Genomic DNA, 54,806 nt, shown 5'->3' with positions numbered 1-54,806 from the left:
ACCCGAAAGACCCAAGGACCGAATCCTATATCACCGGGCGCATCGGGTAAGGAGCCAGGCCATGCCCTCGAACGAAATCCACATCCTGTCAGCCTTCGACCGCGACCTTGAAGCTCTACAGGCCCATCTGATCCGGCTTGGCAGCATGGCGGAATCCGCGTTGGTCGAAGCCGCCCGCGCGCTTGAGACGCAAGACCTGCCCGCCGCCGACCGGGTGATCGCCGGGGATGCGGCACTCGACGCGCTGGAGGACTTCATCCAGACCGAAGCCGCCACCCTGATCGCCCGACGCGCGCCCACCGCCAGTGACCTGCGGCTGGTGCTTGCAGTCATGCGCGCGGCGCACAGCCTTGAAAGGGTTGGCGATTACGCAAAGAACGTGGCAAAACGGACCCGCGTCCTTGGCACCTCTGCTCCGGTCGAGGGCCATGCCGGTACAATCCGCCGTATGTCCACACTGGTGGCGAAAATGCTGGAAGATGCTCAACTGGCACTGGTGCGCAGGGATGCCGTGCTGGCGCAACAGGTCCGCAACCGGGATCTCGACATCGACCAGATGTATAACACGCTGTTTCGGTCGCTGTTCACCTACATGATGGAAAGTGCGGGCAATATCGGCCCATCGATGCATCTGCATTTCATAGCCAAGAACATCGAACGCGCAGGCGATCACGCCACCGCCATTGCCGAACAGGCGCTCTATCTGGCGACCGGCGTCTTGCCCACCGATCCACGCCCGAAGGCTGGGGGGCCAGTGACCCCGGCAGAAGATTAGGCCCCGTCTTTGAGCAAGGGCAGCATCAGCGCAAACAACTCGGCCTGCGAAGATATTGCGCATCTTGCGTAAAGCTGTTTGCGAAATACTTTGACCGTTTGCGGCGAGAGCCCCAGCCGAAGCCCGATCGACATCGTGGAATGACCGCGCAGGATCAACAGGGCAACCTCGGCCTGCCGGGGCGACAGGCTGATTGCATGCTGCCGCCGCGCCGCCTCGGCAAGAACCCGCGACGTATCCTCGGCCGGACCGGCGCTGTTTGCCAACCCTTGCCAATGCGCCCGGACCAGCGCCGCAACAACCGGCGCAAGTCTTTGACAGGTTTCCATTTCCGCTGCCGAAAAGGCGCGCCCGGAATTGCTGTCGCGCCCGATGCAGATGTTCAAAGTCACCCCCGGTCCGGGCGAGGCGACAAAGGTGATTTCGTCGATCAACGTTGTCTGGTGGTAGTATTCGATGAAATATCGGCTGCGATGAAAGGCATCCGGCGCGATATCGCGGATCCGGTAAGCCCCATCAGGGGCGCGATGCAGGTGCAATTCGAAATAGGGATCCAGCCGGTAGGCACCGGCAAGATAGGTGCGGTCCAGTTCGGCGAAGACCTGCGGCGTAGTCGCCCGTTGATAAAGGACCATGGGCGACCCGGAGTCACGATAGGCAAGAACGATCAGATTGTCGGGTCGCACCAACGCCAGAAACAGCTCCCACAACGCCGGTTCGAAGCGATCACGCCCGATCCGGGTGATCGCTTCGGCCAGCCGGCTTTCGGCAAGATTGGGCAAGGACTGCATGGCGGGATCATACCTCATTGGGGGTATATACCCCCAATTCAGGCAAGCATAGCCTGAACCGGAAGAACCCGGGGGTATGATATCGCACCATGACCACCGCCATCGACATCCGCTCCGTCGTGAAGACCTTTGGCGAGTTCACCGCCCTGCATGGCGTATCACTAGACATCGCCGACAACGCTTTCTTCACGCTGCTTGGCCCGTCAGGCTGCGGCAAGACCACGCTTTTGCGCCTGATCGCCGGGTTCGAGGCTGTGACGGCGGGCGAAATTCGGCTGTTTGGCGAAGATATCGCCCGGCTGGAGCCAAACCGCCGCCCGGTGAACACGGTCTTTCAGCACTACGCCCTGTTTCCGCACATGTCGGTGATCGACAACGTGGCTTTCGGGCTGAAGATGCAAGGCCTGGACTTGTCCGGTCGCCGCGCCCGCGCAGGCAAGATGCTGGAGATGGTGCATCTTTCCGCTTTCGCCGACCGCCTGCCCTCGCAGCTGTCCGGCGGCCAGCAGCAGCGCGTCGCCCTTGCCCGCGCCCTTGCCCCCGCGCCCAAGGTTCTGTTGCTCGATGAACCGCTCTCGGCGCTTGACCTGAAGCTGCGGCAAGCGATGCGGGTGGAGTTGAAGCAGTTGCAGGAAGACACCGGCATCACCTTCATCTTCGTCACCCATGATCAGGAAGAAGCCCTGACCATGTCAGACCGGATTGCCGTCATGTCGGCAGGTCAGGTGCAGCAGATCGGCACCGCGCAGGAAATCTACGAGGCCCCGTCAAACCGGTTCGTGGCAGACTTTATCGGTGAAACCAATTTGTTGGAGGTCGATGTTCACCAAGTGCATGAAGGCCGCGCCACGCTGACCTTGCCCGGTGGCCACCGTCTGAGTTGCCCTTCCGCCTTGGTCGCGCCGGGCCGCCATTCCTTGTCGATCCGCCCCGAACGGGTGACCATCAGCGACAGCGCCGAGTTGTCCGCCGCAGACCTGTCCGCCACCGTGGAGCGGGTGGTCTATCTTGGGTCCGACCTTCAGGTGCTGACCCGCCTTGCCGATGACACCGCCTTCACCATCCGGCTGCAAAACGCTGCCCGCACCGAAGTGCCAAGCCCCGGCGCGCAGATCGGCCTGCACCTGGAGGAAGGCGCCGCGCGCCTTCTGGCCGACTGATGGCGGGCGGTGATGACAGCTGGCGCCCCCTCGCGCCCCGCCTCTTGATCCCGACCTGGGTGGTGATCGGGCTGTTCTCGCTGCTGCCCGTGATCCTGATGGCGGTCTATTCCTTCCTGACCAAGGAATTCCGCGGCGGGGTGATCTGGGATTTCACCCTTGCCGCCTATGACCAGTTCTTCATCGACCGAGGCCTGTTCGGCGATGAACCGGCAAGGCTGGAATGGACCTATATCAACATCTTCGGTCGGTCCCTTCTGCAAGCCGCAATCTGCACTGCGTTGTGCCTGGTCGTGGGCTTTCCGACAGCCTGGTTCATCGCCACAAGGCCCGCCCGGACCCGCGCTGTCTGGCTGTTCCTGATCACCATCCCCTATTGGGTCAACCTTCTGATCCGCACGGTCAGCCTGAAATTCCTGATCCGCGACAATGGCCCGTTGAACGAGGCGCTGATGTCGATCGGGCTGACCTCTGGCCCGCTGCCCTTGGTCAACACCAATCTCGCTGTGCAGCTTGGCCTCTTTTACAGCTACCTGCCCTTCATGGTGCTGCCGATCTATGCCGCAGTCGAACGCTACAACTTCGCCCTGTCCGAGGCCGCCGCCGACCTTTACGCCAGCCGCTGGACCACCCTGCGCGAGATCGTGCTGCCGGTGGTCAAACCCGGGATCATCGCGGGCTGCATCCTGGTCTTTGTCCCCGCCCTTGGCGCCTTCCTTGCGCCAGATCTTCTGGGCGGCGCGAAGACCTTCATGATCGGCAGCCTGATCGAGGAACAGTTCAAGGGCAGTCAGGGCAACTGGCCCTTTGGCGCGGCCGTCAGCATGATCCTGCTGACCCTGGTACTGATCGCCCTTATCTTCTACGCCCGCACCGCAGCACGGGAGGGGGCGCGATGAAAGGCGTGCGTCACTATCCCGGCTTTCTTGGGCTGACCATCCTTTGCCTCGTCATTCTTTACGCGCCATTGATCGTGGTGATGGCCTACAGCTTCAACGGCTCGACCTCGATCACGCAATGGGGTGGGTTTTCCATGCGCTGGTATGTCGATGTCTTCACCGGGCCGGATGCAAAGCGGTTCGGTCAGGCGGCATGGAACTCGATCACCATCGCGCTGATGGCCGCCACCGCCGCCACGATCATCGCCACTGCCGCCGCGCTGGCCATGGTCAAGGGCGGGCGCTTTCGCGGCAGAGGGGCAAGCTTTGCGCTGATCAACCTGCCGCTGATGGTGCCGGAAATCGTCACCGCCGTTGCCAGCCTGATCTTTTTCACCGCGATCGGGCTGACAACAGGCTACGGCACCATCCTTGTCGCCCATATGGCCTTTTGCATCCCCTTCGCCTTTCTACCCATCGCGGCCCGGCTGGAGGGGATCGAGGCCTCATACGAACAGGCTGCCCGCGACCTTTACGCCACCCGCGCGCAGGCCTTCAGGCTGATCCTTCTGCCGCTTCTGGCCCCTGGCCTTGCCTCGGGCTGGCTTTTGGCCTTCATCATCTCTCTTGACGACTTCATCATCACCAACTTCGTCAAGGGTGCCGGCATGGAAACCCTGCCGACTGCAATCTTCGGATCGGTCAAGCAGGGCATCAAGCCCAACATCATGGCGATTTCCACGCTGATGCTGGCGGTCAGCGTGCTGTTTGTCACCGCCGCCTACCTGATCAACCGCAAGGGGCGACAGACCCCCTGACCCAACTGGAGAGTCACATGAAAAAGCTGCTTCTGGGAACCTGCCTTCTGGCCTCACCCGCTTTTGCGCAAGGCGAGCTGAAGGTCTATCATTGGTTCGAATACATCCCGCAAGAACTGGTCGACAAGTTTCAGGCCGAAACCGGCATCACCGTCACCATCGATACCTTTGATTCCAACGAATCCATGCTGGCCTCTCTCAAAGCCGGACGGCTGGGCCAGTATGACGTGGCCGTGCCAGCCGATTTCATGGTTGGCATCATGGCCAATGACGGGATGCTCGACAGCTTCACCCCCGAGGAAATGCCAAATCTCGGCAATATAGAACCACAGTGGATGGATGTCCCATTTGACGCGGGCCGCAAACATTCCATTCCCTACCAGTGGGGCTCCACCTCTTTCTCGGTCAATCGCGATGTCTATCAGGGCGATATCTCGTCGCTCGCCACGCTCTTCGACCCGCCAGCCGAACTGCGCGGCAAGATCAACGTCCTCGACAGCCAGAACGAGGTGCTGATCCTCGGCAGCCTCTACCTTGGCATCCCCCAATGCACCCAGGATCGTGACCAGCTCCGCGCCCTCAATGACATGCTTCTGGCCGCAAAACCGCATTGGGCCAGCTTCGGGTCAGACATTGCCAAGGACGTGCTGGTCTCGGGCGACGCGGCGGCAGGCATGATCTACAACGGCTTTTCCGCCAAGGCCCGGGCCGAGGGCGCCAATGTGGAATACGTCTATCCGAAAGAGGGCCACGTCGTCTGGATGGACAACGTCGTTCTGCTGAAAGACGCACCGAACCGGGATAACGCCTTGAAGTTCATGAACTTCCTGCTCGATCCGGTGAACGCAGCCGCCGTCACCAACTACGCCGCCTATACCGCCGGCGTGACGGGTGTGGCGCCCTATCTGGATGAGGCGATCAAGACCAGCCCGGAAAACAACCCGCCTGAAGGCATCACTCCCGGCGTCTTCGCCCAAGCCTGTGATGAGGAAACCCAGAAGCTTTACGACGCAATCTGGACAAACCTGAAAAAGTGAAATTTGGCGGGGCCGCAAATCTGCGGCCCCCATTTTCTGTCCCAAAATATCCCGGGGGGTCCGGGGGGCTGGCCCCCCGGGTAGCAACACATGAAACTCGCACTCTGGCAGTCCACTTCACCCGCCGCTGACCTTGAAGCCGCCCTTGCACAGGCCGAAACTGCCCTCACCGCCGCTGCGGCGATGGGTGCCGCAGCGCTGGTCCTGCCCGAGGTCTGGCTGCAAGGCTATAACCAGCCTGACATCCCCGCCCGCGCCATCCCGCTGGACAGCCCGCACTTGCACCGCCTCGCCGCTGCGGCAAAGCGGTCCGGCTGCGCGTTGGTGACAGGCTACGCAGAACGCGACGGCGCGGTCGTCTACAATGCCGCTGCCTGCTTCGGGCCGGACGGGTCGCTTCTGGCCAACTACCGCAAGGTTCAGCTTTACGGCCCCCGCGAACGCGCGCTCTATAACCCCGGTTCTGCCTATGCCACCTTCACCCTGTCCGGAGAAATGGCTTCGATCCTGATATGTTACGACATAGAATTCGCGCCCCACATCAAGTCTCTTTCTGACCGTGGCGTGACGGTGATCCTTGCCCCCACCGCAAACATGCAGCCCTTCACCCATGTCGCGCAGCACACCGTTCCCGCGATGGCGGCAAACCATGGGGTGACCATCGCCTATGCCAATTACTGCGGGCAAGAGGGTGATCTGACCTATGTCGGCAGCAGCCTGATCGCCGGTCCGCATGGCGAGATACTGGCTCAGGCCGGGGAAACCCCCACCCTCCTGATCGCCGAGATTCCCGCCCGCGACCCTGCACGCCTTTCGACCCAATCCGAAGATCTGAGACTGATCCCATGACCCGCGACCCGCGCCACGACATCCTGTTCACACCGCTGCAAATCGGCCCGAAGACGGCGAAGAACCGCTTCTATCAGGTTCCCCATTGCAACGGCGGCGGCTACCGCGACCCCTCTGCCGTGGCCGAAATGCGCCGCACCAAGGCTGAAGGCGGCTGGGGCGTGATCTTCACCGAACAGACGGAAATCCACCCGACCTCCGAGATTACGCCCTTCATCGAACAGCACCTGTGGGAAGACAAGGACATCCCGGCCTTGGCCGCCATGGCTGATGCGATGAAATCCAACGGCGCGCTTGCAGGCATCCAGCTGGCCTATTCCGGCATCAACGGCCCGAACCTTTACAGCCGAGAGGTGCCGCTGGCCGTCACTGGCGGGCCGATCCTGACCTTCACCTCTGACCCGGTGCAGGCCCGGACGATGGACAAGCAGGATATCCGCGACCTCCGCCACTGGTTCCGCGCCGCCTTCCGGCGCAGCCAAGAGGCGGGCTTTGACCTGATCTGCCTTTACGGCGCGCATGGCTTTGGCATCCTGCAACACTTCCTGTCGCGCGCCACCAACCACCGCACCGACGAATACGGCGGCAGCCTGAAAAACCGCTCAAGGTTCATCCGTGAAATCATTGAAGACGCTCGCGAAACCACAAAAGGCGAACTGGCCGTAACCTTGCGTCTTTCGCTGCATGAAGCTGGCACCCTCGGCTTTTCCAACGCCGAACTGCGCGATTTCATCGCCATGCACGCCGACCTGCCCGACCTCTGGGATCTTGCCCACGGCACATGGGAGGCTTGCTCCGGCACCAGCCGCTTCAAACCCGAAGGCGCGCAGGAAGACCTTGTGGCCGGGATCAAGGCGCTGACCTCCAAGCCGGTCGTCGGCGTCGGTCGCTTTACCAGCGCCGATGCGATGGTGCGGCAGATCCGCTCCGGCATCCTCGATTTCATCGGTGCCGCGCGCCCCAGTATCGCCGACCCCTTCCTGCCGAAAAAGATCGAGGAAGGCCGCTACGAAGACATCCGCGAATGTATCGGCTGCAACATCTGCGTGTCCGGCGACATGACCGGGGCGATCAGCCGCTGCACCCAGAACACCGCCTTCATGGAGGAATGGCGCAAGGGCTGGCACCCCGAACGGGCTCGGCCAAAGGGCGCATCGGAAAGCGTCCTGATCGTCGGTGCCGGACCAACCGGGCTTGAGGCCGCGCTGCAAGCCGCCAAGCGCGGCTACAAGGTCACTCTGGCCGAAGCCACCACCACCCTCGGCGGGCGCGTCGCCCGCGAACGCCAACTTCCCGGTCTTTCGACATGGGGCCGCGTGGCCGACTACCGCACCGGCCAACTCGCCCCGCTGCCAAACGTCGATATCTACCGCGATAGCCGCCTGACGGCTGACGACCTCCTCGCCATGGGCGCCGATCACGTCGCCATCGCCACCGGGGCCACCTGGCGGCGCGACGCGGTGGCGCGGGTTCACCTCCACCCGATCCCGACCGATCCGGCGATGCCGATCTATACGCCCGATGATCTGATGGCAGGGAATGCACCTGAAGGTCGCCACGTAACCCTATACGATGATGACCATTTCTATATGGGTTCGGTCCTTGCCGAGCTTCTGTTGGCCAAGGGCAACTCGGTCGATTTCATCACCCCCGCCGTCAAGGTGGCCGAATGGACAGACAACACCCTTGAACAGGGCGTCATCATGCGGCGGCTTCTGGAACTTGGCGTCACCGTTCACCTTAGCAAAGCCCCCGAAGTGATTGGTGCGCATGAGATAATCCTTGGCTGCATCTGGACCGGTCGGCAAACATCCCTGGCCGCCGATGCGGTGGTGCTTGTCACCTCGCGCCAGCCGAATGACAGCCTGTTTCACGCCACCCGCGCGCTTGACTGGGCAGGCGCGGGGATCAAGACGCTTCAGCTGATCGGCGATGCCGCCGCCCCCGGCCCGATCGCCTGGGCCACCTATGCCGGGCGCAACTGGGCCGAGGGGCTGGACCAGCAGCAAGACCCCGACACCCCCGCTTTCCGGCGCGAGATCACGGCCCTCGACCCCGGCCCGACCCGCCTGCCGCAGCCCCTGCCGCAGCACGTAGGAAACGCCCAAGCCTTGCGAAAGAAAGCCCTGCTTCCGCCGAACGCGCCGATAAGGCAGGGTCCGCCCCAACCGATTTGCCGAAGGACGCCGCAATGACCCACTACCGCCACCGCAAGTTCAACACCAAGGACACATACCCCGAACAGAAGCTGGACAACGATCTGGCACAGGCCGTCGTGGCCCGTGGCCGGATGGTTTTTCTGCGCGGCCAATGCCCGCAAGACCTTGATACCGCGCAGAACATCAACAGCCATGATCCGGTCGAACAGACCCACAAGGTCATGCAGAACATCCGGCAGCTGCTGGAAGAATGCGGCGGCAGCATGGATCATCTGTGCAAGGTCGTGGTCTATCTGACCGACGTCCGCCACCGCGAGGCCGTCTACCGGACCATGGGCGAATATATCAAGGGCGTGCATCCGGTGTCGACCGGGGTTGTCGTCACGGCCCTTGCCCGGCCTGACTGGCTGGTCGAAATCGACGGCACCGCCGTGATCCCGGATTGATCCGATGACCTTCTCGATCGTCGCGCGCTGTGTGCGAACCGGGCAGTTCGGGGTGGCGATATCCTCATCCTCGCCCGCCGTGGCGGCACGCTGCGCGCATGTGCGGGCGGGGGCCGGTGCGGTGGCCAGCCAGAACATCACCGATCCTGCCCTTGGCCCGCTGATCCTTGATCAGCTTGCAGCGGGTCTGGCCGCACCGCAGGCGCTTGGCGCGATCACCACGGGCCGCGCCCATATCGACTATCGCCAACTTCTGGTGATCGACCGCGCCGGGCAAACGGCCATCCACTCCGGCGGGCAGGTGCTTGGCCTTTGGGGTGAAGCGCGCGGCACGGATTGCGCGGCGGGCGGCAATCTTCTGGCCCGAGACACCATCCCCGCCACCATGGTCGCGGCGTTTGAGGCGGCGACCGGCCCTCTTGCCGAACGGCTCATGCAAGCGTTGGAGGCTGGCCTTGCCGCCGGGGGCGAAGCCGGGCCAGTGCGGTCAGCCGGTCTGAAGGTTGCCGACCGATTGTCATGGCCCTTGGTCGATCTGCGCATCGACTGGGCCGATGATCCGATCGGGATGCTGCGCACGGCGTGGGATATCTATGCCCCGCAGATGGCGGCCTATGTCCAGCGCGCCGAAGACCCGACGCAGGCCCCGTCTTATGGGGTGCCAGGCGATGAATAGCCCCCACCTAATCAAAGCCTAGCCATTCACTTGTTTTTCCGAAGCCGCCGCTCCGATAAACCGGACCAAAGCCACAGCGAGACAGCGATGACCGAAGAAATCGAAACCCTTGTGATCGGCGGCGGGCAGGCGGGCATCGCCACCAGCGCGCATCTGGCGAAACAGGGCTGCCCGCATCTGGTCCTGGAACGCGCCCGGATCGCGGAACGCTGGCGGACGGAACGCTGGGATTCGCTGGTGGCAAACGGCCCGGCTTGGCATGACCGCTTTCCCGAAGCCACCTTTGCAGGCATTGATCCGGAAGCCTTTCCCGGCAAGGATCAGGTGGCCGACTATTTTGAATCCTTTGCCCGGCAGATCAACGCGCCAGTGCGTTGCGGTGTGAATGTGACAAGGCTGGAACGGCAGGGAGACGGGTTCCGCGCGGACACGCCAGCGGGCAGCATTACCGCCCGCAATGTTGTTGTGGCCACAGGCCCGTTTCAGCGCCCGGTGATCCCTGCGGTGGTCACTGAACCTGATCTGACCCAGATCCATTCCAACGCCTACAAGAACCCTGCTGCCTTGCCCGAAGGGGCGGTTCTGGTGGTGGGTGCAGGCTCTTCCGGAGCGCAGATCGCGGAAGAGCTGGTCCGCGCCGGGCGCCGCGTCTATCTGTCGATTGGCCCGCACGACCGCCCGCCCCGGCGCTATCGCGGGCAGGATTTTGTCTGGTGGCTGGGAAAGCTGGGCAAATGGGATGCCAAGGCCCCCACCCCGGGAACCGAACATGTCACCATCGCCGTGTCGGGCGCTTATGGCGGGCATACGATGGATTTTCGCCGTCTTGCCGCCCTTGGGGTCACGCTTCTGGGGCGCGCGGGCGACTACCGCGACGGCAGGATGCACTTTGCCCCCGACCTTGCGGCCAATATCGAAAACGGTGACCGCAATTATCTGTCGGTGCTGGATGAAGCAGACGCCTACGCGCGCGCGCAGGGCCTTGATCTGCCCGAAGAGCCTCAGGCGCGGCACTTCCTGCCCCTGCCCGCGTGTGTCACCGATCCGGTCCTAGCACTTGACCTGCAATCCGAAAGCATCAGCAGCATCATCTGGGCTACCGGCTTTCAGCTGGATTTCAGCTGGATCGACATCGACATCTTCCGAGAGGACGGCCGCCCCCACCACAAGGACGGGGTGTCCACGGTGCCGGGCCTGTATTTCATTGGCCTGCCCTGGCTGTCCTGTCGGGGCTCGGCTTTCATCTGGGGGGCGTGGCGCGATGCGGAACGGCTGGCCGCCCACATTGCGCAACGGGCCTTGGCTCAGGCCACCTGATCCAGGCTGGCACGGAAGCCATCGATCTCTGCGCTGTCAGAGCCGTCAAGGGCTTGGGGAGCAGGTTGGCACCATCTGGCCGTGCAGCTTCAGCAAAGCCTCAAACCCGCAATTTCCGCGGACCAGATCGGCCAGCGTCACCATGTCCAGTTCGTGATAGAAGGCTTCCTCAGCCCGGACAAGGAATGTCCGAAGTCGGCAGGCAGGTCGCAGCGGGCAGGTATTGGTCGACTCATCAAAGCATTCTGCCAGAGGAACCGCCCTCTCGAACGCCCGAAAGACTTGCCCGACCGAGATCTGTTCCATTGGTCGGGACAGCCGCATCCCACCCGCTCGCCCGCGCACTGTGTCGATGAAGCCATGTACCTGCAACAGGTTCACGACCTGCAAAAGATGGTTGCCGGAAGAATTGCAGCATGACGCGATTTCGGAACTGCGAACCACCCGATCCGGGTTCATCGCGCAATACATCAGGACACGCGCGGCAAGATCAGTGCGGATCGTCAGTCGCATTGCAGGTCTGTTCCTGATCGCAGTTTATCAAAAGTCCACTTTGGCTTGTGGGTTTTCATGACGCCAACTCCAGCGTTACCGGGTTCGCACGAAGGGACAAATGAGCCACCCATTTAGGCACTTCAGTGCGTTCACCCTTCAGTTTAAGTCATATCCTGGCTGCAAGTATATTGATCCAGATCAAGGCGTGAGAGTCGGTTCGCCACTATCAGCCGTGAAATGATCCGGAAAAACTCAGGCCGACCGATGGCCTTGGGCGTCAGGATGCAGAGTTGTGAGGGACAATCACATGCTTACATATGAAGACATACGGCCGTCTCGGCGCGGGCTGCTCGGACTGGCTGCGGCGGGTCTGGCTGCCGCCACTCTCACCGCGCCGGCCCGCGCAGCCAAGGTCGCAACCAAGGCACGCATCGTGATCATCGGGGCCGGAGCGGCTGGAACGGCCATGGCAAACCGCCTCATCGACCGGCTGGACGGCGCTGAGATCACGCTTGTCGATGCCCGCGCCGAACATCTTTATCAACCCGGTCTCAGTCTGGTTGCGGCGGGATTGAAGCCCGCCTCCTACACCCTGTCCAAGACAACCGACTGGCTGCCGTCCGGTGTCAGACTGGTGTCCGAAAAGGCAGCAGCGATTGATCCGGTCGCCAAGTCAGTCACCACGGAAGGCGGCACCCGGCTGGACTATGACTTCCTGATCGTGGCCCCCGGACTGGTGCTGGATCATGGCGCGATCCCTGGCTTTTCGCTGGATATGGTCGGCTCAAACGGGATCGGCGCACTTTATGCCGGGCCTGAGTATGCCGCGAAGACTTGGGATGCCGCGCGGAAGTTCACCGAAGAGGGTGGTGTCGCCGTCATGACCCGCCCGACGACCGAGATGAAGTGCGCAGGCGCCCCCCTTAAGCATGCCTTCCTCGTTGAGGATATCGCCAGCCGAGGCGTCGGTGCAGGGAAATACGAAGTCCACTATGCCGCACCGCAAGGCGCGCTGTTTGGTGTGCCGATCGTGGCTGAAAAAGTGCGGATGCTGTTCGGGCAACGTGGGATCAAGACCCACATGAACCACAAGCTGCTCTCCATCGAACCCGGCCAGAAGCGCGCGACCTTCGAGAAGACGGAAATCGACTCCGTCACCAAGACCGAAGTGAAGTCCACCGTCGAGATTCCGTATGACTATCTCCATGTGATCCCGCCGCAGCGCGCGCCAGATGTTGTGCGGCAGTCTGGCCTGTCATGGGCCGACAAGTGGACGGATCAGGGCTGGGTCGAATGCGACCAGAAAACCCTGCGCCACCTGCGCTATCCCGAGATCTTTGCGCTGGGCGACGTGGCCGGTGTGCCGAAAGGCAAAACGGCGGCATCGGTCAAGTGGCAGGTGCCGGTGGTCGAGGATCACCTGATCGCCGCCATCGAGGGCCGCGAGGGGGTTGAGACGTATGATGGCTACACCTCTTGCCCGCTGATCACCCGGGTCGGTCGCGCGATGCTGGTCGAGTTCGACTACAACAACAACCTTGTCCCCAGCTTCCCCGGCGTGATCGCGCCCTTGGAAGAGCTGTGGATCAGCTGGCTGATGAAAGAGGTGGCGCTGAAGGCCACCTACAACGCGATGCTGCGCGGCAAGGCATAAGGGAGAACCGCCATGAAAGAGCTTACTCTTCAAACCTTGATCGCCGTCTTCGAAGAGATGTTCGGGCGCGGTCTGTTCTGGGCGCTGGTCGCGGTGGCCGTGGTCGTGACCGGGCTTTACCTTTATGTCCTGATCCGTGACCGGGCGCTGTCGATGCGCAAATTCCTCTGGGCGCAGCTTTCGATGCCCGTCGGAGCCGTCGCCGCCGTTGTGTTCGTGCAAAAGATCACCAGTTCCGGCTTTCGCGATATCGGCGGTCCGATCGACGTGGTCGTCGTGCTTGGCATCGCCACGCTTGGCGCGATCGGCATGGCCATTCTGGTTTATACCGCACAGTCGCTGTTTCGCAGCAAGCACGGCTGACACTCCTTTCCCAACCTGCAAGACGATGGAGACCAAAATGTCCAGAATTGCAAAACCTTCCGACACCTGGGTGCCGCAATACTTCCTGTCCTCGGTCGGGGCGGGCGGGCTGGCCGTGTCGTTCTTCATGTGGCTTTACATGTGGATCCCGCATCCCGGCCAACAGGTTCCGGTCTTTGAGGATATTGCCGCCGCATGGGCTCGCGGCAGCCTGCTGACCCAAGGGATGATCGCCATCGCCATCGCGGCAGTGGTCGTGTTTTCTTTCCTGAACCTGAAACTCTTGTTCTGGAACCTGGGTCAGAATGCCGCCTTCAGCCGCAGCGACCGGATGGCCAAACTGCGCAAGACCAATGCGGAAAGCCAGCTTCTTGCCCTGCCGCTTGCCATTGCCATGTCGATCAACGTGGGCTTCATTCTGGGGCTGGTCTTCGTGCCAGGGCTGTGGAGCATTGTCGAATACCTGTTCCCCGCGGCCATCATTGCCTTCCTTTTGACCGGCTTTCTGGCGCTGGCGCAGCTTGGCCGCTTTTACGGCCGCGTCTTCGGCAATGGCGGGCTTGACTGGGTTTCCAACAATTCGTTTGCCCAAGTCCTGCCGGCCTTCGCCTTCGCGATGGTTGGCGTTGGCCTGTCTGCCGCAGCTGCGCTGTCGGCCAATCCGGTCACGGCGGGAACGGCCATCGTGCTGGCCACGGTCTTTCTGATGCTGTCGCTGCTGATTGCCGTGGTTGCCATGATCCTTGGGCTGGTCTCGATGGCCCAACACGGCGTGAACGCCGAAGCCGCACCCACCGTCACCATCATCGTGCCGCTGGTCACGGTGCTGGGGATTCTGGTCCTGCGGGTGAACCACGGGCTTGGCGTGCATTTCGGCGCCCATCTGACGGATGGCGATTACCTGTATCTCTTGTCAGCGTTCGTCGGCGTGCAGGTGGCGTTTCTGTTGTTCGGGGCTGCCGTTCTTAAGGCACAAGGCTACTTCAAGCGCTTTGTCACCGGTCCTGATGCCTCGGCTGCAAGCTATGCGCTGGTTTGCCCGGGGGTGGCCTTTGCGGTCATGTTGCAGTTCTTCATCAACAAGGGTCTTGTGGGTGCCGGTCTGATCGCCAAGTTCGGCGCGGCCTACTGGATGCTTTCGGGCCTTGCCGTCGTGGCACAACTTCTGACCGTGGTGCTTGTCCTGTTGCTGAACCGCAAACATTTCTCGGCCCCGCGCCTGCCAGCCGTTCCGGCGGAATAGTCGCGGCCATACCGATCAGCGCGGGGCACCCCCTGCCCCGCTCAACTTGTTTCCTGTCTGACGGAAAGGCTGCCCCGATGTCCTTGCGTTTACTCACTGCATTTGCGCTCCTCTGGCCCATGGTCGTGCAGGCCGAAGGCTTGGTCCCATCGGTCGTGACCGAATGGAAATCGGTCTATGGCCGGATCGAGGCACGCGACCGCGTCCCCGCCCGCGCCCGTCTGGGCGGCACGCTGGTGGATCTTTCAGTCAGTGAGGGCGATACCGTCAGCGCCGGGCAAGTGCTTGGGATGATCGTGGATGAAAAGCTGGCCCTGCAATTGCGCGCGATCGAAGCACAGTCTGCGTCCCTTGCCGCGCAACTTGAAAACGCCCGCACCGAACTGGCCCGGGGAGAAGAGCTTCTGTCGCGCGGGGTGACAACGGTGCAACGGATGGACGCCCTGCGCACGCAGGTCGATGTGCTTGAGGGGCAGATAGCAGCGATTGCCGCAGAACGGCAGGTGGTGGAACAGCAGGTTGCCGAAGGCGCGGTGCTGGCGCCAGTGGCGGGGCGGGTGCTGGATGTTCCGGTGTCGATGGGCGCGGTGGTGATGCCGGGCGAAGCGGTGGCCAGCATTGGCGGCGGCGGGTTCTTTTTGCGCCTCGCGGTGCCTGAACGTCATGCCATGGCTTTGGAAGAAGGCGACGAAATCCGCATCATAACCCCCGAGGGCGAGGCGAAAGGCTCCTTGGTGCGACTTTACCCGCTTATCGAAAACGGCCGCGTCGTAGCCGACGTCGAGGTGCCAGACCTGCCCGACCGCTTTGTCGATGCCCGCGTGCTGGTGCGGCTGCCGGTGGGGGAACGTCAGGCGCTTCTGGTGCCTGAGGCGGCGCTGATCGCCCGGCAAGGTATTGATTTCGTTTCTACCAAGGCCGGACTGCGGTCTGTCGTTCCCGGCCAACGGCACGAAATGGACGGTGCTGTCATGGTGGAAATCCTGTCCGGTCTGGAAGCTGGTGACGTTCTGACAGGAGCTGCGGAATGAGCAGCGACGCCCCGCAAAAGGGCCTTGGCATTGCCGGGGGGCTGACCAAGGCCTTCATCGCCAGCGCTCTGACGCCCCTGTTCATCCTTGCCGCCGTCGCCGTGGGCCTTGTGGCGCTGATCAGCCTTCCGCGTGAGGAAGAGCCGCAGATCTCGGTCCCGCTGGTCGATATCCATGTGCAAGCCCCTGGCCTGCGGGCCGAAGATGGCGTCAAGCTGGTGACCGAACCACTGGAGGTGCTGGTCAAGGGCATCAACGCGGTCGAACATGTCTATTCCCAGACCCGCGACGATTCCGCGATGGTCACCGCGCGCTTTTTGGTCGGCACCAAGGCCGAAGACGCAATCTTGCGGGTGCATGACAAACTGCGTGCCAATATGGACCGCATCCCCCTTGGCATCCCCGAACCTTTGGTGATCGGCCGGGGCATCGACGATGTGGCGATCCTGACACTGACCCTTTCGGCTGAACCGGGCAGCCCGGCCACCGCCAATGACCTGACCCGCATCGCCCGCGAATTGCAGGCCGAGGTCGCAAAGACCGATGAAGTCGGCCTGACCTATCTGGTCGGCGACGCGCAAGAGGTGATCCGCATCGCCCCCGACCCCGAACGGCTAGCGCTTTATGGCGTGACGCTGCAACAGCTTGCGGGCAAAGTCTCGCAAGCCAACAAGGCGCTGAACACCGGCAAGCTGCGCGATGGCGGCGAACAGGTTGATCTCGTCGCAGGCGAAACCCTGACCGCCCCGGCCGAGGTGGCGGGTCTGCTTTTGACCACCCGCGACGGACGGGCGGTCTATGTCTCGGACGTGGCAGATGTGGCCTTTGTTCCCGACAGTTCCGACCGGATCGTGTCCCAGATCACCCGTGAAGGCGACGCCATCCACCGATCGCCGGCCGTGACGCTGGCTGTGGCCAAGCGCGCGGGTGCCAATGCCGTTGTGGTGGCCGAAGCGGTCTTGCACCGGGTCAAGGCCGCCGAAAGCCGGTTGTTCCCCGACGGCGTCACCCTGACAGTGACCCGCGACTATGGCGAGACGGCAAATGAAAAGGCCAATGAGCTGTTGTTCCACCTTGGTCTTGCAACTGTGTCGATCATTGCCCTGGTGTTCTTTGCGATCGGCTGGCGTGAGGCCGTTGTGGTTGCCATCGTGATCCCGGTGACAATCCTGCTGACGCTGTTTGCAGCATGGATCATGGGCTACACGCTGAACCGGGTGTCGCTGTTCGCGCTGATCTTTTCCATCGGGATCCTGGTCGACGACGCCATCGTCGTCATTGAAAATATCGCCCGCCATTGGGGCATGAAGGACGGCCGCCCGCGCGCAAAGGCGGCGGTGGATGCGGTGGCCGAGGTCGGCAACCCGACCATCGTGGCCACGCTGACCGTGGTGGCTGCGCTGTTGCCGATGCTGTTCGTGTCGGGGTTGATGGGGCCATACATGTCCCCGATCCCGTCCAACGCCTCGGCGGCAATGATCTTTTCCTTCTTCGTGGCCGTGATCATAACGCCGTGGCTGATGGTCAAGGTTGCAGGCAAGGCCGACATGAGCGCGCATGCGCATGACGACACCTTCGGCGGTCATCCCGGCGGGCGGCTTGGGACGCTGTTCACCGCCGTCGCCCGCCCGCTGTTGCAGACCAAGGCCCGGTCCTGGGTGTTCCTCTTGGTGACGGTAGTGCTGTCCTTCGGTTCGCTTGCCGCGCTTTACACGCGGGATGTGACGGTCAAGCTTCTGCCCTTCGACAACAAGTCCGAACTCAGCGTCATGATCGACCTGCCCGAAGGTGCCAGCGTCGAGGCGACGGACCGTGTCGCCCAGGACGTGGCCCGCGTGGTGATGGACCTGCCCGAGGTTCTGGGCGCGCAGACCCATGCCGGCACGGCGGCGCCCTTCAACTTCAATGGCCTCGTGCGCCACAGCTTTCTGCGGCAGGAACCGCACCTTGGCGAAGTGGCGATCAACCTGACCACCAAGGACCACCGCGACCGGGCCAGCCACGCCATCGCACTGGACCTGCGCGAACGGCTGAAGGCGCTGGACCTGCCCGCAGGCTCCAGCCTGAAAGTGGTGGAACCGCCCCCAGGCCCGCCCGTCATCGCCACCCTTCTGGCCGAGGTTTACGGCCCCACCCCCGAAGCCCGGCGCGCGGCGGCAACGAAGATCCGTCAGGCGTTTGAAGCTGTGCCGTTCATCGTCGATGTCGATGACAGCTTTGGCACGCAGGCCCGGCGGCTGCGCGCAACGGTGAACAGCGACGATGTCGACTTTTTTGCGGTGCAGGAAAGCGACGTCTTCGACACGATCGCGCTTCTCAACAGCGGCCAGATCGTCGGCTATTCCCACCGTGAGGATGGCCGCTACCCGATCCCGCTGGAAATCGCCCGCAACAAGGGTGACCGGGTGATGGACGAAAGATTCCTCTCCACGCCAATCCCCGCCAACCTCATTCCCGGCGCGCGGGGGGTGGTTGAATTGGGCGATGTCATCACCGTCCGCGAGGAACGCGCCAGCTTTCCCGTGTTCCGCCACAACGGCCGCGCGGCGGAAATGGTGACGGCGGAACTGGCTGGCGCTTTCGAGGCCCCGCTTTACGGCATGCTTGCCGTGGCCGAGGCGCTGGACCGGATGGATTGGGAAGACGGCACCAAACCGGTGATCCGCTTCAATGGTCAGCCCGAGGATGAAACCGCGATCACGCTGCTTTGGGACGGGGAATGGGAAGTGACCTTCATCACCTTCCGCGACATGGGCGCGGCCTTTGCTGTGGCGCTTCTGGCAATCTACATCCTTGTCGTGGCGCAGTTCGGCAGTTTCAGGCTGCCGCTGGTGATCCTGACGCCGGTGCCGCTGACCTTCCTTGGCATCATGTTCGGGCACTGGCTGTTTTCGGCACCCTTTTCGGCCACCTCGATGATCGGCTTCATCGCGCTGGCAGGGATCATCGTCCGGAACTCGATCCTGCTGGTAGATTTCATCCGCCATGCTGACCCGGCCAAGGCTCCGATTGAGGTGCTGATCGAGGCCGGGGCGATCCGGTTCAAGCCGATCCTGCTGACCGCAATCGCAGCGATGATCGGGGCGGTCACCATCCTGTCGGACCCGATCTTTCAGGGGCTTGCCATCTCGCTTCTGTTCGGGCTGTTCACATCGACCCTGCTGACGGTTCTGGTGATCCCGGCGATCTACCGGATCTTCAAGACCTGAAGACCCGAAGATCAGGGCAAGACCGCAAGGCGCTGGAAATAAAGAAAACGGTCGGTCGTGGCTGTTAGTCGGTAGGCAGCCACGACCTGCGACCAGTCTTGATCTTCGGCCATGAACGCCTGCCAGTCGAAGGGATTTGCATCGAAATAGCCCGACTGCCGGTCAATGATCAGCAGGTCGGGTTGGTGCGACAGGATATCGTCGATGTTGTCACCCCGGTTACGCGCGGCGATGGCCGCAAGCCTTGCGCAGACTGCCGCTTCCCTGGCGCAATCGGTCCTTGCCAAGCGGTTGATCGCCCCAGGCACCAACCAGTTCGCCGGGTATCGGCTGGCCCAGTCCGCATCGAGCGCAAGCGCAACCGGCGGCCCGGCATAGACGTGGCTGGACAGCACGATCACGCCATCCACCTGCCCCAACCCGCTGGCAATGCGCGAGATCTCCGATACGGCGCCGTTGCTGTAAAGGCCGCGCCGGACCGACCCGGCAACAAGTCCGGCAAGAGCCACCGCAACCGCGAGTGCCGCAACAGTCATCCCCGACCGCGATGCCTTGATCATCAGAAGGACGCAACCGATCATGGCGAAGGTCCGGAACGGGATTGCATGATAGCCAAAGCCCGTGCCTTGCATCAGGTAGCTGGCCAACCCGGCGCCAGACAGCACCAGAAACACCCCCGCCTCGCGGTTCTGGCCCCGCGCGCCAAGGGCAACAAGCACCGGCACCAGCATCAGCAGCGCCTCGAACTGGAGCTGCGCCAGAAGCGGCCCAACCTCGGAGCCATATGCCCCATAGACATCGCGCGCGATGCCCAGGATTTCGGTCAGATAGAGCGGATGCACAACAGCCACATAGCCGACATAGGCCAGCCCAAGCCCAAGAAAGGTCAGGTTCGCGGCGGAAACAACCGGCCACAAAGACCGCAGCCGCACGCAATGAAACACCGTCACGACAATTGGAAACACCACGAAATGCGGCTTCAGGCAGACCCCGACCGCCGCAAAGGCAGCACTGGCAACGTCCTGGCCCCGGCTGCCCGGCGCAGAGCCGATCTGTCGCAGCGCCCAAGGCATTGCCAGAATGACAAGCAGCTGCTCGCGCTGCGCCATGTTGTTCAGCGCCGGAACAACGAAGGCCGCGGCGATCCCGACCAGCATCAGTGCCGCCCACGCGGGCGAGAGTTGGCGATCTGAACCGATGATCGCGCTGCACCACCACAGGCTGAGAAAGATGAGCAGGCTCAGCGCAATGTATTGCCCGTTGGTATCAGAAACGCCAAGCAGATCAGCAAACAACAGCGCGGGAACAGTCAGATAGAAGTTCAGCGGCGGATTGACCTCCATCACGTCGACGTAAAGCGTGGCTCCACCCAGCCAGTCACGCGTGGCGATCAGATACCACGCAGTATCGTGGTTCAGCATACGCCCCCAGAACAGCGCCAGAACCGACACCGCAAGCAACAGTGGCAGTACCAGTCCAGAAGGGAAAAGCCCGATGGTCGGCGTCCGACCGTCAAAGACCCAGAACCGCAGCACAAGGAAGGTCATGCCCGGCACAAGGACGGCAACTGCTGCCATTGCAGTAGCGAAGCTGAACCCAAGATGCGATGAGACGACCCAGACTGTGCCACTGCTGGTTGCAAGACCAAACAGCGACAAGAAAACAAACCTTAGGAATTGCGGACCAGACCGCATCTCTACCCCAAAGGTAAAACGCGCGTGTCCAACATAAGATACCAGCACGGCAGCGGAAAAACCCGCAAGATTGGCCTGCTGATCTGAAATAGCCAGCAAATGACGCAGAACAAGCGCGCACAGGACATGAACGACCGTTGCCAGCCCCCCGACGCCGACAAACCTCGTAAACTGCGCAACCATACCGATGGTCAGGCCCTTTCAAGAACCGCAGCCAGCGACAGGCCAACCGGAAACCGAACCGCCTTAAGCACCCGGCTTTCAATCCCGAAGATGCGGACCAGAACCCCGTTCAACCAGCCGGGAGGCATCCTATCATCCGGGGTATCGCGCCCTGTCAGGCGCTTCACCGCCCGCGCGGTCACGGCCAGCGGGAAGAGGAACGTGTTGAAATAGCTGCAATAGCTCACTTTCAACCCGGCCTGACGGGCAGCCTCGGTCAGGCTGGCACGGGTGTAGCGGCGAAAGTGGTGGTGGCGCTCATCATGCTTTGACCACAGGAACGGAAAGGCCGGGACCGTGACAAGGATCTTGCCACCGACCTCAAGTCGGTCAGCCAACGCTGCCAAAGAAGCGCTGTCCGCTTCGACATGTTCCAACACATCGAAAAGGCCGATCAGATCATAGCGCCGGTCATCAAACGGCAAATCATCCGGCAGCGCGCCAAAACGGATATCCAGCCCTGATTTGGACATGGCATGTTCGCGCGCCACGCCGTCATATTCAAAGGCATCAACCTGCCCGAACCGGGCCAGCATCGTCAGGTTCCCCCCGCTGCCGCAACCCGCTTCCAGAATTCGGGGATGAGGTCGCGCTTTCAGCTCTTGTGCGACGAAGGTGGCAATGACCTTGCGGCGCGCGACAAACCACCAATGTGTCGCCTCAAGCTCGTTCATCCGGTCGTAAACGGTGCGGTCCATGTCAGTCTTCGGCTTTCGGGGCAGGATGGTGGGATCGCACGATGTAAAGCGGGCGCTGGCGCACCTCGGTATAGATGCGCCCGACATATTCGCCAATGATGCCCAGCGCGAACATGTTCAAGCCCCCGAACACAAGGATCAGGATCACGGTCGAGGCGTAGCCCGGCACGTCCACCCCGAAAATCAGCGTCGTTGCAAGAAGATAGGCAGAGTAGACCAGCGAAATCATCGCCATCAGGATGCCAACGTATGTCCATATCCGCAGCGGCATGGTCGAGGCGGCAAAGATGCCGTCAAGCGCCAGCTTCCACAGCTTCCAGTATGACCAGCTGGTCTCCCCGGCTGCCCGGGCGGGGCGGTCAAAGGTGATTTCCTCGGCCTCGAAGCCCACCCATGAAAAGAGTGACTTGTTGAAGCGCGACCTTTCGCCAAGCCGACAGACAGCGTCCACCACCGTGCGATCAAGCAGACGAAAGTCGCCGACGTCCTGCGGGATCGGCTGATCGGCCATCGCATTGAAGACCCTGTAGAATGCCCGCGCCGACATCGCCTTGAAACGGCTGTCACCATCGCGGCGCGCCCGGCGGGCGTTGACGACCTTTGCCCCCGCGATCCAGCGCCGGATCATTTCGGCGATCACCTCGGGCGGGTCTTGAAGATCAACGTCCAGCGGGATGACGGCATCACCGCTCGCATGATTCAGCCCGGCAAAAAGCGCCGCTTCCTTGCCGAAGTTGCGCGACAGATTGATCAAAGAGATATCGGCGCGGTCCGCAGCGGCCGCAAGGATCAGCCGTTCGGTCGCATCCCGGCTGCCGTCATTCACGAACAGGATGTCGACCAAGGCCAGCGCATGGATGTCGTCCAGGACACCCCCCAGCTTTTCCAGAAAGGGTGTGATGCTGTCCTGTTCGTTATAGACTGGCACGATCAAGGTCACCCGGCGGATCCCGCCATGACCCGGCCTCTCCCGGCCCTCGACCTCTAGCTGAACCACTTTTCCCCCGGCGCTTATCGACGACACCTTACACCCCTGCTCGTTGTTCGATCTACTCCAGCGTTTCCAGAACGGCAAAAATATGGCGAACCTGCGATCATTGAAGGGATTTCAGCCGGACAAAGCCGCGCTTGGGCTCAAGTCAGGGCGGACCACTATGCCAACGGCGGAGCCTTTCCGAGGCGCTGGGGCAGTCTGATCTACCATTTGCCAAAGGCCCGCGCCCTTGTCCTGCGCCAGGCAGTTGCGCCCGTCAGGTGGAATGTAATCGCCCGTATGGCCCCCGAAGTCCGCGATGGCATCATCGACGTCGAATGCCGGCCCCCGCGTGCCGCCAGCTTTTGCGGGCCGATGGCGTGGAACTCCCGCAACAGCGGGTCAATCTGCCCGCGGTCAGCTGGTTCGGCACTGACGGCAACGGTTATGGCCATTCTGGCTCTTCTTTTTGGAAAGCAGTCTCGTGGAGGATGCGGGCGGTCACGAAGGCACCACCGCGCCTGCCCTGACGGCAAGGTAGGCGTCGACCGCGCGCAAAAGCTCGGCGCAATGATCGTCAGTGATCCCCAGATGGGTGAAGTGCTCGACGATATTGGCGAGATATTCCCGGCTTGTGCCAAGGTCGCCCGCCCCGTGGGCAAGGAAGCGAACCTGTTCCTCATGGGTCAGATCAGGGCGGACGTCGGGTACGTCGTGATCCGCAAGAAAGGTCAGCACACGGATATCCGTGTCGCCGATCCGGGCCGGGACGAATCGCGCAAGATAACCGGGTGCGAGCATCTCGCGCCGGAACAGGATTTCGGTCTCGACCTCGACGTCCGCCGCCGCGATCCGAAAGGCCAGCCCCTCGCAACCCTCACCCGCATCAAGCGTCGCGAACAGGCCCGGCGCTTCTTTCGTGCCGCGCCCCCCCCTTGTGTCGACCAGGATCAGGCGGCGGGCATGGCCTGAAACATGCGCGCGCCGCACCTCGACAAAGCGCAATGCAGGATCCCACATCAGCGAACCATAGCCGAAGATCCACAGGTCTCCTGCATGGCCGGCCAATGCCTCGGCCCGGATCGCCTCGCGCCGTGTGTCGCCATGCACCCAGTCCCGCAGCGCCGGATCGCGCGCGAGCTCGGCCTCGATGTTGAATGTCCGAAAGAAAGAGCTTTCAGGATCGGCTATCCGGCCGCGCAATTCGGGGTGGTGGGCGAAGGGGTCGGTAAGATCAGGCAAGGCGGCTTTCCAATCCTGTGTCTTGGGCAGGGATCATTTCCCTACAGGTGTCGACGCCCGAAACAAGTTGATTGCTCAACTCCGGCGCTCCCCACCCTTCCCTTTGCTGCGGCGCTTGGGTAAGTGCGCGAAAGAAATCTACCCGGTTTTCGTTTGGGTCGCGCAGATTGACCGCCCCGCGGCACCGCGATGTGTTGCGATCTCGACTGCCAACTTTGGTGAAGGCCATTCGATCCTCACCCACGGCCTGCATCCCCCCATTCCAGCCAGCCGCGTTCTTCAACCGTCAGTCCTGCGCTCATCTTGGCATCATAGGCCGCAAGGTCATCATCGGTCAGCAAACCCTCCCACTTTCGCGATGTTGCGCTGTCAAAGAACCCCGCATCTGCCTTCCAGAATCCTTGTCCGGCTGACGGCGTGAAACGTGCCGCATTGGCTTTCATGCTGGCAAATGTCGCGGCCTCGGTGACGGCCGCCATGACCTCGGCCGGAAGGGCGATCCCGACATGCGCCGCCAACGACGCCACAGCACCCGGAAGATCGCACAGCATGTCGGCATAGTGCAGTCGGATCAAATTCTCACGCGGCTCGCGCGCGAGTGTGCAGCGGTAGTGGTCCAGGATCGATCCAAGGCCCTCGTGATTGACGTCCTCTGCCAGGAATTCCCGAAAGCTGTCAGACGGGTTGTCGGACAGGGGGGCCTGCCCCACGTCGCGGGCCATGTTGGCCAGATGCCTACGATAAGAAAAATGCACGTCGATCGGGTGACGATAGACCGTGACATATCGAATCTGCTGCCAGAAGGGGATGCCATCGAAAGGCGTGTGCGTCTTGACCTGCCGCCTGTGCTCCTGCGCCTCTAGCCTCGCCATGACCTCGCCGAGATCGCGAATATTGATGTCGATCCAAGGCGATTTCATCGAGGTCTGGGCGTCCACCTCCGGGTCGCCTGCGATCAGCATGGCAAGGATGCCTTGTGTCCAGGTGGTGCCTGACTTTGGCGGAGTGGAGACGACGATATCCCCCGCGCGAGGCAAGAAAGCGTCCCAGCGGGAGCTGTCGGAAATGGCGTCGGTATAAATGCGGAGGGCGGGTTCCGGATTGGCAGACATGCGTGTCTCCATAATTGCAGGATCAAAGGTCGAGTTGCATGAAAACCAGGTTCACCGCGGCGCGCGGATCGGTCCTGACCGTGCCGCTTTCGGGATAGGGGTCGGTAAAGCGGAAGCCGACACTCTGGTAAAGTGTCTGCATCTCTATTTTGGTCCGGCTGCCCCATCTTGGGCGGATAGCGGCCAGCCTCGGCGAACAGGTCGATCGCGATGGCGCCCGCCTTGACGGAATCGCCAGGTCAAGGGCGGGCGTGGCGTTGAAGTAGGCGGGCGGGGTCATCGGTGTCTCCGGTTGCAGTGGAGCAAATCCGTGGCGGTTCTCATGCCACGAGCCCCTGTTGGCGGGCGATGCTGGCGCTGTCGTAATAATCGCGTCCTTCGACCACCTTGCCGTCCTGCACCCGCATGACCGAACAATAGCGCACCTCCATCTTGCGGCCCGAGGGTGGAAAGACGCCAAGGCTGGAGTGCAGCGGGCCGGTCTGGGTGCCTCTGTTCAGGAATTCCACCACGGCCCAACCATCCGCGCCGGTGATGACGTTGACGACCTTGACCTCCCCATCGGGAAAAGCCGCGCGCCAGCGGTGATAATCCATCCGGTAGCCGTCCGGCCCGGTTTGCGCTTCGCCGCGTGCGACATCCTCGAACCGGCAATCTTCGGCAATGACCGCGACGCCGCGCTCCGGGTCGCGCAGATCCCAGCTTTCGTGGAATTGGCGGACGGTCCTTTCGATATCGTTCATCTGGCTTCCTTTCAGTCGATTGTGGTGACCAGACACCGCGCCCGGGCGCCAAGGCGAAAGCTGCCGTCGGCTTGCCGGAACGGGGCCAAGGCCGCGCTGATGGCCGTGTTGAATGCAGGCTCGCCGACGCGCTCGCGCGCCAGGGTTGCAACGCCGGCGGACCCGAAGCCGCGCAGGGCGGTTGCCTCGTCGCGGTAGAACCAGGGCGAGTCCACGTCGAAGACTGCAACAGGGGTCAGCCCGCCCGCGATGGCGAAGGCGCGCAGGGCCGTCTCGTCCGACAGGGCGAAGGGGCCCGGGGTACCCGGCGGCGCGGGGGGCAACATCGGCTTCATGGCCGCGACCAGGGTAGCGGCGTCCATGCCTGCGGGATCGCCCCAGGTGGTGACGACGACCATCCCGCCCGGACGTGTGACCCGCCCCGCCTCGCGCAAGGCCTTGATGGGGTCGCTTGCGAACTGGAAGGCGTTGAAGCCGGTGACAAGGTCGAAGGTGTCATCGGCGAAGGGCAGCGCCTCCAGATCGCCTTGCCGGAAATCACCTCCGGGCGTGCGTTCACGGGCAATCGCCAGCATCCCTTCGGCCGCATCCACGCCCGCGACTTGCGCGCCCAAAGTGGCGGACAGGGCCGCCGCCATGCCCGCACCGCAGCCCGCCTCCAGATGCCGGGTACCGTGTCGCACCCCGGCATGGGCCAGCACCGCGTGAAAGGCGGCGGCGAACTGGCCTTCCTGGACCTCGGCCCAGTCGCGCGCGCTTGCCCCCCAAAGGCGGCCATTCACCTGTGCTGTTCCAGCGCTCACCCGGCCACCTGCCGGGCGTAATCCTGCCCATCGAACCAGCCGCGTGAGGCGATGACCTTGCCGGCCGCGTCAAGATCCCACTCCTCCCACCCGGTGATCCGCAGCGGATTGCGGCTCTGCGCATGATGGCCGGTGAAGGTCCACAGATAGGCAACGTGGTCGCCTGCGATGCGAAGCCCGTCGCAGGTCAGGTTCAGGTCAGGCACATCGGCGAAAAACCCCGCAGCCATCGCGGCGACGCCGGCGCGCCCCTCCCACGGGGTGCCGCGATTTATGACGATTGTGCCACCCGGGGCATAGAACGCCGCCACGGCCTCGGCCGAGCCGCTGTTCCAGGCGGCGGTGTAGTCTGCGGCGATCGCAGCGATGTCGGTGGTCATGTCATGGTTCCTTCCTGCAATTCGGCAAAGGGGTCGCCGTCCCAATCCCCATGACTGCGCAGCGCGCGCAGGCGGGTGAAGGACGAATAGTCGAACATCAGCCCGGCGCGGTTCTCCTCCATCCGGGCGCGGTGGCGACCGTGGCTGTAGGCGGCTTCGCGCATCGCCTCGTCCGAGCGCCAGAGCGAACAGGTAAAGCCCTGGCGCCCGTCAGGGCCGTTGAACGCACCGTTGCGCAGGTTCGAGGGCAAGGCGCCATACCACGCCATGACCTCGGTCACGCCTTCGACGAACAGCCGGATGCGGGGCAGCATATGGGCCTCGCGAGACAGGAACCCGGCCGAGGTGATAACCACCAGCGGGCCACCGGGATCGGCAGGGACGGGGCGCACGGCGGTGCCGTCCTCGACATGTCCGCGCCAGTTGACCTGACCGCGATGCGAGAACGGGACCGCAAGGCAGTGCCAGGCCGCGACGGCCTCGGGCAGCCAGGGCATCGCGGCACCGGGATCGGCAAGCATGGCCTCGGCTTCGGCACGGCTGTCCCAGATCCCCATGCCGCACCAGATGTCCGAGGACAGGGTGACAAGCCCGTCCTCTCCCGGCGTGTGCTGCGGACAGAACCGCCAGACCGGAGCGCCCGGCACCGGCGGAAACGTCCTGTCATGCGCAGATATCGCGTCGGGAAAGCGCAGGCGGTGAAGGGTGATCCAGTCGTGGTCACCCAGGTCGGCTGCGGGGTGTGCCCCCGCCGCAATATCTGCGGACACGTTCAGCCCTGCGGCGGCTGATAGGCGCCGGTCACCTTTCCCGCCATGGTCATTGCGGCCATCGCATCGGCGGCTGTCATCAGCTTGACGGTCGAAGAGCGGGAAATGGTTCCCGCCGAGGCAACCGCCGCAGCACCCGCCATCATCATCTTGTCGTCCGGCCCTTCGATCAGACAGATCACATCATATTCGCCAAAGGCAAAGAACAGATGATGCAGCTTGCCGCCAAGCGCCTCGATCAACTTGCGGGCCGCCGCCTCGCGGTCAGAGGGGCTGGCTACCATCGCCTTGATCGCCTCTTTCGAATAGCTGAGCTGATAAAGATAAAACGCCATGTGGTATCCTCCCGATTGCGTTGATGGCAGGGGTCATTCTTCGCCACTGCCTGTGCAAAACCATGCGCCTCCCGCCGGTCTCCGGCTATCAGCACGGCTAAAAAGTTCTAAAGCGGCGGGTGACTTTGCGTGGAAACGCTTGTTTGCCAAGGGTGCGGATGTCACGCTAAGCGGGCCATCCTCCGGACCCCGGGCCGCTGGACGGGCAAAGGCCGCCGGGGAGGCGCAAGATGCAGGACGCGCAAACCTATGCCGAGATTGCCGAGGTCGTCAGAACCTACGTCGAAGGCATGTGTCAGAACGATGCCGCAAAACTCCGTGCTGCCCTGCACGAAAAAGCCTGTAGCATCGGGCATTTCGAGGGCGGGTTGGAGTGGGAAAGCCGTGAGGGATTCATCACCTTAGTCGCAGAGGCCGTCAAGGAGCCGGACCTGTCACCATGGCACGTCATAAATGCGATCTCGGTGGTCGGAGACGTGGCGACGGTTCAGGTTGAAGACATCTGGCTTGGCATGCATTACGACGACACGCTGACGCTGTTGCGGCATGAGGGCCGCTGGCAGATCGTCTCAAAAGTGTTCTTTCTGCGACCAGCCGGGTGATCTGTCGCACCTGACGTCTTCCTTCCCTGAGTGCTGCGGCAATTTTCGCGTTCGGCCTTGTGCCTGATCGGCGTGGCATCCCCTAGCGCAAGGCGTCGGCGGCCTCGGGTGGCGCGAGCCCGGCTGCGATGCGAAAGAATGTGTGCGCCCGGGCAAGGTAATCCGCGTTCGAGGTCAGCCAGCGCCCGGCCAGCCGCGCCTCGACCAGTGTTGGCGCAATGGCCTTGACCCGTTCAAAGGCCGTTGAGGCGCGGTCGACCCGGCCAGCTCCCACCCAGGCAATCGCGGCAAGGATCAGAGGTGTTGCGCTGCCAGACGCCTCGGCCAACGCCGCATCCGCCGCTTCTGCCGCAGCGGCATAATTGCGCACGGCAAAATGGGCGAACCCCAGTGCGGCCAGAAGTGATCCGCGCGCAGGGTCACGCGGGCTGCGCCGCAGGGCGGCCTCGGCAAGGACCACGCCCCTGTCGGCATCGCCATGAAACCCCTCGTAAAGCCCCAGCCAGGCCAGGGTCACGGCGCAATTGGGGTTCATCTCATGCGCCTGGCGCAGTTCGGGCAGGCCGGCATCGGCATTCTGCTGCATGAAATGCAACAAGGCGCGGATGCGTCGTGCGTGATGATCCGTCGGGTCCGCCGCGATCGCCCGGGTTGCGGCATTGATCCCTTCGGCAAGGGTTTCAGGCACCGACGCTGTCGTCGCATGATAGACGTGCCACCAGGCCACCCACGCCAGAACCCGCCAGGCCAGACCTGACGCCGGGTCCAGCGCAAGCGCCTGCCGTGCGAGGTCATCGGCCTTGTCGCGGGCGCTGCGGTCATAGGCCATGTCGCCCGCCGAAATGGCCGACCAGCCGCTTAGCGCCAATCCCCGCGCCGTCAGGTTTTCCGGCGGGGTGATGCGGATGCGCTCGGCTTCGGCCCGGTCGATCTGCGGGGCAAGGCAGGTCACGACCGCCCGCGCGACCCGCGCCTGCGTGTCGAAATGCGCGGTCAGTTCGCGGTCGAACCTTTCAGCCCAGACATGGCCGCCGGTCGTGGCGTCGATCAACTGCGCCGTCACCCGGACGCGGTCTGTCGTGGCACGGACGCTGCCCTCGACGGCATAGCGAACGCCCAGTTCCCGCGAAATGGCGCGCAGATCGCGCGGCCCATGCCGATAGACGAAAGCCGAGTTGCGGGCGACCACAAAGAGATCGCGAAAGCGCGACAACTCGGTCGTGATGTCTTCCACAAATCCATCAGCGAACCAGGCCAGATCGGGATCGCCCCCAAGATCGGTGAATGGCAAGACGACCACCGATGGCCGGTCCGGCAGGTCCAGCGCCCCCGCTTGCCCGACCTCCAGACCAAAGCGAAGACCCCGGCCCGGCACCGTCAGGATCGCATCACCCCCCAGGACTTTGCGCAGATTGGCCACCTGCACATTCAGGTTGTTCTCACCCACCACCGCTCCGGGCCAGACGGCGGCCATGATCTCGTCCCGGCCGACCACCCGGTCACGATGGGTGATCAGTATGTCCAACAGATCAAAGGCCCGCGCCCCGATCGGAACGATCTCCATTGCACGGCTAAGCTGCCGGGTCCGGCGTTGCAGAACAAAATCTGAGAAGCGAATGCTGTCCATTGGCCTTGAATACTGGTGCCGCTGGCCAGAAGCATATCAAGCATCCCGAAGAATGCTCTTGGAAATATCTGCCGGTGTGAAAGTGACCCTCGGATGGTTGGCCGCCGAACCGATAATCTGGTGGCCGTTTGTTCGACGCCTTTTTTCCCGAGTGGTATCCACGATCCGGCAAGCGCCCGAAGTCGGGCAGAACAAGTGTGGAAAAAGCGGCATTCTGGCCTGGTGGCCCCGCGTTCTCGGCCCATCGGACGGACGGGCTGCGCCTTCCGAAACTGGGCTCCGGCCCGAAATCTGCTGGGCAAAACGATTGCCGGATGTTTCGACGCCTGACCGGATCTGAGGGCTGCATGGGTTGGGTCAGTACACTGGGTTTCTGACGCTCTCAGATCCTGACCAGCTTCAGTTGCAGGCTGACCAGGGATCTTTCGGCCAGACCTCGCGGCAATCGGTCAAGGATCACGTTGGAATGGATCGGCAATCAGTCCGTCACGCTACTTGCACGCGCTGACAAAGCGCTCGCAACGCCACGCAATTCGGCAAGGCCGCGGAGACGGCCGATCAATGGATAGCCGGGATGGGTGCCGCGACCGATATCCGTCAGCAGTTCATGCCCATGGTCGGGGCGAAAGGGGAAAGACGCGTCGGCGCGACCCTCGGCCAGGCGGCGGCGTTCTTCGGCAAGCAGCGCATCGATCAGCGTGACCATGTCAGTGTCACCCTCCAGATGCGCGGCCTCTTCAAAGCTGCCGTCGAAGTCCTTGCGGACATTGCGCAAGTGGGCAAAGTGGATTCGGTCGGCAAAACGGCGGGCGATTGCGGGGACGTCGTTCGCAGGGTTCGCGCCGAGCGAACCGGCGCAGAGCGTCAGGCCATTGGCCCGCGCGGATACCGCGTTCAAGGCAAAGGCAATCCCGTCCGCGTCCGAAACGATGCGCGGCAGGCCCAGAAGGTCGCGCGGTGGGTCGTCGGGGTGGACGCAGAGCCGCATGCCAAGGTCTTCAGCGGCTGGGATGATCTCCTCCAGAAAGCGGCGGTAATTGGCGCGCAGGTCGTCGCGGCGGATGCCATCGTAGCCTTGCAGCGCCGTTTTCAGTCCCGCGATGTCATAGCGGTCATAGGCCCCGGGCAGGCCGGACATGATTGAATGGAGAAGCGTCTCACGATCGGCCTCGGAAGACTGCTGGAACCAGACGGCGGCGTCCTTGCGAACCGCTTCGGGGTAGTCGGCTTCGGCAGCCTGACGTCCAAGCATATGCAGTTCGAAGGCCGCCATCTTCGGCGCAGAAAAGCGCAGGCAGGTGCCGCCACGGGCGACAGGTGCGGCAAGGTCGGTGCGGGTCCAGTCGATCAGCGGCATGAAGTTGTAGCAGATCGTGCGGATACCGTTGGCAGCCAGATTGGCCATGCTTTGCCGGTAGTTGGCGAAAAGCTGGGACAAGTCCCCTTCCCCGCGCTTGATGCGTTCGTGGATCGGCAGGCTTTCGACCACGACCCATTGGAAGCCTGCCGCCTGAATCTCGGCCTTGCGGGCAGCGATCAGGTCGCAGGGCCAGACCTCGCCATAAGGGATTTCGTGCAGGGCGGTGACGATACCCGTAGCCCCGGTCTGGGCAATTTCGGCCAGGGTGATCTTGTCGAACGGGCCATACCAACGCCAGCTTTCGATCATGTCATGCTCTCCAAGGTGCGGCGGGCGCCATTTTTCAACAAGGATTTGTAGGTGGTGGTGACATGAGCCAAGAGGGCTGCGGCCAAGGCTTCCGGGAAGATCTCGCGGAAGGACAACAGTGCCGCGACCTTGCCCTCTGGCGTGCTCTTGCTGTCCAGCAAGGCACGAAGGCGGGCAGCGAGCGGGTCACGCACGTCGATGGGTTGGCCCAACTCATCGGTGCCGCCGACATACCGCACCCAGGCGGCAACAGAAAGGATCAGGCCGGGGCTTTCCCTCCCCGCTTTCAGATTGTCGGCCAGCGTCCCAAGAATGCGCTGCGGCAGCTTCTGGCTGCCATCCATTGCGATCTGCCAGGTGCGGTGGCGGATACCGGGGTTGCTGTAGCGGTCGAACAGTCGGTCGGCATAGATGTTCAGATCAGCGTCAGGCGGCGGGGTCAGCGCTGGGATGATCTCATCAGCCCAAAGCGCGCGGATGAAGGTGGCGAAGACCGGGTCGGCCATGCAATCTGCGATGGTTTCATGCCCGGCAAGGTAGCCCAGATAGGCCAGCGCGGAATGAGTGCCGTTCAGCATCCGTAGCTTCATATGCTCAAAAGGGGTGACGTCCTCGACCAGTTCCGCACCAACAGCTGCAAGGTCGGGGCGCTGGTTGTCGACGAAATCATCCTCGATCACCCATTGCCGGAAGGGTTCGTGCTGGACCGGCGCGGCGTCGGTCATGCCAGTAAGGCGCTGGACTGTGGCGATGGTGTCGGGCGTGGTGGCCGGGACGATCCGGTCAACCATGGTTGAGGGGAAACAGGCTTCGGCCGCGATCCATTCCGCCAAGGCCGGGTCGATCCGCCCGGCAAGGTCCAGCACAAGGCCGCGGACAAGCCGGCCGTTGGCCGGAAGATTGTCGCAGGTAAGGACGGTGAAGGGGCGGTGACCTGCGGCGCGGCGGATGGCCAGGGCACGGACAAGAAAGCCGATGGTCGAGCGGGGCAGCGGGACTTCCAGATCATGGATGATATCGGGGTGATCCGCGTTCAGCAGGCCGGTTGCGGGTTCGTAGCAATAGCCCTTTTCGGTGACGGTAAGAGTGACGATCCTGACCGCGGGGTCGGACATGGCGGCAAGCACCGCCTGCGGGTCTTCCGGGGCCACGAGGACGCCGGTGACGCTGGTCACGGTTTGCACGGTCTGGCCGTTCGGGCCAAGCTCCAGGGCGGTGTAAAGGCCGTCTTGCGGTTGCAACGCGTTGCGGACATCGGGGCGTTGCAGTGACACCCCGAGGATGCCCCAGTCGCCGGTCCCGTCGGCCTCCTGGATATAGACCGCGCCATGCGCACGGAAAAAGGCGCCAAGGCCAAGGTGGACAATGCCGGTTTTCGGGGCGGGGGTGGTGCGGCGGAGGATCATGCCGTGGCCTCCGGGCTGGGCCAATATCTTTGGAAGCAACCTGCAGAAATCTCCGAAAACTTCTGGGCCGTACGGATTTCAGCGGGCAAGCCAGCCTCCATCGACGTTGAGGACCGCGCCGTGGATATAGGTGGCGGCCGGAGAGCAGAGGAAGACGGCGGTGCCGGCGATGTCCTCGGGGCGGCCCCAGCGACCGGCGGGGATGCGGCCTAGGATCGCCTCGTTCCGGCCGTGGTCGGCGCGCAGGGTCTCGGTGTTGTTCGTCTCGATATAGCCGGGCGCGATGGCATTGACGTTGATGCCCTTCGCGGCCCATTCGTTGGCCAAGAGCTTGGTCAGCCCCGCAACGCCATGCTTGGCGGCGGTGTAGGAGGGTACCCGGATGCCGCCCTGAAACGACAGAAGCGAGGCGATGTTGACGATGGCGCCCCCTGCCCCGCGCTTGACCAGCGCCCTGGCAAAGGCTTGCGCGGTGAAGAAGACGGCCTTGAGGTTCACGTCCATCACCGCGTCCCAGTCTTCCTCGGTAAAGTCCAGGCTATCGGCGCGGCGAATGGTGCCGGCGTTGTTGATCAGGATGTCGAAGTCGCCTGCCGTGAAGGTTTCGCCCGCCGCCATCGGGTCTGCGAAGTCGAGGGTTATGGCGCGGGCATCGGGGATCAGCGCCAGCGTCTCGGCACAGTCGCGCCGGGCCGCGACGGTGACCCTTGCGCCCGCTTGCGTCAATCCCACGGCTATTGCCTGTCCGATGCCGGTATTGGCGCCGGTCACCAGCGCATGGCGACCTTGCAGGGAAAACGGGTTCACCGCAGATCCCCCATGCCAACCATCTCGACGTCCTTGTAGTCCACGTTGTCGCCCGCCATTGCCCAGACAAAGGTATAGCTGCCGGTACCAGCGCCGCAGTGGATCGACCAGGGCGGCGACAGCACCGCCTCTTCGTTGGCTACGACGAGGTGGCGGGTTTCCTCAGGCCGTCCCATCATGTGAAACACCCGGGCGTCGGGGGCGAGGTCAAAGTAGAAATAGGCCTCCATCCGGCGATCGTGCAGGTGGGCGGGCATGGTGTTCCAGACCGAACCGCCATGGAATTTCGTATACCCCAGAACCAGTTGGCAGCTTTCCATCACCTCGGGGTGGATGAACTGGTAGATCGTGCGGTGGTTCGCCGTCTCGGGCGCGCCAGTGGTGAAGGACTTCGCCTCGCCAAGACGGATCAGCCGGGCGGGAAGGCTGGCATGGGCGGGGGCGGAGGTGAGGTAGAACCGCCCCTGTCCTGCGAAGCTGACAGGGCCAAGGCCACGGCCAAGATACAGGACATCGCCTTTCTCCATTGCATAAGTCTGCCCTGCGGCGGTGACAGAGCCAGCCGCGCCGACGTTGACCACGCCCAACTCGCGGCGATCAAGCACGCTTGCGGTGCCACATTCCTTGACCTGATCAAGGGTCAGCGACCCACCCGCAGGGACGGCGCCGCCGGTGATCATCCGGTCATAGTGGCTGTAGATCAGGCGGATTTCGCCGGGAGCGAACAGCCCCTCACCCAGGAAGGCGCCGCGCAGGGCGGTGGTATCCATGCCCTTGGCCTCGGTCGGGGAAATGGCGGGACGGGTTTCAACAGTCAGCATGGAAGGGCCTTTCAAAGGAAATCGTCGCGGCGGGGGGTGAAACTGTCGATCAGCAAGCCCGCCTCGAGGCAGCGGCAGCCATGAACGGTGCCGCCGGGAACTATCAGGCTGTCGCCCGGTCCGACCTCGCGGTCGTGTCCCTCGACAGTGAACAGGAAGCGGCCCGACTGGACATAGGTCGCCTGAACGTGGGGGTGATTGTGCAAAGCCCCCTCGCCGCCCGCGTCGAAGCGGAAGGCGACGACCATGAGGTCGGGGTGGTCGGACAAGACCTCACGGGTGACGCCGGGGCCGGTGGTGACGACAGGATAGGGCATGGGATTACCGGAACAGCGAGGGCAGCCAGAGCGACAGCCCGGGGATATAGGTGACAAGCATCAGCGTGCCGAAAGCGGCACCGTAGAACGGCCAGATCGACTTCAGCACCTGGCCGACCCCGATCTTGCCGACCGCACAGCCGACGAAAAGGACCGCGCCGACGGGTGGGGTGCAAAGCCCGATGCCAAGGTTCAAGACCATGATCACGCCGAAATGCACCGGATCGACGCCGAAGGCGGTCGCGACGGGCAGGAAGATCGGCGTGGTGATCACGATCAGGGGCGACATGTCCATGAAGGTGCCAAGGAAGATCAGCAGAAGGTTGATCAGTAGCAGGATCACGATCGGGTTGTCCGAGACCCCCTTCATCACCTCGATCATGGTCGTCGGAACCTTGAGGATCGCCAGAAGCCAACCGAAGGCGGCGGCACAGCCAATGACCATCAGGACCATCGCGGTGGTGCGGACGGCAGCGAAGGTGGCGGCGGTGAAGTTCGACCAGTTCATCGTGCGGTAGGCCAGCACGGTGACCAAAAGCGCATAGACGGCCGCGATGCAGGAGGATTCCGAGGCGGTGAAGACGCCGGACCGGACGCCAACGAAGATGATGGCGATCAGCAGGATGCCGGGGATCGCATTCAGGAACAGGCCGCCAACTGCCATCCAGCCGGGAAAGCGGTCGGTCGGGTAGCCGCGTTTGGTGGCCACCAGCCAGGCAGCGATCATCAGCGACAGGGCCAGCACAAGGCCGGGCAGGATGCCTGCGGTGAAAAGATCGGCGATGGAGATGCGGCCACCCCCGGCGATGGAATAGATGATCAGGTTGTGGCTGGGCGGGATCATCAGCGCGATGATCGACGAAACGACAGTGACATTCACTGCATAGTCAACGCCGTAGCCGCGTTCCTTCATCTGCGGGATCATCAGCCCCCCGATGGCCGAGGCGTCGGCAGCGGCCGAACCTGAGATGCCACCGAACAGGACCGAGGCCGAGATATTCACCTGACCCAGCCCCCCGCGCATGTGGCCGACAAGGCCCCCGGCAAGCGCGACAAGACGGCGGGCGATGTCGCCCCTGACCATCAACTCACCGGCGAAGATGAAGAACGGGATCGCCATGAGGGCAAAGACAGAGACGCCGGAGTTCAGCCGCTGGAAGACGACGACCGGCGGCAAGCCCATGTAGACCACGGTCGCAAAAGACGAGATGCCAAGGCAGAAGGCGACCGGCGTGCCGATCAGAAGCAGGGTGGCGAAGGTGCCGAACAGGATCCAAAGCTCCATGGGTCAGGCCTCCGCCGGGGTGTCGCCGAAGCGTTGGGTTGGCAGGCCCGCCGCCCGCCGCGCCAGGCGTTCAAGCGAAAAGAGGATGATAAGCACCCCACCGCCGACGATGGGTGCAAAATCGATTGCGCCGGTGATCCCCAGCGAAGGCAGCTTTATATTCCAGGCCGACCCGGCCAACTGCCCGCCGAACCAGACCATCCCGATCCCGAAGCCGGTCACAGCGATGTCGGAAACCGAGAACAGCCACAGCCGCGCGCGCAAGGGCAGAAGGATGATCAGGATGTCGAACGAAAGGTGGTAGCCTTCGCGGATGCCGACGGCAGCGCCAAGGAAGATGAACCAGCCCATTAGGATAACGGCGAAGGGCTCGCTCCAGATCAGCGAGGAATTGAGGCCGTAGCGGAAGACCACCTGTGCCGCAATCACGGCGGTCATCAGGACCAGCGCGGCCCCGGCGACCCAGAGCGCAGCCGTCGCCACATGGCCCAGCACGCGGGCCACCCGTTCCATCACGTCCTGCACGATATCCCCCTTTGGTGCGGGCGGCCTGACACGGCCGCCCGATTTGGCCTCAGATCATTCGGTCGCCTGGATGCGGGTCACGAGATCCTGAAGTTTCGGTGTGTTTGCGTGCTTTTCGTAGACCGGCACCATCGCCTCGATGAACGGGGTCTTGTCGATGTTGTCGATGATCTGCACGCCTGCCGCGCGTATCTTTTCTTCCGACACCTTCTCACGCGCGGCCCAAAGCTCACGGTTGATGGCGACAGAGTCCTTGGCGGCCTGACGGATCAGGGCCTGGTCTTCCGGCGTCAGCTTGTCCCAGCTGACCTTTGACATCACCAGCGCCTCTGGCACGATCAGGTGCTCGTTCAGCGTGTAATAGCCCGCAACCTCATAGTGGCCCGAGCTTTCGAAGGACGGCCAGTTGTTTTCCGCCCCGTCGATGACGCCGGTTTGCAGTGCTGAATAGACCTCACCGTAAGGCATCGGAGTGGCGTTGGCGCCAAGCGCGCTCATCATGTCGACGAAGACGTCGGACTGCATGACGCGCACTTTCATGCCCGCAAGGTCATCGATGGAATCGATGGGTTTCTGGCTGTTGTAAAAGCTGCGCGAGCCGCCGTCGAAATAGGCCAGACCGATAAAGCCATGCGGCTCGAAGGCGGCAAGGATTTCCTCGCCGATCGGGCCGTCCATCACGCGGTGCATGTGGTCGGTGCCACGGAAGATGAAGGGCAGCGAGACAACCTTGGTTTCCTCGATGATGTTGTTGAAAGGCCCCATCGAGACCCGGTTCATGTCGATGACGCCGAACTTGGTCTGTTCGATCGTGTCCTTTTCCTCGCCCAGCTGGGCCGAGTGGAACACCTCGATGCAGATGCGCCCGCCCGAACGTTCCTTGATCATCTCACCCATGACCTGCACCGCTGCGACAGTGGGATAACCGTCGGGGTGGGTGTCGGACGATTTCAGCGTCAGCTCACATTCGGCGAAGGCAGCGCCGGACAGGGCGGCCGTGGCCATGAGAGCGGCAAGGGTTGTTCTCAGCTTCATTGGTGGTCTCCTCCTGATGTTGGTCACAGTCTGTAGGCGGCCTTGGCAAGGCCATGGGCCAGTTGGGGGGCAAGCTCGAACGCCTCCTCGCGGTCGAGCCTTCCGGTTGTCACAAGATCGGCCAGAAAGGCGCAGTCTACCCGGCGGGCCATATCGTGCCGCGCGGGGATGGAAAGGAACGCGCGGGTATCGTCGTTGAAGCCGACGGTGTTGTAAAAGCCCGCGGTTTCGGTCGCCATCTCACGAAAGCGCCGCATGCCTTCGGGGCTGTCATGGAACCACCAGGGCGGCCCCAGCTTCAACGCCGGATAGACGCCCGCCAAGGGCGCCAGTTCGCGGGAATAGGCGGTTTCGTCCAGCGTGAAGAGTATGATGGCAAGCGACGGCTCCATCCCCACCGCGTTCAGAAGCGGGCGGAGGGCAGCGACATAATCGGTGCGGCCGGGGATGTCGAAGCCCTTGTCGCGGCCGAATTTCTGAAGGATGCCGGCACTGTGGTTGCGACGGCTACCGGGGTGCAATTGCAGGACAAGGCCATCGTCCAGACTCATCCGCGCCATTTCGGTCAGCATCTGGCCGCGGAAGGCGTCAGCTTCGTCCGGCGTGGCATTGCCGGTCAGGACAAGGGCAAACAAGGCGGCAGCATCCTGCAAAGACAGGTCTTCCGTCCTTGCCGTGGCGTGACCGTGGTCGGTGGCGGTGGCACCCAAGGATTTGAAGAACCCCCGACGCTGGCGATGGGCGCTCAGGTAGCCCGGCCAGCTGTGGGTGTCTTCACCGGTAATATCGCCAAGCCGGGCGATGTTGGCGGCAAAGCCCGGGAAATCGGGATCGACGACGCTATCGGGCCGATAGGTCGGGACCACCCTGCCCCGCCAGCCCGAAGCGCGGATGGCGTGGTGATGCGACAGGTCGTCCAAAGCGGAATCGGTGGTGGCGATGACCTCGATATTGAACCGCTTGAACAAGGCTCGGGGGCGGAAGGCAGGAGTTTGCAGGGCTTCGGCGATGCGGTTGTAGTAATCGTCGGCGTTGGCGGCGGTCAGCCGCTGGTCGAAACCGAAGATCGTCTCGAACGCATGATCCAGCCACATGCGGGACGGGGTACCCCGAAACAGGTGATAGTTCTGCGCGAAGATGCGCCAGATCTTCCGGCCATCGGTTTCGGTCGGGCCGCCATCGGCACGCGGGACGCCCAAAGCCTGAAGCGGGATGCCTTGCGAACAGAGCATGCGGAAGACGTAGTGGTCGGGCGTCACGAAAAGCTGGGCGGGATCAGGAAAGGCGGCATCCGTCGCATACCAGGCCGGGTCGGTGTGGCCGTGCGGGCTGATGATCGGCAGGGAGCCGACCGTGCCATAGAGCGCGCGCGCAAGGTCACGCGACACAGGATCGGCCGGAAACAGACGGTCAGGATGAAGCAGGCCCACTCTCACCCTCCCCCGGTGCAGACGCTTTGATTGATGGTCACATTGGGGATTCTTTTTATGCTAGTCAACTAATATTCCAGTTGCTGCTCGCACGGGCCACGACTAGGCTGGTGCATGAATGCAAGGAGGTTCGCAAATGCTGAACAGCAAGGCGCTGAGCGTGTTGGAGCCGATCCAACGGTCGTCGGTCGCAGATTCAGTCTTTGAAGAATTGCACCGCCAGATCCTGCGCCTGGAACTTCCACCCGGCACCAGGCTTTCAGAGTTCGACGTCGCCCGCGCACTTGGCGTGTCGCGTCAGCCGGTGCGCGATGCGTTCTACCGGCTGTCGAAGCTGGGCTTCCTGACCATCCGTCCACAACGCGCCACCGTCGTTTCGGCCATTTCAGAACGCGCGGTGATGCAAGCGCGCTTCATCCGCCTGTCGATCGAGGCTGAGACGGCGCGCGTTGCCTGCAAAACACTGACCGAAGAAGATTTTTCGGCGATCGAGGCGATCATTGACCAGCAAGCCGCTGCCGTTGCCGCGCATGACCCGGCGAAATTTCACGATCTGGACGACCAGTTTCACAGGGAAATCTGCGAACGCTCTGGCACTGGCTTTGCCTGGGAAACGGCGCGCGAGATGAAGTCCCACATGGACCGGGTGCGGTTCCTGTCGCTGTCGTTTGCACTGGAACACGCCTTCGCGGAGCACAAGGATATCCTGGCGGCTCTTCGGTCACGCGATGAGGAGCGCGCTGCGGAAATGGTGCGGATCCACCTGTCCCGCATCCTGCACCAGATTGTCCGAATCCGCGGCGAAAACGCCGCCTATTTCTCGGATGATGGCTGAAATGCGCGTTATCGCAATTGGGGAATGCATGGTGGAGCTTGCGCCCGTCGGCGACGGTCTGTTCACGATGGGCTATGCCGGCGATACATTCAACGCTGCCTGGTATCTGCGCCGCCTTCTGCCAGTCACCGCAAGTGTTTCCTACCTTTCGGCCGTGGGGACAGACGCCGTTTCAGACCGCATGCTTGATTTCATGGCAGCAGAAGGCATCATCACCGACCACGTCCAGCGGGTGCCGGAACGAAGTGTAGGCCTTTATCTGATCCAGTTGAACAATGGTGAACGGAGCTTTGCCTATTGGCGTTCCAGTTCTGCCGCACGCCTGCTGGCCGAGGACGCAACACGGCTGGACAGGGTGCTTGACGGGGCCGATCTGATCTATCTGTCGGGGATCACCCTGGCGATCCTCGACGCAGACGCCCGATCCAGATTGATGGCGTCGCTGGCACATGCAAGGGCCGCTGGCAGCCGGGTAGCATTTGATCCCAATATCCGGCCTTCGCTATGGCCGGACACGGCAACAATGCTGCAATCGATCACTGATCTGGCAGCTGGTGCAGACATCGTTCTGCCATCTTACGACGACGAAGCCCGCCATTTCGGCGACCCCGACCCTGCCGCCACGGCGCAACGATACGCAAGTCACGGGGAAGCACTGGTGGTCGTCAAAGATGGCCCACGACCTATTGTAACATGGCAGGCTGGCAAATCCGAACACCATCCGGTCCCAGTCCCGGCAGCGCCGGTGCTGGATACGACAGCCGCCGGAGACAGCTTCAACGCAGGTTTCCTTGCCAGCTACCTCGCCGGGGCGAAACTCTCCAAGGCCGTATCCGCTGGTACGTCCCTTGCCGCACGGGTGATTGCAGGGCCGGGAGCCTTGGTCAGATCTGCTGTAGAATTTGCGACATGACCGAGGCTTTCAATCGGATCGGGTCAGACCCGGCTTGACCAGGCCTGACGCCTTGGACCAGCAGACACGATGACAGAACATCTAGGAAGGCCTTCCGGAGTGGGAATCATGTCAGCAATCAGAGCTGAACAAGCAGCTTTGTCAGGATCAGCGAACGAAGTTGCGCCCGCCTCAGGCAGCATGATACCCTTCGGTCGCGCCCCGGATGCAGCCGTTGCTCCGGCGCTTTGCGCGCTTTTCCAATAGCAAGATCCAAGACCCCCGCGGGTTCGTCCTCGGGAGGGATTCCGACGCGGGTCATGATCGCGCCAATGAGGAGCGTTGCAGCGCGACCCGCATCAAACAACCCTCACGAGAACTGCCGTTCGATGAAGTTCTAGCTAGCCACCATCCCTGAGGATGCCAAGTCCTCCCGCCGACCAGGGAAGCCCCCCAAACCCGCGCTTCCCTGTTCTTCCCAATTCTTTCCCTGTTCTGTAGAATTTTCTTCCCTGATCCGCTGATTTGAATTCCCTGTTCCTGAGGAGCAAGGAATTCGGCCGTAACCCACGGAAAACGCGCGAGGATTCCAGCCGGAGAATCCCGAAAATGTCCCCAGAGAATCGAAATTCCCTGATAATTCCCTGTTCTTTGCGCACGAGCAAACCGAACGGGATCCGCAGCCCGCGGAGACGCGAGGCGGATTTGCAGGCAATGGAGGGTGCCGTCAGACGGATGCGAACTCGTCTCAGTTTCCCAGCAATGACAATTTGTTAGGCTGCAAGAAGACTGCGCCACGCTGCGAGGGCGGCGGCACGGTTCAGCTTGAAGACGGTTCGTGACGAGAGGCTGCGCTCCTGGTTGAAATGATTGTGGACCGAGGCGTGGACGGATGCGAACTTCGGTAGTGTTCGCATCCGCCGGAAGCGTAGCATCACCCGCTCGCGCCTTCGGAACGGCTGGTGCGAATTCTCGGAGCGATTGTTTGCCCAGCGGCCGGTTTCCTGCAATTCCGGAATTCCGAGGTCTTTGAGGGCAGCCCCATAAGAACGAAGGCGATCAGTCACGATTTCGTCGGCACAGCCGTGCCGCTTAAGCGTTTTCTTCACGAATCTCAATGCCGCTCTCTTGTCGCGTGTCTTCGTCACGAAGCTTTCGAGCCCTTCGCCTTCGTGATCGACGGCCCGCCAAAGATAGCGCCGCTCGCCGTTGATCTCACAAAAACTTCGTCAAAGTGCCACCGCCAGCGGCTCGACCGCATCCCCGAAACCCGACGTTTGCGGATCTCGGATGCAAACAGCGGGCCAAATCTGTGCCACCAGAACCGGACCGTCTCGTAGCTGATGTCGATCCCTCGCTCGTGAAGAATATCCTCGACGTTCCGCTGCGAAAGCGGAAACCGGACATACATCATCACGGCAAGGCGGATGATCTTGGGGCTGGTGCGAAAGTACCGTAAGGGGCTGCGTGTGGTCATCCCCAAATGCCAGGCAACCGACCCCGCCGGCTCAAGTCTCCATCCCTCTGACATTGCCCACGGGCTTGTCGCCCAACGTCAGATGCGGCGACAGCAAGGCCCAGCAGGTGGCCCGGGCGGCCGTTTCGGGCAAAAGGTCGGGGTCGACACAGCGCTGCACGCCAAGACCGTCTACCAGACAGATGAAGGCCGAGGCAACCGTGTCCATGTCGATCCCAGACCCGGGCGGGGCCGCCTCACGCAGTGCGGCGGCGATACTTTCGCGGTATTGGCTATAGCGCGCCCGGTGTTCCGCACGCAGGACCGGGTTGTTGGCAATCTCTCCCCAGAGGGTGAGCCAGATGTTCAGAACCTCACGGCTGAACAGCGCGGGCGAGACCAGCGCCTCGACCAGAGATTCCAGACGGGAAAGGCCCTGGCGCGGTGCAGAGATGGCAGCGATCCATTCGTCATACATCCGGCTGTAGACGGCGACCAGAAGCCCGTCCATCGACCCGAAGTGATGCGTGATCAGCCCGCGCGACACGCCCGCCTCGGCCACGATCTTGTCGACCGTGAATTCCCGGATACCGCCGCGCGCCATGCAGGCGCGGGCGGCATCTTCCAGAAGAGCGCGCCTTTTTCCGGCAGACAGCCGGGACTTTTTGGGTGGCGCAACGGTCACGTCAGTCGGTCCTTTGGCTTCGGTCAGGCCCTGCGGAAGGCGACCGGATCGGGGTGGCCATCTGCAAGGATCACTGGCACCAGATCGGCGTCATGAATTGCAAGATAGGGTTCAAAGCAGATGAAGACGAATCCGCCGGAGGCTTCCATCAGGTCTTCCATCCGATTGAACATGTCGCGGCGTTTGTCGAGGTCTTGTTCCGTCATCGAGGCTTGGTAAAGGCTTTCATATTCCGCGCTGTCGAAGAAGGACCAGTTGTAGATGCCGATCTGGTCGGGGCGGAACCAGACCAGGTTTTCCGTCGGATCGATGCCACCGGCAAAGTTCATCAGCACCAGCTCGATCGACTTGTACCCCTCGCCCGCCGTCATGTCGCCCAGTGACCAATAGGCGGCATCGTCGACCGGCTGGATGTTGATCGTGATCCCCGCCTCGGCCAGATTGGCCTGAATGATCTGGGCGATGGTCTGGCTGGTGCCATCGGTCAGCGCGTAAAGGTTCAACTCCAACCCCTCGGCCCCCGCCTCGGCCAGAAGTGCCTTCGCCTTCTCCACATCCCGCGTCGCGATCAGGTTCGTCGGCCGGGCAAAGCCAGAGGTCGGCGGAACTACCCCGGTAGAGCGCCCCACCAACCCGTCATAGGCGCCGTCCAGCACCGCCTGCCCGTCATAGGCATACTGGATCGCCTGCCGCACCCGGGGGTCTTTCAGCGGTTCGGCGTTCATGTTGATCGTCAGCCACGCATAGCGCGTGCCCGGCGCCTCGATCAGCGCCGCGCCTTCGGGCATCGCGCCTTGCAACTGTGCGGCAGCCCCGACCGCCACGCGCGTAAAGTCATAAGCATCGGCCTCATAGGCCAGCTGGGCGGCCTGATCGTCGGTGACGATGTAGAACTCCACGCGCTCGAAGGCCGGTTTCTCGCCGGTCCAGTCGGGGTTCGCCTTCAGAGTGACCTTCTGGTTCTGCTCCCATGTGTCAAAGAGGTAAGGACCACATTGCGCCGGGATTTCTGTGGTGTAGCTGCCGCCTGCCGCCTCGACCGCCTTCTGGCTGACGATATGGCCGCCGTAATAGGGCAGCGCAATCACGATGAAGGGGGCGAAGGGTTCAGTCAGGTGGATGATACCGCTGCGGTCGTCGATCACCTCGACTTCTTTCAGCTTTTCAAATTGATAGGCCCAGGCGCTGTCGGACCCCGCGATGCGTTCGAACGAGAATTTCACGTCAGCCGCCGTGACCGGGCCATAGTCTCCGGTCCAGCTCAGTCCCTCGCGGAGGGTGAAGGCTAGCCGCGTGTCGTCAAGCCATTCGATCTTTTCGGCGGCCCAGGGGCGCCACTGGTTGCCGTCGCGCATGTCGCCGAGACGCACCAGCGTGACGTTGGTGCAGCGCGGGATGATGTCATCCAACTCGCCAATGATGCCGAACGGGTCCAGCACCTGAAAATCTGCACCGACCCGCAGCCGCAGGGTGGTGCCCTCGGCGGCCCAGGCAAAACGTGGTATGGCGGCTGCGGCGGCAAGGCCCGCGCCCGCAGCCTTGAGGAATCCGCGACGGTCAGTGCTCCAGTGCATGGTGGTCTCCCTGTTCCTGATTTTGATCGGCGAAGTGGCAGCGGGCAAGACGCCCGGTGGTGGTTGGGTGCAGATCGGGCGCGTTCTGCCGGCAGATGTCCTGCACAAGCCCGCAGCGGGTGTGAAATTCGCAGCCCGAGGGCCGCCGCAGCACCGAAGGCACCTCGCCCTTGATCGCAAGGTCAGCGCGGCGGCGGCGCGGGTCCGGCTTCGGTTCGGCGGCGATCAGGCTGGCGGTGTAGGGATGCGCCGGGGCGGCAAAGACCTCGGCCGTCGGCCCCTCCTCGACAACGCGGCCAAGATACAGCACGGCGACGCGGTCGGCGACATGGCGCACCAGCGCCAGGTTGTGAGTGATGATCAGATAGGCCAGCCCCATGTCGCGGCGCAGGTCCGCCATCAGGTTCAGAACCTCGGCCTGAACCGACACATCAAGCCCCGCCGTCGGTTCATCGGCAATGACGAGGCGTGGCCGCAGCGCCAGCGCGCGCGCCACGCCAACCCGCCGCGCCTGCCCGCCCGAAAGCTCGTGCGGATAGCGCCGGGCGATGGCGGCAGGCAAGCCGACGGTCGCCAGAAGGTCGCGCGCCATGCGGTCGGGGTCGGGCAGCGGCTGGCGGTGAATTCGGAAGGGTTCGGTCACCAGATAACCCACCGTCAACCGGGGCGAGAGCGAGGCCGTCGCATCCTGAAACATCATCGTCGCATCACGCCGCAAGCGGGCAAGGCCCGCCTTGCCGGCCACGGGCTGCCCGTCAAGGCGGATCTCGCCACCGCTCATCCCTTGCAGCCCCATCACCGCCCGCGCCAGCGTGGTCTTGCCCGACCCACTTTCCCCGACCAGCGCCACGCTTTCCCCCCGCGCCACCGTCAGGTTCACGTCTTGCAGGATCGTCAGCCGCGCTCTTGACAGAAAACCGCCCAGCGGTAGATCGACCGACAGGTTCTGCAAATCCAGCACCGGGGTCATGGCTGCACCCGGTGGCACAGCACGGACCGACCCTCGGCCAACAGGACTCGCGGTGGCGGATTGTGACAGGCGGGCAGCGCCATGGTGCAGCGCGTCAGGAAAGCACAGCCGGGCGGCAAGGCGGTCAGGTCGGGTATACGGCCCGCGATGGTGGGCAGGCGCCCGGAAGAGGGATCGACCACCGCCGGGTCGCAGGCCAGAAGTGCGCGGGTATAGGGATGCAGGGCTGCGTGGAAGATCGCGTCGACCGTACCTTCCTCGACCACCTCGCCCGCGTACATCACCGCCACCCTGTCACACAGCTCGGCGATCACACCCAGATGGTGGGTCACGATCACGATGGCGCCGTCAAAGCTGGTCCGCAGGTCGCGCAGAAGGTGGATGATCTGCGCCTCCATCGTCACGTCCAGCGCGGTGGTCGGCTCATCCGCGATCAGCACATCGGGTTGCATCAACAGGGCGGCCGCGATGGCCACGCGTTGGCGCATGCCGCCGGACAGCTCATGCGGATAGCGGTCAAGAAACCGCGCGGGATTGGGGATACCGACACGGGCCAGCATCGCAACAAGACGGTCAGGCGTGGCGCGGGCGGGGTCATGCGCGCCAGCGAAATCGGCCAGCTGCCGGCCAATGGTCAAGACCGGGTTGAACGCGGTCATCGGGTCTTGAAACACCATGGCCACCGACTGCCCGCGCAAGGCACGCTGCGCTGCGGGGGGCAGTTTCAGCATGTCGGTGCCGTTGATCCGCACCCCGCCCTGCCGGATCTCTGCCCCCACGGGCAAGAGGTTGATCATCGCGGCGGCAAGCGTGGACTTGCCGCAACCGCTTTCACCCATGATCCCCAGAACCTCGCCCCGCTGGACGGACAGCGACACATCGCGCACCGCCTGCAAGATGCCCCCCGCTACGCGGTAGACGACCGACAGGTTTTCCACGGACAGGGGCGCGCTCATGTCCACCTCCGCCCGGCGCCGCGCGGGTCAAGAACGTCGCGCAAGCCTTCGCCCAGAAAGGTGAAGCCCAGCGTCGCCAGCACCAGCGGGATACCGGCAATGACAACGATATGCGGGGCCTGCCGCAGCGAATTGTAGCCCTCGGCCAGGATGTTGCCCCAGGACGGCGACGGCGGCTTTACCCCGAGGTTGAGATAGCTCAGCCCCGCTTCCAGCATGATGACCACCGGAATATCCATGCAGATCAGGATCACCATCGGCCCCACGACATTCGGCAGAAGGTGCCGGAAGATGATCCGCACAGGGCCGGCGCCCATGGCCCGCTCGGCCAGGATATAGTCGGCCCCGGACAGTGACAGGGTCTGGGTCCGGATCAGCCGGGCATAGGACGGAAACGACACCAGCACGATCACCAGGATCAGGGTCGTGGTGCCGGGGCCAAGGACGGTGATGACCGCAAGCGCGAAGAAGATCATCGGAAGGGAAGACATGCTGTCAAACACCAACACCAGCGCGGAATCGAGCCAGCGCGGCCCATAGCCGGCAACCAGCCCCAGGACGAGCCCGAGCGCCCCCGCGATCCCGACCGAGGTGATGGAGATGCCAAGCGCCAACCGCGCGCCCCAGATGATGCGCGACAGAAGATCCCGCCCCAGATGATCGGTCCCGGCCCAATGCGCGGCGGATGGGGGCTGGAACTTGGCCTTCACATTCAGCGCTATCGGGTCATAGGGGGCAATCCACGGGGCCAGCAGCGCCATGGCAAGGAAGGCAACCACCAACACCAGCCCGGCCAGCCCCATCGGGTCACGCAACAGCGCTCGGCCAATCCCGCGCCGGGCCGGAAGGGTGATGTCATCAACTGCGGAGGACATCGCGCACCCTTGGATCCAGCCGCGCGATCAACAGATCGGCGGCAGTGACGACAGCAAGGTAGAAAGCTGTCATGAACAGGACCGTCCCCATGACCACGGGGTAGTTCCGCTTTTCCACCGCAGCGGTGATCAGCGTGCCGATACCGGGCCGGGAAAACACGCTTTCGACAAAGACCGCGCTGGACAGGATAGACCCGAACCCCACCGCCAGAATCGAGATGGTCGGCACGATGGCCACCCGCAGCGCGTGGCGAAAGACGATGTCGCGCTCTGACATCCCAAAGGCGCGGGCGGTGCGGATATGCGGCGCCTCCATCACCTCCAGCATCGAGGCGCGGATCAATCGGGCCAGGTATCCGACCCAGCCGACACCCACGGCAAAGGCGGGCAGGATCAGCGCGCGGGCCTGGCTGGCGAAATCGCCCTTCTGCCCCGCCCCGATGGCGGGCAGCCATTTCAGCCAGACCGCAAAGATGATCAGCGCATAGATTGCCACGACAAATGACGGGATCGAGATGACACTGACCGACAACACCCCCAGAAGTCGGTCGGCCAACGTGTCGCGCCAGATTACCGCAGCACAGCCCAAGAGCACGCCCATGATCAGCGCCCAGCCCAGCGCCACTACGCCAAGGATCAGCGTGTTCGGGAACACTTCAAGGATTTGGTCAAGAACCGGGCGCTTTGACCAGACATCGGTGCCAAGATCGCCCTGCAGCACATTGCCGAAAAAATAGAGGATCTGCGTCAGGATCGGCTGATCCAGCCCCATCCGTTCGCGCAGAGCCTCTTTCAACTCCGGCGTCGCGCGCGGCCCCAGCGCCAGCGAGGCCGGATCGCCCGGCACCAGAAAGACCATCGCATACATGGCGGTCATCACCACGATCAGGATCAGAAGCGAAAGCCCGAGCCGCCGGATCGCGTAGGCCAGCATCAGCGCGCCTCCCCTGATGGGTCAAATATGATCACGCGGGATCCTCTCGTTCCAGTCGCGGGCAAAGACCTGCGTTCCGTTCTCGGTGATGCGCAATCGCATCTCGACGATGAAATGCGTGGCGTCGCAGGACAGCGACCCTTCGCTTTCATGGGTGAAAGTGCCGTCCACCCGGTCAATCTGCACGGTATAGCGGGTTTCGCAGCGCGCGCTGAGCGGGTCGCCATCGGTGATCCGGTAGCGGGCAAGGCCGGTGCCGCGATGGGTCTGGCCGATGGCGGGCATTTCGGTGGCATAGGTCCAGCGCGGAAAATCCACCACCATCTCACCGGTCAGAAGATCCCGGTGCACCGTGCGGCGGATCACGGGGGTGGCGGGATCGGCGGTCAGATCGGGAGGCAAGTCATGCTGCGGATCAGAGGCAGCCGCTTCGGGTGGATCGAAGGAGCGCATGCCGGCATCCTCGGGCCGGGGCGGGCGGACAGGCAACTCCAGCGCGCTGTCGCCAAGCTGGACGGTCAGGGTCGCAAGTTCTGGCGATGGCCAAGCGATGGGCCAGTAGACGGTCGAGATCGAGACCGCGATCCGGTGCCCGACGGGGAAACTGTGGGCGATGTCATCCAGATCGACCGCAGCCGTGGCCACCTGCCCCGGCACCAGCGCCTGCGGAGAGCCGTGACCATAGCGGTGACACAGGTTCAGATGCCCGATGGCCACGCGGGTTGACGCGCCCGAGGGGGCCACATCATTGACCCGGACCGACACCAGTGCCTGCGGCTTGTCACTGGCAAAGCGCAAGTGAAGCTGCGGGGCGCCAAGGATTTCCAGCGGCTCCGCCAGCGGTTCGGTCATGAACACCAGCGACCCGCCATCATCCTCGCGCTGGTCGGTGGCCCATTCCGCCTCGTCGCCATAGCGCCCGACCTCTCCCGCCGTCAGGCCTACCCATAGGGGGGAGCAGATACTGACCGTCCCCTGCCCCGTGCCGCCCAGCCGACCGTTCGCGCCCAAGGCCAACCGTTGCGGCTGGATGCGAGGCGAAGGCCATTGATCCTCACCCACCCAGCGCCCCGGCCGTTTGTGATAGCAGGTCTGTGGCGGCACATGGTCCTGCATCCAGGCCCGCAGCATCGGCTCAGCCATGATCCCGGTATCGCGGCCCTTCAGCCAGTGATCGCACCAACGCAGCACCTCCTGAAGCCAGCCGATTGCCGGTTCCACGGTCACGTCATGCGGGAACGAATGCGCCCATGGTCCGATCAGCCCCAGCCGCGGCCCCTGAAGGCCGGCCAGCAACCGCGGGACCGCCTCGGAATAATTGTCCGCCCAGCCCGACACCGCATAGACCGGGATCCTGATCTTCGAGAAATCCTCGCAGACCGACCCCTGCCGCCAGTAGTCATCCCTCGACTGGTGCTCCAGCCAGCGCAGGATCCAGGGCCGGTTCGCCTCGCGTCGCGCTTCCCACATACCGCGCCACGCCTCGCCCACGATCACCGGGTCTGGCGGCAGGTCCTGCATCGCGAACATGGTCGAGGACCAGTCGAAATTATCCTTCGACAGACACCCGCCGACCCAGTGGATGTCGGTCGCATAACGGTCGTCGGTCGACCCCACCGTGATGATCGTCTTCAACGCGGGCGGCTGGCGCGCGGCGATCTGGAGGCCGTTGAACCCACCCCAACTGATCCCGTACATCGCGACCTGCCCGTCGCACCACGCCTGCTTGGACAGCCAGTCAATCGCCGCTACCCCGTCCAGTTGCTCTTGCACCGAATATTCGTCGTGCAGCACGCCCTCGCTATCGCCCGTTCCGCGAATGTCGAGCCGCAGGCAGGCATAGCCATGCCGGGCAAGGTAGCGGTGCATCCTTTCGTCCCGCGCCCGCGTCCCGTCGCGCTTGCGGTAGGGCAGGTATTCGAGGATGAGCGGCACCGGCCCTGCGCCCTCGGGCCGCCAAAGCCGCCCGGCCAGACGGGTGCTGTCGGGCATGGGAACCCAGATGTTTTCTTCCTCGATCAGAGCGAAGGGGAAATCGGCGCGGGTTTCCATGTGCTTGCCCATCAGTTCATCGGTGCCCCGCCCTCGGCCTTGCGGCGGGTGACATAGGCGGTCAGCGCCTCATCCACGGCAGGGTCCAACGCAGGATCCTCATGCGCCGCCAGCACCTCCTTCCAGACGATGTTCGCCCGGGTCCGGGCATCGATACTGCCCTTGGCCAGCCAGTTCGGATGGTTGTCCCAGTTCGACAGCATCGGAGCGTGAAACGCCGTCTCATAGCGCGCCATCGTATGGGCCGTCCCGAAGAAATGCCCGCCCGCGCCCGCCTCCAGGATCGCGTCCAGCGCCAGTGCGCCGGGGTCGGTCGCTATCGGCTCGAAATAGGCGTCCATCATCTGAAGCATCTCGGCATCAAGGATCAGCTTTTCGAAACTCGCCGTCAGCCCGCCGTGCAACCAACCCGCTGCGTGGTTCAAGAGATGCGCGCCGCCGGTCAAGGCACCCCAGAGCGCCATCTGGGATTCGTAGGCCGCCTGGGCATCCACCTCATTCGCCGCCGTCACGTTGGACGACCGGAACGGCACCCCGATGTGCCGCGCCAACTGGCCCGAGGCCTGCGCGGCCTTGGCATATTCCGGCGTCCCGAACGCCGGGGAGCCGGACTTCATATCGACGTTGGAGGTAAAGCCGCCATACATCACCGGCACGCCGGTCCGCACGATCTGGGTCAGCACGATCCCCGCCATCGCCTCGGCATGCTGCAAGACCAGCGCGCCCGCCAGTGTTACCGGCGCCATCGCCCCCGCCAGCGTGAAGGGGGTGATCACATTCACCTGCCCATGTGCGGCCATGGCGATCAGCCCCTCGGCCATCGGCACATCCAGTTGAAGGGGGGAGTTGGTGTTGATGATCCCCAGAAGCGTGGGCCGGTCTCGCAATCCTTCGACCGTCGTACCCAGCATGATCGCTGCCATCTCGATCCCGTCCATTGTGCGGGCAAGGCCAAGGGTCTGGGTCTGCCAGCTTTTGTCCACCAGCCGGATCTGCGCGTGGTAGATGTCCAGATGGCGGGTGTTGGCGGGCAGGTCCAGGGGCTCGAACGGGCCGCCGCCTTCCTGATGGATGACGTTCAGCGACTGGATCAGCCGCATGTAATCGCACATCTCGTCAAAGGTGCCGTCCCGGCGGCCCTTGTCGTTGCACATGACATAGGCCGGACCACCGACCGCGCCATAAGCGCACCAGCCGCCGCCAAGCTTCAGGTTGCGCGCGGGGTTGCGGGCCTCCAGCGTGAAGGTGGCCGGCACCGTCGCCAGCAGCCCGGCAACAAGGGCGGGATCAATTCGGACCGTGTCGCCACGCACCTCAGCCCCTGCTCCGGCGAAAAGCTTGCGCGCGGGTCCATGCAGAACGCGCAAGCCCTGCCGCGCCAGCACATCCAGCGCCGCCGCATGGATAGCGGCAACCTGATCGTCACTGATCACCTTGACCGGCGGCATCAGCCGCTCGACCTGACCCCATGGCCGCTGCGGCACCCCGCCGAGGGCGCGGCTGGCCTGCCGTCTGCGCCCCTCGGCCCGGGTCATTCGGCGGCCTCGGGCAATTGGAAATCCCGCGGGGCAAAGGGCGCATCCCGCCGCGCTGTGACAGTTGCAACCCCGAGTTCCCGCGCAGTCTTGTGGCCCTGATAGACCGCATGAACAATCGCGCCGGGGGCATTCGCGTCACCTGTCAGGTGCAGATGCCCCGGCTTTGCGTCAGCCGCCAGCGCCTCATGCAGAGCGCTTCCCGCTGCACGGTAGCCCACGATGACCAGCGAGCGCACGGCAATCCGCCGCTCTTCGCCGCTGTAGATCTGGGCCAGCCGCAACTCCTCCCCATCAAACCCGGTCACGACCTCAAGCGTGCGCAAGGCGATGCCCTTTGCCGCAAAGGACTGATGAACCAAGGGCTGTTCATTGGTCATGAAGCCCCAGGCGGCAGCGGCCCCTGCGGTGGTGATGTAGGTGACATCAAGCCCCAGCCCGGCAAGCTGCTCGGCAATCGCGGACCCAAGATAATAGCTGTCATAGTCGAAGACCGCGACTGGACCCTCTGGCACCACGCCTGCCGCCAGATCGTCGGGCGTGTAGACGCGGGGGGCCTCCAGCGGCCCCGAGGGCAGTTCATTCGCACCGCACAGATGCGGCAACCAGCGCGCGCCGGTGGCGATCACCACATGTTCGGCGCCAAACTCCGCCACATCCGGCGCAGTTAGGTCGCTTTCGGGGTAAAGCGAGACGTTTGGAAGTTTGCGCAACTGGCCCATCCGGTAGTCAACCACCCGGTGCCACTGGCCCAGTCCCGGCAACCGGCTTTCCCAACGCAAGCGCCCGCCGAACTCGCGCGCCTTGTCGGCCAGCGCCACCTCATGCCCGCGCCGCGCCAGCGTCAGCGCCGCTTCCAGCCCAGCAGGCCCGGCGCCCACAACCAGCACCTGCCCTTGCCCGTCGCGCCTGACGATCTCGGGATGCCAGCCGCGCCGCCACTCCTCGCCTGCTGTGGGGTTCTGCGTGCAGCGCACCCAGACCCCGTCATGCCAGCTGGAAATGCAAAGATTGCAGCCGATGCATTCGCGGATGTCCTCAACCCGCCCATCTTCGATCTTCTTCGGCAGGAACGGATCGGCGATGGATGGCCGCGCGCCACCGATAAAATCCAGCACGCCGCGCTTGATCATCGACACCATCGTGTCGGGGCTGGTGAAGCGGCCGACGCCAACAACCGGCTTGTCGGTGACCGATTTCAGGAAATCCACAACCGTCTCGTGGCTGCCTTCCGGGGTATAGCGGCTGGCGGCGCAATCGAAGGCGGAATAGTCCATCTTCACGTCAAAGAGATCCGGCACATCCTTGAGAAGGCCGATTACCTCATGCGCCTCGGTCGGTGCCACTTCGGACGGTCTGGTGCGCAGCTCTTGCATGGAAATCCGCAGCGCGACTGCGCAACGCCCATGGGTTGCCTCACGCACCGCATCGATCAACTGCTCTACCAGCCGCACCCGGTTGCGGACCGACCCGCCGTAGTCATCCGTGCGCTGGTTGTAGTCCGACAGCAGGAATTGATAGGGCAGATAGCCCATGCCTGCGTAGACATAAAGGATATCAAACCCCGCCTCCTCGGCCTTGACCGCCGCCTCGGCATGCCAGCGGATCAGGTCGCGGATGTCGGCTGCGTCCATCACCCGAGGGCGTGCCGAGGACATGAACGGCACATGCGTCGCCATCCACGGGATGCCCGACGGCGACAGGGGAGCGTGCCGCGTGGTCCGGTTCACCGCCGCCGCCCCGCCATGCCACAACTCCACCGCCGCAAGCGACCCGTGGCGATGCACCGCCTCCGTCATGAGCGCGTGGCTGCGCACATCCGCCTGATCCCAGAGCGAGGCAAAGGGGAACGGGCTGTCGTCCGACGATGGATGCACCGAGCAGGCCCCGGTCGAGACGACGCCCCACCCCCCCGCGGCCTTGGTTTCGCGGAACGCTGCCCTGACATGAGGCGCCGCATTGGTCATGCCCGAGGCGTGCGGCACCTGAAAGAACCGGTTCCGCGCCAGCTTGGGCCCGATCCGCACGGGTTCGAAAAGTATGTCAAAGCGTGGGTCACGCGCCATGCCGACTCCTCAGGCGATTCGTGATTGAACTACCGTATAGTAACAGGGTAACCGCACAGGGCAATCATTCTCTTGCAAGCGCCTGACGCAGCGATCACCGCAGTCCGGCCCGCATCACAGGCGGAAAGACGCGTTGTCTCCTCAAGCTGTGGGAAGCGGAAACGGTCATCGACATCGGATGCGGCCCGGATCAGCCTCGGAAAACCAAAGAAAGGTGGTGTCAGACCAATGCGAACTCGTCTCAGTTTTCGAGCGATCACGATCTGTTAGGCTGCAAGAAGGCCGCGCCACTCGGCAAGAGCGGCGGCGCGGGTCGTGCCCCGTGGGCCGCGTGCCCGCGGGCGAGATCGAGGCCGCCGTGGTCGACCAGCTGCGCGCCGTGTTCCGCCAGCCGGAGATTGTTGCGGGGCCCTGGAAGGCGGCGCGTGCCCACGCCGACGACATCTCCGAGGCCGACGCCCGCGCGGCCCTACAGCAGCTTGACCCGCTATGGGACGAACTGTTCCCCGCCGAGCAGGCGCGCAGGTGGTGTCAGACGAATGCGAACCAGTCTCTGTTTGCCCAAGCCCTCCGCACGTC

51 protein-coding genes and 2 pseudogenes are annotated in these 54,806 nt (G+C 63.3%); 19 read left to right on the top strand and 34 right to left on the bottom strand.

Features of this window, described 5'->3' with window-relative positions; translation table 11 throughout:
• The first annotated feature begins 61 nt into the window (after positions 1-61).
• Positions 62-775: a phosphate signaling complex protein PhoU gene (gene phoU / locus QUV21_RS17115; protein ID WP_300856540.1), complete on the top strand. Its 714-nt coding sequence runs from the start codon at positions 62-64 to the stop codon at positions 773-775.
• On the opposite strand, the gene QUV21_RS17110 is transcribed toward phoU, so the two are convergent.
• Positions 772-1,566: a helix-turn-helix transcriptional regulator gene (locus QUV21_RS17110; RefSeq protein WP_300856539.1), complete on the bottom strand. Its 795-nt coding sequence runs from the start codon at positions 1,564-1,566 to the stop codon at positions 772-774. The genes phoU and QUV21_RS17110 overlap by 4 nt on opposite strands.
• Before the next feature lie 89 nt (positions 1,567-1,655).
• Between QUV21_RS17110 and QUV21_RS17105 the strand changes: the two genes are divergently transcribed.
• The 9 genes from QUV21_RS17105 (at position 1,656) to QUV21_RS17065 (ending at position 10,906) form a co-directional block, all read left to right on the top strand.
• On the top strand, positions 1,656-2,726 hold the full coding sequence (locus tag QUV21_RS17105; RefSeq protein WP_300856538.1) for an ABC transporter ATP-binding protein: 1,071 nt from the start codon (positions 1,656-1,658) through the stop codon (positions 2,724-2,726).
• On the top strand, positions 2,726-3,625 hold the full coding sequence (locus QUV21_RS17100) for an ABC transporter permease (protein ID WP_300856537.1): 900 nt from the start codon (positions 2,726-2,728) through the stop codon (positions 3,623-3,625). Before QUV21_RS17105 ends, QUV21_RS17100 begins: the two co-directional genes overlap by 1 nt.
• Entirely contained in the window at positions 3,622-4,422 is an 801-nt protein-coding gene (locus tag QUV21_RS17095; protein ID WP_300856536.1) for an ABC transporter permease, read from the top strand. Before QUV21_RS17100 ends, QUV21_RS17095 begins: the two co-directional genes overlap by 4 nt.
• 17 nt (positions 4,423-4,439) lie before the next feature.
• Positions 4,440-5,459 (top strand): extracellular solute-binding protein, encoded by a 1,020-nt coding sequence (locus tag QUV21_RS17090; RefSeq protein ID WP_300856535.1) that lies wholly within the window; start codon positions 4,440-4,442, stop codon positions 5,457-5,459.
• A gap of 90 nt (positions 5,460-5,549) precedes the next feature.
• Positions 5,550-6,308, top strand: a complete 759-nt coding sequence (locus tag QUV21_RS17085; RefSeq protein ID WP_300856534.1) for a nitrilase-related carbon-nitrogen hydrolase — start codon at positions 5,550-5,552, stop codon at positions 6,306-6,308.
• Positions 6,305-8,503: an FAD-dependent oxidoreductase gene (locus QUV21_RS17080; RefSeq protein WP_300856533.1), complete on the top strand. Its 2,199-nt coding sequence runs from the start codon at positions 6,305-6,307 to the stop codon at positions 8,501-8,503. The genes QUV21_RS17085 and QUV21_RS17080 overlap by 4 nt, the downstream gene beginning before the upstream one ends.
• Positions 8,500-8,913: a RidA family protein gene (locus QUV21_RS17075; RefSeq protein ID WP_300856532.1), complete on the top strand. Its 414-nt coding sequence runs from the start codon at positions 8,500-8,502 to the stop codon at positions 8,911-8,913. The genes QUV21_RS17080 and QUV21_RS17075 overlap by 4 nt, the downstream gene beginning before the upstream one ends.
• A gap of 4 nt (positions 8,914-8,917) precedes the next feature.
• The gene (locus QUV21_RS17070) at positions 8,918-9,589 is read left to right on the top strand and encodes a DUF1028 domain-containing protein (RefSeq protein ID WP_300856531.1); all 672 of its coding nucleotides are present in this window, start codon (positions 8,918-8,920) and stop codon (positions 9,587-9,589) included.
• 87 nt (positions 9,590-9,676) lie between these two features.
• Complete coding sequence (locus QUV21_RS17065) at positions 9,677-10,906, top strand: NAD(P)/FAD-dependent oxidoreductase (RefSeq protein ID WP_300856530.1); 1,230 nt, start codon at positions 9,677-9,679, stop codon at positions 10,904-10,906.
• Positions 10,907-10,951: 45 nt separating this feature from the next.
• On the opposite strand, the gene QUV21_RS17060 is transcribed toward QUV21_RS17065, so the two are convergent.
• Positions 10,952-11,419 (bottom strand): Rrf2 family transcriptional regulator, encoded by a 468-nt coding sequence (locus tag QUV21_RS17060; RefSeq protein WP_300856529.1) that lies wholly within the window; start codon positions 11,417-11,419, stop codon positions 10,952-10,954.
• A gap of 289 nt (positions 11,420-11,708) precedes the next feature.
• Here QUV21_RS17060 and QUV21_RS17055 point away from each other — a divergent pair, with 289 nt between their 5' ends.
• The 5 genes from QUV21_RS17055 (at position 11,709) to QUV21_RS17035 (ending at position 18,901) form a co-directional block, all read left to right on the top strand.
• Complete coding sequence (locus tag QUV21_RS17055) at positions 11,709-13,055, top strand: FAD/NAD(P)-binding oxidoreductase (protein WP_300856528.1); 1,347 nt, start codon at positions 11,709-11,711, stop codon at positions 13,053-13,055.
• Between the two features lie 12 nt (positions 13,056-13,067).
• On the top strand, positions 13,068-13,418 hold the full coding sequence (locus QUV21_RS17050; RefSeq protein WP_300856526.1) for a DUF5368 domain-containing protein: 351 nt from the start codon (positions 13,068-13,070) through the stop codon (positions 13,416-13,418).
• A 37-nt stretch (positions 13,419-13,455) separates the two neighbouring features.
• Positions 13,456-14,661: a hypothetical protein gene (locus tag QUV21_RS17045; RefSeq protein WP_300856525.1), complete on the top strand. Its 1,206-nt coding sequence runs from the start codon at positions 13,456-13,458 to the stop codon at positions 14,659-14,661.
• Positions 14,662-14,738: 77 nt separating this feature from the next.
• A complete protein-coding gene (locus QUV21_RS17040; protein WP_300856524.1) occupies positions 14,739-15,692 on the top strand; it encodes an efflux RND transporter periplasmic adaptor subunit in 954 nt (317 codons plus the stop codon).
• Positions 15,689-18,901 (top strand): efflux RND transporter permease subunit, encoded by a 3,213-nt coding sequence (locus tag QUV21_RS17035; protein WP_300856523.1) that lies wholly within the window; start codon positions 15,689-15,691, stop codon positions 18,899-18,901. The genes QUV21_RS17040 and QUV21_RS17035 overlap by 4 nt, the downstream gene beginning before the upstream one ends.
• An 11-nt stretch (positions 18,902-18,912) precedes the next feature.
• On the opposite strand, the gene QUV21_RS17030 is transcribed toward QUV21_RS17035, so the two are convergent.
• The 12 genes from QUV21_RS17030 to QUV21_RS16975 all read right to left on the bottom strand — a co-directional run bounded on the left by QUV21_RS17030 (position 18,913) and on the right by QUV21_RS16975 (position 27,873).
• A complete protein-coding gene (locus tag QUV21_RS17030; RefSeq protein WP_300856522.1) occupies positions 18,913-20,778 on the bottom strand; it encodes a GtrA family protein in 1,866 nt (621 codons plus the stop codon).
• A gap of 8 nt (positions 20,779-20,786) precedes the next feature.
• A complete protein-coding gene (locus QUV21_RS17025; RefSeq protein WP_300856521.1) occupies positions 20,787-21,515 on the bottom strand; it encodes a class I SAM-dependent methyltransferase in 729 nt (242 codons plus the stop codon).
• Between the two features lies 1 nt (position 21,516).
• Positions 21,517-22,539 (bottom strand): glycosyltransferase family 2 protein, encoded by a 1,023-nt coding sequence (locus tag QUV21_RS17020; protein WP_300856519.1) that lies wholly within the window; start codon positions 22,537-22,539, stop codon positions 21,517-21,519.
• A 173-nt stretch (positions 22,540-22,712) separates the two neighbouring features.
• Positions 22,713-22,943 carry a hypothetical protein gene (locus QUV21_RS17015; RefSeq protein ID WP_300856517.1) on the bottom strand — a complete coding sequence of 77 codons (231 nt, stop codon included), beginning with the start codon at positions 22,941-22,943 and terminating at the stop codon, positions 22,713-22,715.
• Between the two features lie 46 nt (positions 22,944-22,989).
• The gene (locus QUV21_RS17010; protein ID WP_300856516.1) at positions 22,990-23,730 is read right to left on the bottom strand and encodes a gamma-glutamylcyclotransferase; all 741 of its coding nucleotides are present in this window, start codon (positions 23,728-23,730) and stop codon (positions 22,990-22,992) included.
• A gap of 236 nt (positions 23,731-23,966) precedes the next feature.
• On the bottom strand, positions 23,967-24,842 hold the full coding sequence (locus QUV21_RS17005) for a sulfotransferase domain-containing protein (RefSeq protein WP_300856515.1): 876 nt from the start codon (positions 24,840-24,842) through the stop codon (positions 23,967-23,969).
• 22 nt (positions 24,843-24,864) lie between these two features.
• Entirely contained in the window at positions 24,865-25,122 is a 258-nt protein-coding gene (locus QUV21_RS17000) for a hypothetical protein (RefSeq protein ID WP_300856514.1), read from the bottom strand.
• Between the two features lie 40 nt (positions 25,123-25,162).
• Complete coding sequence (locus QUV21_RS16995) at positions 25,163-25,585, bottom strand: ester cyclase (RefSeq protein ID WP_300856513.1); 423 nt, start codon at positions 25,583-25,585, stop codon at positions 25,163-25,165.
• A gap of 11 nt (positions 25,586-25,596) precedes the next feature.
• Positions 25,597-26,388: a class I SAM-dependent methyltransferase gene (locus QUV21_RS16990; RefSeq protein ID WP_300856511.1), complete on the bottom strand. Its 792-nt coding sequence runs from the start codon at positions 26,386-26,388 to the stop codon at positions 25,597-25,599.
• On the bottom strand, positions 26,385-26,768 hold the full coding sequence (locus QUV21_RS16985; protein ID WP_300856510.1) for an SgcJ/EcaC family oxidoreductase: 384 nt from the start codon (positions 26,766-26,768) through the stop codon (positions 26,385-26,387). The genes QUV21_RS16990 and QUV21_RS16985 overlap by 4 nt, the downstream gene beginning before the upstream one ends.
• The gene (locus QUV21_RS16980) at positions 26,765-27,538 is read right to left on the bottom strand and encodes a hypothetical protein (RefSeq protein WP_300856509.1); all 774 of its coding nucleotides are present in this window, start codon (positions 27,536-27,538) and stop codon (positions 26,765-26,767) included. Before QUV21_RS16980 ends, QUV21_RS16985 begins: the two co-directional genes overlap by 4 nt.
• A gap of 2 nt (positions 27,539-27,540) precedes the next feature.
• Positions 27,541-27,873 (bottom strand): GYD domain-containing protein, encoded by a 333-nt coding sequence (locus QUV21_RS16975; protein WP_300856508.1) that lies wholly within the window; start codon positions 27,871-27,873, stop codon positions 27,541-27,543.
• A 230-nt stretch (positions 27,874-28,103) separates the two neighbouring features.
• Between QUV21_RS16975 and QUV21_RS16970 the strand changes: the two genes are divergently transcribed.
• The gene (locus tag QUV21_RS16970) at positions 28,104-28,475 is read left to right on the top strand and encodes a nuclear transport factor 2 family protein (RefSeq protein WP_300856507.1); all 372 of its coding nucleotides are present in this window, start codon (positions 28,104-28,106) and stop codon (positions 28,473-28,475) included.
• Between the two features lie 82 nt (positions 28,476-28,557).
• On the opposite strand, the gene QUV21_RS16965 is transcribed toward QUV21_RS16970, so the two are convergent.
• The 10 genes from QUV21_RS16965 to uxaC form a co-directional block, all read right to left on the bottom strand.
• Positions 28,558-30,039 (bottom strand): winged helix-turn-helix domain-containing protein, encoded by a 1,482-nt coding sequence (locus QUV21_RS16965; protein WP_300856506.1) that lies wholly within the window; start codon positions 30,037-30,039, stop codon positions 28,558-28,560.
• Between the two features lie 541 nt (positions 30,040-30,580).
• Positions 30,581-31,771, bottom strand: a complete 1,191-nt coding sequence (uxuA, locus tag QUV21_RS16960) for a mannonate dehydratase (protein ID WP_300856505.1) — start codon at positions 31,769-31,771, stop codon at positions 30,581-30,583.
• Positions 31,768-33,177, bottom strand: a complete 1,410-nt coding sequence (locus QUV21_RS16955; protein ID WP_300856504.1) for a mannitol dehydrogenase family protein — start codon at positions 33,175-33,177, stop codon at positions 31,768-31,770. The genes uxuA and QUV21_RS16955 overlap by 4 nt, the downstream gene beginning before the upstream one ends.
• A 78-nt stretch (positions 33,178-33,255) precedes the next feature.
• The gene (gene kduD / locus QUV21_RS16950; RefSeq protein WP_300856503.1) at positions 33,256-33,984 is read right to left on the bottom strand and encodes a 2-dehydro-3-deoxy-D-gluconate 5-dehydrogenase KduD; all 729 of its coding nucleotides are present in this window, start codon (positions 33,982-33,984) and stop codon (positions 33,256-33,258) included.
• Positions 33,981-34,805: a 5-dehydro-4-deoxy-D-glucuronate isomerase gene (gene kduI / locus QUV21_RS16945; RefSeq protein WP_300856502.1), complete on the bottom strand. Its 825-nt coding sequence runs from the start codon at positions 34,803-34,805 to the stop codon at positions 33,981-33,983. Before kduI ends, kduD begins: the two co-directional genes overlap by 4 nt.
• Before the next feature lie 11 nt (positions 34,806-34,816).
• Entirely contained in the window at positions 34,817-35,122 is a 306-nt protein-coding gene (locus QUV21_RS16940; protein WP_300856501.1) for a cupin domain-containing protein, read from the bottom strand.
• Positions 35,123-35,126: 4 nt separating this feature from the next.
• The gene (locus tag QUV21_RS16935) at positions 35,127-36,407 is read right to left on the bottom strand and encodes a TRAP transporter large permease (protein ID WP_300856500.1); all 1,281 of its coding nucleotides are present in this window, start codon (positions 36,405-36,407) and stop codon (positions 35,127-35,129) included.
• 3 nt (positions 36,408-36,410) lie between these two features.
• Entirely contained in the window at positions 36,411-36,932 is a 522-nt protein-coding gene (locus tag QUV21_RS16930; RefSeq protein WP_300856499.1) for a TRAP transporter small permease, read from the bottom strand.
• A gap of 54 nt (positions 36,933-36,986) precedes the next feature.
• On the bottom strand, positions 36,987-37,967 hold the full coding sequence (locus tag QUV21_RS16925; protein WP_300856498.1) for a TRAP transporter substrate-binding protein: 981 nt from the start codon (positions 37,965-37,967) through the stop codon (positions 36,987-36,989).
• Positions 37,968-37,990: 23 nt separating this feature from the next.
• The gene (gene uxaC, locus QUV21_RS16920) at positions 37,991-39,397 is read right to left on the bottom strand and encodes a glucuronate isomerase (RefSeq protein ID WP_300856497.1); all 1,407 of its coding nucleotides are present in this window, start codon (positions 39,395-39,397) and stop codon (positions 37,991-37,993) included.
• 136 nt (positions 39,398-39,533) lie between these two features.
• Between uxaC and QUV21_RS16915 the strand changes: the two genes are divergently transcribed.
• Both QUV21_RS16915 and QUV21_RS16910 read left to right on the top strand, forming a co-directional pair.
• Complete coding sequence (locus QUV21_RS16915; RefSeq protein ID WP_300856496.1) at positions 39,534-40,232, top strand: GntR family transcriptional regulator; 699 nt, start codon at positions 39,534-39,536, stop codon at positions 40,230-40,232.
• Between the two features lies 1 nt (position 40,233).
• Positions 40,234-41,145 carry a sugar kinase gene (locus tag QUV21_RS16910; RefSeq protein WP_300856495.1) on the top strand — a complete coding sequence of 304 codons (912 nt, stop codon included), beginning with the start codon at positions 40,234-40,236 and terminating at the stop codon, positions 41,143-41,145.
• A 752-nt stretch (positions 41,146-41,897) separates the two neighbouring features.
• On the opposite strand, the pseudogene QUV21_RS16905 reads toward QUV21_RS16910, so the two are convergent.
• The 10 genes and pseudogenes from QUV21_RS16905 to QUV21_RS16860 all read right to left on the bottom strand — a co-directional run bounded on the left by QUV21_RS16905 (position 41,898) and on the right by QUV21_RS16860 (position 54,227).
• A pseudogene (locus QUV21_RS16905) lies at positions 41,898-42,601 on the bottom strand (IS6 family transposase).
• Between the two features lie 31 nt (positions 42,602-42,632).
• A complete protein-coding gene (locus QUV21_RS16900; protein ID WP_300856493.1) occupies positions 42,633-43,265 on the bottom strand; it encodes a TetR/AcrR family transcriptional regulator in 633 nt (210 codons plus the stop codon).
• A gap of 23 nt (positions 43,266-43,288) precedes the next feature.
• Positions 43,289-44,839: an ABC transporter substrate-binding protein gene (locus QUV21_RS16895; protein WP_300856492.1), complete on the bottom strand. Its 1,551-nt coding sequence runs from the start codon at positions 44,837-44,839 to the stop codon at positions 43,289-43,291.
• On the bottom strand, positions 44,823-45,809 hold the full coding sequence (locus QUV21_RS16890; protein WP_300856490.1) for an ABC transporter ATP-binding protein: 987 nt from the start codon (positions 45,807-45,809) through the stop codon (positions 44,823-44,825). The genes QUV21_RS16895 and QUV21_RS16890 overlap by 17 nt, the downstream gene beginning before the upstream one ends.
• Complete coding sequence (locus QUV21_RS16885) at positions 45,806-46,765, bottom strand: ABC transporter ATP-binding protein (RefSeq protein ID WP_300856488.1); 960 nt, start codon at positions 46,763-46,765, stop codon at positions 45,806-45,808. The genes QUV21_RS16890 and QUV21_RS16885 overlap by 4 nt, the downstream gene beginning before the upstream one ends.
• A complete protein-coding gene (locus QUV21_RS16880; protein ID WP_300856487.1) occupies positions 46,762-47,640 on the bottom strand; it encodes an ABC transporter permease in 879 nt (292 codons plus the stop codon). The genes QUV21_RS16885 and QUV21_RS16880 overlap by 4 nt, the downstream gene beginning before the upstream one ends.
• The gene (locus QUV21_RS16875) at positions 47,624-48,574 is read right to left on the bottom strand and encodes an ABC transporter permease (protein WP_300856486.1); all 951 of its coding nucleotides are present in this window, start codon (positions 48,572-48,574) and stop codon (positions 47,624-47,626) included. The genes QUV21_RS16880 and QUV21_RS16875 overlap by 17 nt, the downstream gene beginning before the upstream one ends.
• Before the next feature lie 21 nt (positions 48,575-48,595).
• Positions 48,596-50,638, bottom strand: coding sequence for a CocE/NonD family hydrolase (locus tag QUV21_RS16870; RefSeq protein ID WP_300856485.1), 2,043 nt, complete (start codon positions 50,636-50,638; stop codon positions 48,596-48,598).
• A complete protein-coding gene (locus tag QUV21_RS16865) occupies positions 50,638-52,161 on the bottom strand; it encodes a trimethylamine methyltransferase family protein (protein WP_300856484.1) in 1,524 nt (507 codons plus the stop codon). The genes QUV21_RS16870 and QUV21_RS16865 overlap by 1 nt, the downstream gene beginning before the upstream one ends.
• Complete coding sequence (locus tag QUV21_RS16860; protein ID WP_300856483.1) at positions 52,158-54,227, bottom strand: FAD-dependent oxidoreductase; 2,070 nt, start codon at positions 54,225-54,227, stop codon at positions 52,158-52,160. Before QUV21_RS16860 ends, QUV21_RS16865 begins: the two co-directional genes overlap by 4 nt.
• Positions 54,228-54,537: 310 nt before the next feature.
• Between QUV21_RS16860 and QUV21_RS16855 the strand changes: the two are divergent.
• Positions 54,538-54,806 (top strand): annotated as a pseudogene (locus QUV21_RS16855) (hypothetical protein); the annotation flags it as partial.

It is taken from the genome of Tabrizicola sp., from assembly GCF_030373185.1.
In the GTDB taxonomy this organism is placed as follows: domain Bacteria; phylum Pseudomonadota; class Alphaproteobacteria; order Rhodobacterales; family Rhodobacteraceae; genus Tabrizicola.
The sequence above is the reverse complement of the archived record's forward strand: the minus strand, read 5'-3'. Positions and strand labels throughout refer to the sequence as shown.

Bases quoted from the DNA above. Each gene is read 5' to 3' on its own strand.
- phoU (WP_300856540.1), top strand. From the start codon at position 62: ATGCCCTCGAACGAAATCCACATCCTGTCAGCCTTCGACCGCGACCTT.
- QUV21_RS17110 (WP_300856539.1), bottom strand. From the start codon at position 1,566: ATGCAGTCCTTGCCCAATCTTGCCGAAAGCCGGCTGGCCGAAGCGATC.
- QUV21_RS17105 (WP_300856538.1), top strand. From the start codon at position 1,656: ATGACCACCGCCATCGACATCCGCTCCGTCGTGAAGACCTTTGGCGAG.
- QUV21_RS17100 (WP_300856537.1), top strand. From the start codon at position 2,726: ATGGCGGGCGGTGATGACAGCTGGCGCCCCCTCGCGCCCCGCCTCTTG.
- QUV21_RS17095 (WP_300856536.1), top strand. From the start codon at position 3,622: ATGAAAGGCGTGCGTCACTATCCCGGCTTTCTTGGGCTGACCATCCTT.
- QUV21_RS17090 (WP_300856535.1), top strand. From the start codon at position 4,440: ATGAAAAAGCTGCTTCTGGGAACCTGCCTTCTGGCCTCACCCGCTTTT.
- QUV21_RS17085 (WP_300856534.1), top strand. From the start codon at position 5,550: ATGAAACTCGCACTCTGGCAGTCCACTTCACCCGCCGCTGACCTTGAA.
- QUV21_RS17080 (WP_300856533.1), top strand. From the start codon at position 6,305: ATGACCCGCGACCCGCGCCACGACATCCTGTTCACACCGCTGCAAATC.
- QUV21_RS17075 (WP_300856532.1), top strand. From the start codon at position 8,500: ATGACCCACTACCGCCACCGCAAGTTCAACACCAAGGACACATACCCC.
- QUV21_RS17070 (WP_300856531.1), top strand. From the start codon at position 8,918: ATGACCTTCTCGATCGTCGCGCGCTGTGTGCGAACCGGGCAGTTCGGG.
- QUV21_RS17065 (WP_300856530.1), top strand. From the start codon at position 9,677: ATGACCGAAGAAATCGAAACCCTTGTGATCGGCGGCGGGCAGGCGGGC.
- QUV21_RS17060 (WP_300856529.1), bottom strand. From the start codon at position 11,419: ATGCGACTGACGATCCGCACTGATCTTGCCGCGCGTGTCCTGATGTAT.
- QUV21_RS17055 (WP_300856528.1), top strand. From the start codon at position 11,709: ATGCTTACATATGAAGACATACGGCCGTCTCGGCGCGGGCTGCTCGGA.
- QUV21_RS17050 (WP_300856526.1), top strand. From the start codon at position 13,068: ATGAAAGAGCTTACTCTTCAAACCTTGATCGCCGTCTTCGAAGAGATG.
- QUV21_RS17045 (WP_300856525.1), top strand. From the start codon at position 13,456: ATGTCCAGAATTGCAAAACCTTCCGACACCTGGGTGCCGCAATACTTC.
- QUV21_RS17040 (WP_300856524.1), top strand. From the start codon at position 14,739: ATGTCCTTGCGTTTACTCACTGCATTTGCGCTCCTCTGGCCCATGGTC.
- QUV21_RS17035 (WP_300856523.1), top strand. From the start codon at position 15,689: ATGAGCAGCGACGCCCCGCAAAAGGGCCTTGGCATTGCCGGGGGGCTG.
- QUV21_RS17030 (WP_300856522.1), bottom strand. From the start codon at position 20,778: ATGGTTGCGCAGTTTACGAGGTTTGTCGGCGTCGGGGGGCTGGCAACG.
- QUV21_RS17025 (WP_300856521.1), bottom strand. From the start codon at position 21,515: ATGGACCGCACCGTTTACGACCGGATGAACGAGCTTGAGGCGACACAT.
- QUV21_RS17015 (WP_300856517.1), bottom strand. From the start codon at position 22,943: ATGGCCATAACCGTTGCCGTCAGTGCCGAACCAGCTGACCGCGGGCAG.
- QUV21_RS17005 (WP_300856515.1), bottom strand. From the start codon at position 24,842: ATGTCTGCCAATCCGGAACCCGCCCTCCGCATTTATACCGACGCCATT.
- QUV21_RS17000 (WP_300856514.1), bottom strand. From the start codon at position 25,122: ATGACCCCGCCCGCCTACTTCAACGCCACGCCCGCCCTTGACCTGGCG.
- QUV21_RS16995 (WP_300856513.1), bottom strand. From the start codon at position 25,585: ATGAACGATATCGAAAGGACCGTCCGCCAATTCCACGAAAGCTGGGAT.
- QUV21_RS16985 (WP_300856510.1), bottom strand. From the start codon at position 26,768: ATGACCACCGACATCGCTGCGATCGCCGCAGACTACACCGCCGCCTGG.
- QUV21_RS16975 (WP_300856508.1), bottom strand. From the start codon at position 27,873: ATGGCGTTTTATCTTTATCAGCTCAGCTATTCGAAAGAGGCGATCAAG.
- QUV21_RS16970 (WP_300856507.1), top strand. From the start codon at position 28,104: ATGCAGGACGCGCAAACCTATGCCGAGATTGCCGAGGTCGTCAGAACC.
- QUV21_RS16965 (WP_300856506.1), bottom strand. From the start codon at position 30,039: ATGGAGATCGTTCCGATCGGGGCGCGGGCCTTTGATCTGTTGGACATA.
- uxuA (WP_300856505.1), bottom strand. From the start codon at position 31,771: ATGATCGAAAGCTGGCGTTGGTATGGCCCGTTCGACAAGATCACCCTG.
- QUV21_RS16955 (WP_300856504.1), bottom strand. From the start codon at position 33,177: ATGATCCTCCGCCGCACCACCCCCGCCCCGAAAACCGGCATTGTCCAC.
- kduI (WP_300856502.1), bottom strand. From the start codon at position 34,805: ATGCTGACTGTTGAAACCCGTCCCGCCATTTCCCCGACCGAGGCCAAG.
- QUV21_RS16940 (WP_300856501.1), bottom strand. From the start codon at position 35,122: ATGCCCTATCCTGTCGTCACCACCGGCCCCGGCGTCACCCGTGAGGTC.
- QUV21_RS16935 (WP_300856500.1), bottom strand. From the start codon at position 36,407: ATGGAGCTTTGGATCCTGTTCGGCACCTTCGCCACCCTGCTTCTGATC.
- QUV21_RS16925 (WP_300856498.1), bottom strand. From the start codon at position 37,967: ATGAAGCTGAGAACAACCCTTGCCGCTCTCATGGCCACGGCCGCCCTG.
- QUV21_RS16915 (WP_300856496.1), top strand. From the start codon at position 39,534: ATGCTGAACAGCAAGGCGCTGAGCGTGTTGGAGCCGATCCAACGGTCG.
- QUV21_RS16910 (WP_300856495.1), top strand. From the start codon at position 40,234: ATGCGCGTTATCGCAATTGGGGAATGCATGGTGGAGCTTGCGCCCGTC.
- QUV21_RS16895 (WP_300856492.1), bottom strand. From the start codon at position 44,839: ATGCACTGGAGCACTGACCGTCGCGGATTCCTCAAGGCTGCGGGCGCG.
- QUV21_RS16890 (WP_300856490.1), bottom strand. From the start codon at position 45,809: ATGACCCCGGTGCTGGATTTGCAGAACCTGTCGGTCGATCTACCGCTG.
- QUV21_RS16885 (WP_300856488.1), bottom strand. From the start codon at position 46,765: ATGAGCGCGCCCCTGTCCGTGGAAAACCTGTCGGTCGTCTACCGCGTA.
- QUV21_RS16880 (WP_300856487.1), bottom strand. From the start codon at position 47,640: ATGTCCTCCGCAGTTGATGACATCACCCTTCCGGCCCGGCGCGGGATT.
- QUV21_RS16875 (WP_300856486.1), bottom strand. From the start codon at position 48,574: ATGCTGGCCTACGCGATCCGGCGGCTCGGGCTTTCGCTTCTGATCCTG.
- QUV21_RS16870 (WP_300856485.1), bottom strand. From the start codon at position 50,638: ATGGGCAAGCACATGGAAACCCGCGCCGATTTCCCCTTCGCTCTGATC.
- QUV21_RS16865 (WP_300856484.1), bottom strand. From the start codon at position 52,161: ATGACCCGGGCCGAGGGGCGCAGACGGCAGGCCAGCCGCGCCCTCGGC.
- QUV21_RS16860 (WP_300856483.1), bottom strand. From the start codon at position 54,227: ATGGCGCGTGACCCACGCTTTGACATACTTTTCGAACCCGTGCGGATC.